The following is a 49,323-nucleotide window of genomic DNA, read 5'->3' as shown; positions in this document are numbered from 1 at the left end:
TTTTACTCATATTCTTCCCCAGTATTTCTTTGATGTTTCTTCATTATATAAAAAATGTACCCCATAGGTAGACCTTTTTTGAAGTGTCTACTCTATAGGGTACATTTTATTTCAGTAAGTTGAACAGCCTTTTTTAAGATAAGCCAGTATATATTTTTGAACTAAATATACTCCAGCATGTCTCCTTTTTCATCGCAGTGAATCTGAGTAGTATACTCATGATGAAAAAGGACCGGTGACGGTTTTTCTTATTTCTTCTGCATTCTTTTAATTCGGTAATGAAGCATAATCAGACGAATGCCTGATCCGAAATCAATAGTAGCAAGGAATACGATTAAGTAAGAGAACCATGTCCATCCGTCTTCTTGTACATAGCTGATTGCCAAGTACGTGAACAGTGTTCCTAATGTCATATATAAAAGACCTGATACTAAAGGTGACTGACGTCTCATAAAAATCCTCCAATAAAGCTTTGAACTTGTTCCATGCTGTTAATCATTTCATTAATATCATCTCTATAGACAAATTGAGCGATAACAACAAGTGTATTCATCATAACATGAGCTGCAATCGGAACAAAGATTCTTTGTGTTTTAGCATATAAAAAGGCAAATGTGAAGCCCATTGCTGTGTATAAAAGAATATGTTCAAACTCAAAGTGCACAAGACCGAAAATGAGAGAACTCAATAAAGCTGAAATGAAGAAGTTCCAGCGCTTGTATATGGCCCCGAAAATAATTTTACGAAATACAATTTCTTCCAAAACCGGCGCGATAATTGATGTGGTGATGATGAATAATGGCATTTTATCTATTACCGAAACAAGGAATTGCGTATTTTCAGAGCCTGTTTCAATTCCTATTGCCGCTTCAATCATACCGGCAATAGACTGTGCGAAAAAGGCTAGGAAGATGCCGGCAATCGCCCAGAATGCGGCAAGCGAAGCAGATGCTCTCGGAAGCTCTGTGCGCAACAGCGGTTCATTTATAAACAGTTCTTTCCGCAAGATCAGCAAGATAATCAGCAGCGCGGCTGAAAAGCTGAATATGCCCCAATATCCGGTCGCGAATAATTCAGCATCGGCTGATGAATAGCCCTTTTTTATCAAATACAGATAAATTGGCGGCATACCTATAAGACTGGAAAGCTGCATTAAAATATAGGTCAACAAAACGTATATGTATTGTTTTTTCACTCTGTTAACTCCTTTAAAATTGCTTATATTTATTGTACTGCTTTTTATCGTATAGTTACAAACGTTTCTGCAAAAATGCATTAATTGTCTATTCAAGTTATAAAATTGAGAGATTTGTTACATAATGTAGAAGGATTGCGTGACTATGCAAAGTATTTTCGCAGAAATTGTAGAAAAGAAACTGAAATTTTTTAAACTGAAAGACTTGAAAATTCATCTAATTTTATTTATTATATAACTTGTGTTAGCACTCAATAATAATGAGTGCTAATAAAAGAATGACAATTTGGAAATGAAATTGAGGAGGGTGTTTTTCTTGTTAAAACCATTAGGTGATCGCGTTATTATTGAACTAGTTCAGTCAGAAGAAAAAACTGCAAGTGGCATCGTATTGCCGGATACTGCGAAGGAAAAGCCTCAAGAAGGTAAAGTTGTAGCGGTAGGTGCTGGAACTGTGCTTGATAACGGTGAAAGAGTAGCTTTAGAGGTTGCTGTTGGTGATCGTATTATCTTCTCAAAATATGCAGGTACTGAAGTGAAATATGAAGGTACTGAATACTTAATTTTACGCGAAAGCGACATTTTAGCGATTATTGGCTAATAACATAATGACTTTTTGAGACGGATCAGTCCGTTATTTAAGATATGTTGATATTTATAGGGAGGTAATGAAAGATGGCTAAAGATATTAAATTTAGTGAAGAAGCACGCCGTTCGATGCTTCGCGGTGTAGATGCTCTTGCAAATGCAGTAAAAGTAACTCTTGGACCAAAAGGACGCAACGTGGTTCTTGAGAAAAAATTCGGTTCACCTTTAATTACAAATGACGGTGTAACAATCGCAAAAGAAATCGAATTAGAAGATGCATTCGAAAACATGGGTGCTAAACTTGTTGCTGAAGTTGCAAGCAAAACAAACGACATCGCTGGTGACGGTACAACTACTGCAACAGTTCTTGCTCAAGCAATGATCCGTGAAGGCTTAAAGAACGTAACAGCTGGTGCTAACCCAATGGGTATCCGCAAAGGTATCGAAAAAGCGGTTAAAGTTGCTGTTGAAGAACTTCAAGCAATTTCTAAACCAATCGAAAACAAAGAATCTATCGCACAAGTAGCGGCTATTTCTGCAGCTGATGAAGAAGTAGGTCAACTAATTGCTGAAGCGATGGAGCGCGTTGGTAACGACGGCGTAATCACAATTGAAGAATCTAAAGGCTTCACAACTGAATTAGACGTAGTAGAAGGTATGCAATTCGACCGTGGATATGCATCTCCATACATGGTTACTGATTCAGACAAAATGGAAGCTGTTCTAGACAATCCATACATTTTAATCACTGATAAGAAAATCGGAAGCATCCAAGAAATACTTCCGGTTCTTGAGCAAGTGGTACAACAAGGCAAACCATTATTAATCATCGCTGAAGATGTTGAAGGTGAAGCACTTGCTACTTTAGTAGTGAACAAACTTCGCGGAACATTCAATGCAGTAGCTGTAAAAGCTCCTGGCTTCGGTGACCGCCGTAAAGCTATGCTTGAAGACATCGCTGCATTAACTGGCGGTGAAGTAATCACTGAAGAACTAGGTCGTGACCTTAAATCTGCTGGTATCGAATCTCTAGGCCGCGCAGTGAAAGTTGTTGTTACAAAAGAAAACACAACAATCGTTGAAGGGTTCGGAGATAAAGCCGGCATTGATGCTCGCATCAACCAAATCCGTGTTCAATTAGAAGAAACAACTTCTGAATTTGACCGTGAAAAATTACAAGAACGCCTTGCTAAGCTTGCAGGAGGCGTAGCGGTTATCAAAGTTGGTGCTGCTACTGAAACTGAGCTTAAAGAGCGTAAACTTCGTATCGAAGATGCTCTAAACTCAACTCGTGCAGCTGTTGAAGAAGGTATCGTTGCTGGTGGTGGTACTGCACTTCTAAACGTATACAACAAAGTTTCTGAAATCGTTGCTGAAGGTGACGAAGCTACAGGTGTGAACATCGTGTTACGTGCGATTGAAGAGCCTGTACGTCAAATCGCTCACAACGCTGGCCTAGAAGGCTCTGTAATCGTTGAACGCCTGAAACATGAACCTGTAGGCACTGGTTTCAACGCAGCTAACGGCGAGTGGGTAAACATGATCGAAGCTGGTATCGTTGACCCAACTAAAGTTACTCGTTCTGCATTACAAAACGCAGCATCAGTTGCAGCTATGTTCTTAACAACAGAAGCTGTAGTAGCTGACAAACCAGAACCAAACCCACCTGCAATGCCTGACATGGGCGGCATGGGTGGAATGGGCGGCATGATGTAATATCCGCCTCCCAATCCAAAGAAGCATCTCATAAGTTGAAAAACTTGTGGGAGGCTTCTTTTTTTATGCTTGTTAAAAAAGGGAATATTGCGCTCATAAAGAAAAAGGATTGAATCCTACTAAGAATTCAATCCTTCTAACAATTAATATTCTTTTATTCAACGACTACTGTAGCTTTGTAAGGCGTATCTTCACTAGATGTGCCAAGGTATACAGTGTACTCGCCAGGCTTTACTACGAAGTCATGCTTGTAGTAATCCCATACACCCATCGGATGGTTTGTAGCCATTGGGTCAATTGTAATAGTAATTTCTCGAGACTCGTTAGACTCTAGGTGAACTTTTTGGAATCCTACAAGACGTTTAGGCGGCTGTCCTTCGACAGGGATGCCTAAATATACTTGAACGACCTCAGCTCCAGCAACCTTGCCTGTATTGGTTACAGTCACGTTTACCTTGATAGGCGATTTGCCATCTGTTTGTGATGGTGTTACTGAGAATCCGGAAAGCTCAAAGGAAGTGTAAGATAGACCATATCCAAATGGGAATAATGGTTTAATTCCTTGAGACTGGAACCAGCGGTAGCCCATGTTTAAGCCCTCAGAGTATCGGATAACCGGGAAGCCATTGCCTTCGTCTGTACCAGGATAGCGCTCAGGGTTATTTGCGTATAAAAGGTCATCCTCGGATGCTGCATATGTTGTAGGTACCTTGCCGGACGGATTGACAACACCAAATAGTAAGTCAGCAACAACGTGACCATCTTCAGTACCTTGGTTCCATGCCTCCAGAACGGCTTTCGCTTTAGAAATCCATGGCATCATCACAGGGCTGCTATCTTTCATAACGACAACAGTGTTCGCATTGATATCCAGCAGTTCGTCAACCATGCGATTTTGATCGTTCAGCATGTTCGGACTAGGTAAATCGAAACCTTCAGAGGCAACTAATCCGGCCATTACAATAACCATATCAGCCTCAGCGGCAGCGGATTTCGCTTCTTCAAGGTTTGATAAATCTTTAGCGACAGTGAACTTGCTGACCTTCGTATCTGAACCAAGGTTTTGCAGAACATTCTGCATCCCTTCTACCGGTGGTACAGTATAAAGCGGAGTAACTTTGGACGAGCCGCCGCCTCCATTGCAAGCATCATCAACAAACTCAGACTGACCGATAATTACGATAGAGCTATAGCCTTTCGGATCAAGCGGCAGCATTCCATCTTCGTTCTTTAGAAGAATAGCCATCTGAGAACCGATTTTTCTGGAGATTGCACCGTGAGCTTTTGCATCGATTTTGCCTGGATTGTAAGGACGCTCAAATTGACCGAAACGGAACATTTGCGTATAGCGGCGAATTAATGCACGGTCAACAGTTTGAATCTCAAGACTTGTATCTTGAAGTGCATTTTTGACATTCGTCTCATTTAACCATTTAGCATCCGGCATTTCATGGTCCATACCGGCATTCAATGATGCAGCAGCAGAGCGGCATGACCAGAAATCAGATTGCACGTAACCTTCGAAGCCCCACTCGTCACGAAGAATATCATTTAGGATATAACGGTTTTCCGTTGCGTAAACACCACGAACGCGGTTGTAGGCACTCATGATTGCTGCAATGTCGCCGTCCTTCACTAACATTTCGAAAGGAAGCAGGTACAGCTCGCGCAATACGTGCTCATCCAGCTCGACACTCGTGCGGAAGCGTTCATACTCTTGATCATTAACGACATAATGTTTACCCATAGCAATAACATCGTGTTCTTGAATCGCTTTCGTAACCTCAACGCCCATCACCCCTGAAAGGTAAGGATCTTCTGAGAAGTATTCAAAGTTACGTCCGGCAATCGGAGTTCGGTGTAAACACACTCCTGGTCCTTCAAGCACATGTTGGCCAAGTGTCGCCGTCTCAGAACCGATGATATCTCCGTATTCGCGTGCAAGCTCAGGATCAAAGCCCGCAGCAAGACCGATAGACATTGGTAATGCAGTAGCAGCAGGGCTTGGGTGTCCGTCGCCCATACCTACGCCTACAGGACCGTTAGTAATGCGGAAACGCGGAATTCCTAGCTCGTCAATACCCTTAACATGGCGTTGTACTTGGAGCTGAGCCATAAGCTGATCTTGCTCTTCTGGGCTCATTTCATTCATTTCATCCATAGACGGCATGTCATAGATGTTGATCGTATTCATCGAACCGTGAAGCTGGGCAATTTTCTGCTCCAGAGTCATAGCGGCTACAAGCTTTTCAGCGCGTTCACGTGGTGACAGTGACTTATCCATCCACGGGAATTGTCCATTCTTTTCTGAATCATTATGTTGCTTATTCATGTTGAACTCTCCTCACACAATATTTTTTACTATCTTTAGCATGTGCTTTATTTCGGGTTATCATTTGTGAAGAGGTGAGCATGCATCGTTATACTTTTTAACATAACTAGTATTACGTGAACCCCCAATATTCATCTATAATAAATACCGTTATAATATTGAACACGCTATCATTTATATTGTTATAATAACACCAAAGATTATTTGGAAAATATCATTTATTGCTATAAATATTGTAATTGTTGCTGTTGAAGGGAAGGATTATGAAGTATGAAAGAAACACATTTTTTACCTTTGTCAATCCGGGATTTCGAAATCTATCGTGTAGGTAAGAATATACCTGAACAAGTTCTTTTGAAAAAACATAACGAAACTGGACATATTTCCACAAGTACCGAAACCTTTTTTCAATTGCATAGTCACGACGTTTTTGAATTTTTAATACTTGAAAGCGGGGAATGTGAATATTTTTGTGAGGGAAAGACTTACTCGTTAAAAAAAGGAGATGTCATGGTGATTCCTCCTCATGCAATTCATAGAGCGCTGGTCAAAGATTTCGATCAATATGAGCGCATTCTAATTAGTATTAATCCTCATTTACTGTTGGATTTTCAATATAGTTCCCCGATATTAAAAGAAAACATCACTTTCCAAAAAACGAACGGAAACTACATGTATCAACTTGATTCCAAGAGTTTTCAAAAGGTGGTTTCTTTACTAAATGATATTATTAAGAAGGTTGAGGAAGGTAAATGTACATATTCCTTTACCTTGCAAAATCTGCTGTTTCAGGCGCTGGAAATCATATTCGATCCTTCACTTAGTAAACAATGCTTAAGCATGAATAATGGGTTAGATAAACGTTTAGCATCGATATTAGAATTTATTGAAGTGCATTTGACAGATAAAGATTTGAGTCTGGATTTCGTATCTGAAAGTTTTCACATGAATAAATACTATTTTTCACATTACTTTAAAGGAAGAATGAATTTGCCATTTTATCGTTATGTATCATTAAAACGCCTTTCTTTGGCTTTGGACATGATTAAGCAAAACCAGCTTCCAATGGAACAAATTGCGATAAAATGCGGTTTTCTAGACTATTCGAGCTTCTACAGACTTTTTAAAAAGGAATACATGGTCTCACCGAAAAACCTGCAAAAAGAGTTTATAAATAGATCTTTGTCATAAAGTTGAAATGTAAACTGGAAGAGGCTTCTTAAAATTTTTAGTTTTTAAGAAGCCTCTAATTATTTGGCTTAGAAACTATTTTTCAGTCTTCATAGGTCCTTTTATATGCGGTATATAAATAGAAAGGTTATGTAAGCCGGCAGTGGAAAAGCAATTTGAATCAAAAAAAAAGGAAAAGTAAGCAATTTCATGAAATGTTTTTTTGGCAAAAGTATACTAGTATAGTAGTTGGGTGTTCGAGATAAATAATTTATTAAGACCACTGATTTTTTTAAGATGTGAACGGTTATAACGTTAAGAGGTGTAAGAGTAATTATTACAGTGCTTCTTCTTTGAAGTATACTAGTATAATTTATGCAAACGTTTACATTCGGGGGTATAGCAATAATTATTTTCTTTAGAGAGGCATAGTGAGTTCTAATATGCTCAGTATTGAACAAACTTTTGTATCTCAAAGTAAAAAAGAAAAGAATATCTACACAAGTTTGCTCAGTATTGAACAAACTAATGCAATCATTTTATTTCAAGGAGGAAAACGTAATGAGTATGAGAGAACCAGCATGGGTACAGGAGGAGCAAATTGAATCCAAACCAGTGCGACCATTTGGCTTCCGTGACAAATTGGGATATTTATTAGGTGATTTTGGTAATGATTTCTTCTTCTTATTAACTAGTACATTTTTAATGGTGTTTTATACGGATATTTTTCATATTAGCGCTGCAACAGTAGGGGTATTATTTATGGCTGCTCGACTATGGGACGCATTTGCTGATGTAGCCTGGGGGCGTTTTATTGATACACGACCAACAACAAGAAATGGAAAGTTTAAGCCTTGGATATTGCGCATGTCATTCCCGTTAGTATTTACAGGTGTTTTAATGTTCACAACCATTCCTGGAATGTCAGATGGATTCTATCTAGCATGGGCATTTGTTACGTACATTGTTTGGGGTACATTATACAGTACAGTTAATATTCCTTATGGATCAATGGCTTCTGTTATTACAGCTGATCCAGTTGAAAGAACAACACTATCTACATGGCGTACAGTAGGTGCTAGCTTAGCAGGTCTTATTATTAATGTTCTTGGACCAATGATTGTTTTTGTAGATAACAAACTTGATGCAGATCGCATGTTTATGACAGCTTGTGTTTTTGGTGTGCTAGCAATGGCTTGTTATATTGGTTGCTACAAACTTTCAACAGAACGTATTGAAGCACCAGCAAAAGAAGCGAAAAAAGGTGATTTCCTTCGTTCTGTAAAAAGCTTAGTGAAAAATAAACCATTCTTATGGGTACTAACAGCATCACTTCTAGTAATGCTAACATCATTTATTGCAATGGCAGTTAATACATATCTATTTAAAGATTACTTTGGAAATGCAACAGCTCTAAGTATTATTGGGCTTGTTCAAATGGGTACAATGTTTATTACGGTTCCATTAGTAAAACCATTGGTTGCAAAGTTTGGTAAAAAAGAAATTGGTGTTGTCGGAATGGCAGCTGCAAGCATTATATATATTGGACTATTCTTCTTAAAAGGTATTGAATTAATGCCATTCATTGCTGTTGTAGCATTAGCTATGGCAAGTATGGGATTCTACAATTTTATTAGTTACGCATTTATTTCAGATGTTATTGATTATCATGAATACTTAACATCATTACGAGAAGACGCAACGGTTTATTCAATTGTTTCTATGTCTAGAAAAATAGGACAAGCAGTAGCTGGTGGTATCGGTGGGGTAGCAATTGCTGCTGTTGGTTATAATGCTGCACTAGGTACGCAACCACAAGAAGTATTAGATGGTATTTACATGCTGGGTACATTAGTGCCAGGTATCTTATACGGAATTGTTGCAGTCGTTTTATTCATGTATCCGTTGAATAAGAAAAAGACAATCCAGCTTGCAGCAGATTTAACAGCAAAACGTAATGCAAATAGTTAATGAATTGAAGAGTTAAAGATGAAAGATTGGCTCGAGTGATATGTATACATATCATTCAAGCCAATTCTAAATCTATATTTTAAGATGGAGGATTTCGTTAATGATTGAATTAAAGGATAGAACAACAACGGTAGATTTAAAAGCTAAACCTTATAATCTAACGGATAAAGATATTCAATGGGTAGAAGAAACAATTGCCAATATGACAATTGAAGAAAAAATCGGTCAATTATTTGTAAACATGGGAGCCAGCCGTGATGAAGAGTATTTAAAAGGAATGTTAAATGACTATCATATCGGTGCCGTTCGTTACAATCCGGCTACAGCTGAACAAGTATATGACCAAAATAAAATCTTGCAAGAAAACAGTAAAATTCCTCTATTAATTGCTGCTAACACTGAAGCAGGTGGTAATGGGGCTTGTGTAAACGGAACTTATGTAGGCTCTCAAGTTAAAATCGGTGCTACAAATGATCCGAAGTATGCGTATGAAATGGGTAGAGTTTCAGGTGTTGAAGCAGCTGCAATTGGATGTAACTGGAGTTTTGCACCAGTAGTAGATATCGATATGAACTGGCGTAACCCAGTCATCTCTTCTCGTTGCTATTCAAATAAAGCAGAGCAAGTTTTAGAATTCTCTTTAGAGTATATGAGAGGGATTATGGAAAGTGGTATTGCTCCAGCTGCTAAGCACTTCCCAGGAGATGGTGTAGATGAACGCGATCACCACTTATCATTTGCTCCAAATACATTATCAGTAGAAGAGTGGGATAACACATTCGGAAAAGTGTACGGCGGATTAATCGAAGCAGGATTACCTTCTATTATGTCGGGCCATATCGCTTTACCAGAATATGTACGTCATTTTAAACCAAATGCGACTGTAGAAGAGTTAGCCATGCCATCAAGTTTAAGCCATATCGTATTACAAAACCTATTACGCGATAAATTAAACTTCAACGGCGTTATCGTAACAGATGCTTCTCACATGGTAGCGATGACATCTGCGATGAAGCGTAGTGATATGTTACCGACAGCAATCGCTGCTGGTTGTGATTTATTCTTATTCTTTAATGATCCAGAAGAAGACTTCAACTGGATGATGGAAGGCTATAAAAAAGGTATCATCACTGAACAACGACTTGAAGAAGCATTAACGCGTATTTTAGGCTTAAAAGCTTTCTTAGGTTTACACAAAAAAGCAAAAACTGAAATTTTACAACCAAAAGAAGAAGCGATGGCTAAAATTGGATTAGAAGAAAATAAAGCTGTTGCTCCAGAAATTTCAGATAAAGCCATCACATTAGTGAAAAACAAGCAAGAATTATTACCGATTAGCCCAGAAAAGCATAAGCGCGTTTTACTTGTTGAAGTAAAAGGACCTGAATCTGCTTATGGTAAAATCATGGCTGCTATGTCAGGTGGCAAGAAAAAGCCAATCGAATTAATGAAGGAAAAGCTTGAAAAAGAAGGCTTTGAAGTAGAAATTTATGAGTCTTCAATTGATAAGATTGTAAAACTTCCACCACAAGAAATGATGGCTGCAGTAATGAACGTATATGCGCAAAAACGTGCAATTTCTGATTTAACAGATAATTATGATGTAATTATCAATATAGCAGATGTGGCACCAAGCACAGACCAGCGTATTCAATGGAATCCTTCAAAAGGAACTCCGGATATACCGTTCTATGTAAATGAAGTGCCGACAATATTTATATCATTACAATGTCCATTCCACTTAGCAGATGTACCGCAAGTTAAGACGTACATTAATGCTTATGATAATCATGGACATACATTATCTGCAATAGTTGATAAATTGTTAGGACATTCAGAGTTTAAAGGTGTAAGCCCTGTTGATGCATTCTGTGGTTTCATAGATACACATATGTAATCACCTTTAATAAAAACATAGAAAATCTTATCTGAATTAATCAGAAGCAGAGTATGAAAGAAGGTAGTTTAGTTTAAAGATAACTATCTTCTTTCTTTATATACTGCTAGAAGCAATTATACATAAACTAATAATGATCAGTGTTCTTTGTAATGGGAGTGAGAATAAATATGGTGAAAATGCTGCCGAGGTTACCGAGTGAGAATAATATAAACTATTCGTATAGAGCAATTAAAGAAGCAATTTTATCATTAGAATTAAAGCCGGGACAACTATTAAGTGTAGGAGAACTTGCCGAGGCACTTAAAGTCTCAAGCACACCTATAAAAAATGCTCTATGGAAACTGCAACAAGAACATCTAGTAGATTTAATTCCTCAAGTAGGATCGTATGTTTCAGAGATTAATCCAGAATTAGTTGAAGAAGCTGCCTGTATGTGGTTCGACTTAGAGAAGGAATATTTAAAACTGGCATGTGATAATTTTCCTGAAGAAAGCTTTAATCGACTGAAAAGAATCATTCGTTTTCAAGAGTTACTGTTAGATTCGACGTTGGATCAAGGAGAGTTGGCAAGGAAATTTGATGAATTGGATGATAATTTCCATTCCACCATCTTTCACAGTCATCATAGAAACAATACTTGGAAAGCCATTTCTCAAATGGCATCGGATTATCACCGAATGTTTAATCTCACCCGGAGCGAACACTGCTTTGAAGATTCAATTACCGAACATAAGAATATCCTTGCAATTATTGAAAATAAAGAGGCGGAACGAGTAGAAGCTGTTCTTAGAAACCATATATTAAAACCAGTATATGATTGGAAGGAAATTGGGGATGAATACTTAATTACTTGAATTATAATTTAAAACTCATAAAATATTCACCTTCCTAAAGAGATTAACGAATGTTAATCTCTTTTTGCGTGAAAATGTACGTATTTTTTATTGACAGTTAGAAAATCTGATGTTAACATTTCCTTTGTAAAAATTAAATATTATTCTCGTATAATATTGGGGATATGGCCCGAAAGTTTCTACCGAGCTACCATAAATAGCTTGACTACGAGGTTGCGTATATAAATGAGAGGATATTCCAATTTCTATCTTATCTTCTTTTATATCTGCCTTTTTGAAGTCAAGCACCGGTATAATTCGGTGCTTTTAATTTTTATATGAAGCAATAAAAAAGGCAGAGGAGAGAAGTACATAATGAAAAAAAGTATTAAAAACATAGCATTAATTTTAGTTCTTGCTCTAATGACTGTCGTAATGGAGGCATGCGGAAATAATGACAATGCAGCAAACAAAGAAGCAGGTGAAGGCGGGCTGAAAATCGCCATTGTAACAAGCCCTTCAGGAGTGGATGATGGCAGCTTCAATGAAGATAACTATAACGGCATTTTGAATTTCATTAAAAATAACCCAACAGCAACAGTAACGGCGGTTAAAGAAGAAACCGGCGACCCGTCTGCGGCTGTACAGGCAGTTGCAGATATTGTGGCCGACTATGATGTTATTGTAACTCCAGGGTTTCAATTTGCTGGAATCTCAAGCATAGCAGTTGAAAACCCAGATAAAGTATTTATCCTAAATGACTCAGAACCCGAAGCGGTTGGTGACCAAAAAACATTCGAAAATATATATGCAATGAATTTTGCTGAACAAGAGAGCGGCTTTTTTGCAGGAATGGCCGCAGCATTAGAAACAAAATCAAATAAAGTAGCAGTTGTAAGCGGGATTGCTTATCCTTCAAATGTAAATTATCAATTTGGTTTTGAATCAGGCGTAAACTATGTCAATAAAGTGTACGGTACAAATGTTGAAGTGGTTGAATTATCAGGTTATGCAGGAACTGACGTAACAGGTGCTAACATTGGCGGTAACTATGCAGGGTCATTTGCAGATGAAGCAACTGGCAAGGTGATTGGTAATGCATTGATCAAAGAAGGAGTCGACAGAATCTTTGTTGCGGCAGGCGGCACGGGCAATGGTGTATTCACAGCGGTGAAGGAAGCTAAAGGCGACATCAAAGTAATTGGTGTGGACGTTGACCAATATGATGAAGGAGCAAACGGCTCTGAAAATATCGTGTTAACATCCGCAGTGAAATTCATGAGCATGAATGTTGAGAAGGCATTAAACGCTGTTATTGACGGAAGCTTCGAAGGCGGAAACGTAGTACTTTTTGCAGATACAGATTCCACTGGCTTCATTAAAGAAGAAGGACGTCACCAATTATCGGAAGATACGCTTAGCAAAATGAATGAAGTTTACGAGCTGGTGAAAGCCGGCACAATTGCACCAGCTTCTAATTTCAATGGCTATACGCCAGATAGTTTTCCAGGTCTATAGAATAAAATGCATCGCAATTGGATAAGGGCGGAGGCAAATTGATAGAATTAGTTTCTCTCCAATTAAAAAGTGCATACTGCGTCATACAAGTGGGCTTCTCATAAGTTTACGGAATTTATGGGAGGTCTCGTTTTTGGATAAAAGGTGAAGTCTTTGTTGTGAGTAGATAACGGGATTCAGTAATTGAATAGATCGTGTTTTATACAAATTCAATCAGAAAAACGCTTACTTTTATTTTATTAACGAACATTAATATAAAATATTATTTAAAATGTACGTATTTTTGTTGACGATAGATATTCCCGATGTTAATATGACGTTGTGAAATTAATTGTTATTTTAATATAACAATAGAGAGTGCCCGAAAGTTTCTATTGAACTACCGTAAATTGCTTGACTGAATGGATGTTTATATAAATGCGGTGATTTTTTTGTTTTTATCTCCCATTGAAGTCAAGCACCGGTGCCACTTAATTACTCGGTGATTTTTAATTTTTTTCGAACAGCGTGATAAATAGAGGAGGATCATTGTAATGAAAAAAAGTACAAGGAAAATAGCATTATTATTAATTGTTGCGTTAATGACGGCTGCTATGGCGGCATGCGGAAATAGCGCGAATGAAGCACAGTCCGGAGAGGAAGGGTTGAAAATTGCTATTGTAACAAGCCTATCCGGCGTTGATGATGGCAACTTTAATGAAGATAACTATAATGGTATTTTAAAATTTATCGAGAATAACCCAACTGCTACAGTAACAGCTATCAAAGAAGAAAGTGGCGATCCGGCTGCGGCTGTACAGGCTGTTGCTGATATTGTGGCGGATTATGATGTTATTGTAAGTCCCGGATTCCAATTTGCAGGGGTTTCGAGCATTGCTGTAGAAAATCCTGATAAAGTATTCATTCTAAGTGACTCTGAGCCTACAGCTGTAGGTGAGCAAGACTCATTCGACAATATCTATGCGATGAACTTCGCTGAACAAGAAGGCGGTTTTTTTGCAGGGATGGCTGCAGCATTAGAAACAAAAACAAATAAAGTAGCAGTTGTAAATGGGATTGCCTATCCTTCAAATGTAAATTATCAGTTCGGATTTGAATCAGGCGTAAACTATGTCAATAAAGTTTATGGGAAAAATGTCGAAGTGGTTGAATTATCTGGCTATGCAGGAACTGACGTGACAGGTGCTAATATTGGCGGTAACTATGCAGGGTCTTTTGGCGATCAAGCGACTGGTAAAGTGATCGGGAATGCGCTGATTGAAAAAGGAGTCGATCGAATCTTCGTTGCGGCAGGCGAGACAGGTAATGGTGTATTCACTGCAGTTAAGGAAGCCAAAGGCGACATTAAAGTAATTGGCTGTGATGTTGACCAATATGATGATGGTGTAAATGGCTCAGGAAACATCGTGTTAACATCTGCTATGAAATTCATGGGCATGAATGTAGAGAAGACATTAAATGCTATCGTTGACGGAAGCTTTGAAGGCGGAAACGTAGTCCTTCATGCAGATACAGATTCAACTGGTTTTACAAAGGAAGAAGGACGTCATCAACTATCGGAAGATACACTAAGCAAAATGAATGAAGCGTATAACTTAGTGAAAGACGGAACAATCGTACCAGCATCTAACTTTAACGGCCAAACGCCGGAAGAGTTTCAAGGTCTATAACATTAATATAAAAACAAAATAGTGAAAATGAACAATTAGAAGTTCATCATCCACCAGATAAAGAATTGATTGGAGGATAATGAACTTCTAAATTTTTCTTTCCTAATTGTGGTGAAGGAGGAGAAAGATGTCGGATTACATTGTAGAAATGAGAAATATAACGAAAAGATTCCCTGGGATAGTAGCGAATGATGATGTGTCAATCGGTATAAAAAAGGGAGAAATTTTCGCCTTACTAGGTGAGAATGGTGCAGGAAAATCAACGTTGATGAGTATTTTGAGCGGTATGTATGAACCTGATGAAGGAGATGTTTACATTCGCGGCGAGAAAGTGCAAATCAGTTCTCCTAACCATGCGGCAAAACTCAACATAGGCATGGTTCATCAACATTTCAAGTTAGTCTCTGATTACACAATCACGGAGAACATTATTTTGGGAATTGAGCCAATCAAAAAATGGGCCGGCTTCTTTCCATATGTAGATGTACGTAGCGCTAACCGTAAAATTGAAGAACTATCCAAAAGCTTCGGCTTAGAGGTGGAACCCACGAAGAAAATAGCTGATTTGAACGTTTCTATGCAACAGCGGGTGGAAATTTTGAAGGTGCTGTATCGGGAAGCGGATATCCTCATTTTTGATGAACCTACTGCAGTTTTAACTCCGCAAGAAATTGAATTTTTACTAGATATTATTAAAGGCCTGCGAGACGGCGGGAAAACTATCATCTTGATTACGCACAAGCTGGAAGAAATCAAGAAAGTAGCTGACCGATGCGCCGTATTGAACAAAGGAAGATTGATTGATGTGTTGGATGTGAAGACAACGTCTACAAACCATATGGCTCAATTAATGGTAGGCCGAGAAGTAAACTTCGAAGCCGAAAAAGTGCCTGCTCAGTTTAAAGAGGAAGTACTGAAAGTAGAAAATCTGACCGTTAAAAATGAAGACGGATTTGAAGTAGTAAAAGACGTGTCATTTACTATACGAAGCGGCGAGATATTTGCTATTGCCGGAGTAGCAGACAATGGTCAAGTTGAGATCGCGGATGCCATTGCCGGATTGACAAAGGCAAGCGGAGGGAAAATTGTTCTTCAAGGCAAGGATATTACAAATGAAAGTATAAGAAACAGAACAGAAGCTGGAATATCGTATATACCTGAAGACAGACAAAGTTACGGTTTGGTTCTGGACTTCGATCTATCAACTAACTTGGCTCTAAAGCAGTACTATAAAACCCCTTTTTCTAGTAAGGGAATCTTAAACAAAGAACAATTCGAGCAATCCGGCAGTGAATTAATTGACAAATATGATATTAGAAGTGGTCAAGGCGTGAAAACACAAGTTCGTTCAATGAGCGGAGGCAATCAGCAAAAAGCGATCATTGCACGTGAAATCGAACTGCAATCACCGCTGATGATTTTTGTTCAGCCGACACGTGGAGTTGATATTGGCGCAATCGAAAATATTCATAAGATGATGATTCGTGAACGAGATCGCGGAAAAGCGATTTTGCTCATTTCCTTAGAGCTAGAAGAAATCATGAATGTGGCAGACACAATAGGAGTCATCTATAATGGCCAACTTCAAAAGATTGCTAGCAGTGAATCATTAACGACAAATGAAGTTGGTGAATACATGATGGGGGCAAAGCATGCGTAACGATAAAAAGAAAAACATCTTACAAAGTAGTCTTATAAATCCAATAAGCAGTGAGAAATGGCAATCTATCTCAATACCTTTAGTCGCGATTATTTTAAGCTTTGTTGCAGCAGCTATTGTAATACTTTTAATCGGCAAAAATCCTTTGCAGGCGTTTTATAATTTATTGCAAGGGTCGGGGATTTTACCTAAGCCATCTTACGCCGGCTATAAGAGTATGTTGACTGATTTTCTGAGTTTGCTTAATGCCATGACGCCGCTTATATTTGCTAGTTTGGCAGTTGCGGTTGCTTTCAGAGCAGGTCTGTTCAATATTGGGGTTGCCGGTCAAATGCTTGTCTCAGGTTTTTTTGCGACAATTATTGTTGGCTACAGCGGGTTGGATGCAATTATCGCGAAGCCTCTTGTTTTACTGATCGGTATAGTTGCCGGAGGTCTGATGGGAGGATTAGTAGGCTGGTTAAAATATAAATTTAACATCAATGAAGTTGTTTCGACCATCATGTTAAATTATATTGCGCAATATGTTATAAGCTTTTTCATTCAAATGTTTTATATTGATCCTGTTTCAAGGCAGTCTCAATATGTCTCAGAAGCAGCCAGATTAACATTAGTGAATGTCGAAATGGCAAATTTGAAGATGGATATTCCGTTAGGTTTTATTTTGGCCATCATCACTGCTGTTTTAATAAAGTTTGTTATGGACAAAACGGTAGTTGGTTTTGAGATTAAAGCGGTTGGTTCTAACCGAAAAGCAGCGAAATTTGCGGGGATTAACGTAGGCAGAAATACAGTGTTAGCGATGGTTATCTCAGGAAGCTTGGCTGGTCTTGCGGGTGTTACCTATTATTTAGGGTACTATGCATCCATACAACCAAAAGTGCTATCTGGCATCGGCTTCGATTCAGTGGCAGTTTCTCTACTTGGAAACTCTCATCCGATTGGCGTTGTTTTTTCATCATTTTTAGTTTCTATTATTGATCAAGGAAGTACGTATATGAGTTCGCAAGCAGGAATCAGACAAGAAATTTCTTCTGTGATTGTAGGGTTAATCCTCTTATTTAGTGCGTGCGGAGGATATTTGAAATATAAATTTAGCCGCTTGGAAGTAAAAGAAGTAGATCGAAAGGAGCGTGCATCATAATGGATACAGTAATTATTGATGGTTTATCCTTTGCTTTGCCTCTTTTTATTATGGCAATCGGTGGCATATATAGTGAAAAGAGCGGTATTACCAATCTAGCTCTTGAAGGTTTCCAAGGTTTCGGGGCATTCATAGGAGCGCTGGCAGCTGTCTTAACTGCTTATGCGTTTGGGGTAGACATTCAAAATCTATTTTATGTGGCTTTGCTGTTTGCAATGATTGGTGGGATGGCTTTTGCCGTAATTCATGCTGTACTATGCATTAAGTTTAAGGCAGATCAAGTAATCAGCGGTGTTGTTATCAATATTTTGGCATTGGCGTTAACAACGTTCTTGACGACACAAATAAATTCGATTGTCTTTGGGTCAGCTTCAGACAAGTTTCAGTTGGGCGTAATGAATCGGTTCACTGTTCCGGTCTTGGCTGATATACCAATAGTAGGTGCGGTCTTTACAAATGTATATCCGTTTGAATTGATTATCATCGTGATTGCCGTTTTTGCTTGGTATCTTCTATATAAAACAAAATTCGGCATGCGGTTGAAAGCATGTGGAGATAATCCTCATTCGGTGGATGCAGCAGGTGTGAATGTATCGAAAATTAGGTTTGCAGCTGTGTTAATTTCGGGTCTGTTATCAGGTCTAGGCGGCATGTGTTTTGCCTATTCGATTTCAGCAAACTTTTCTTCTAACATTTATATGGGATACGGTTTCTTGGCCATTGCCGCATTGATTTTCGGAAACTGGCAGATCGTTCCTACTTTAGCTGCGTGTCTTTTATTTGGCTTTGCAAAATCGGGCGGATCTTTTATTGCTCAATCAATGGCATTGCCAAGCAGCTATACTGATTTATTCATGATTTTACCGTATGTATTAACATTATTGTTATTAATCTTTTTCTCTAAATCAAATCGAGCTCCGAGAGCATTAGGTGAAATTTATGATAAAGGGAAGAGGTAATTTTGTAATATGAGGGAACAAGAAGCTCCGCAAAGTTCAATGAACTTATGCGGGGCTTTTTTTATGCTAAGAACTTCATAGGTCCACTCACAGCAAAACTTCTCCCATTGTCAATTTTCCATTGCTAACGGAATATCATAAACCATCTGCGCTGAAACGGTGGGGCGATCAGGATGAGACAAGAACGGAGTCAGGAGGAGTTACTGCAAGATTTGATAGAAATTGAAGTGGATGATGGTTTGATTGCTGGAGCTGTACTTATTTTGATTGGCGCTATATTGAATGCTATCGGTATAACGCAAGTTTTGCTGACTAAAAGTCCGCGGGGAGCGGAAGGTGTTATTATCGGTAATGGTGTGGCTAGTATTGGTAATGTGATGCAAGCTGTGGCAAGGAAAGGCTATACTTCAGCAAAAAACTTGAAGGGCACTATTCCGGTATGATTGGTTCCTTGACTCAGGCGGTAGGAAATGCAGGCACTGCAGTAGTTGTGTCGGAAGGTTTGGATTTTGGGTTGTTTTCTTTTTCGTATATAAGGAGTCAGGAGCAGAGAACAGTTAACACAGACGTAGAAGAATCAGAAGCAAGCAGAGAAAGGAGCGAGATACTACGGAGAATTACTGAAGTGTATGCGTTGACCGATTTTATTCAAGGTGTAGGCGCTTATATAGAGGGGAATTGAATCTTAAGCCTTCCTCCCTATGAAACTCAGCAAATGAAAGCAACCGGCGATTATATTACTGCAATCGGTTCCTTTATCCAAGCGTTCGGACTGTTCCTTGCATTAAGTGATGAGTCGAAAGAAATCGAAAATGCTGTACTGCAGGTAATCGGCTCATGGATTCAAGTAATTGGTTCCTCCCAAGGATTTAGCGCAACAGGCACGCAAAGCGTATTGCACAAACTAAAATATGATGAAAAATATCGTTACTCTTATCGTCGTCATACGACGTAGCATCTCTCCAGACGGAAAAAAGTGGTGATGGATATATCTCCTCACATACCATTACACTATATATAAAGGCATCTTAGGAGAGAGGAGTCTAATACGATGCATAAAATAACGGAACGAATCACCTGGCTAGCTGTGACAGCTGTTATATCGGGCTGGTCTATTTTCATGTACGTTGATGGGCGCAGTACAAAAGGGTTTATGGGTATTTTAACAATTGCCGCTTTGCTTGCAGTTGGTTTTTGGCAAATGAAAGCTCAAAAACCTTTCCCGTCATTATTTGCAGTGATGACGTATATTTTCATTTTCATTTCAGTAGGATTAGGCACCTTTGGAGGCGGGTACAGCATTCATCATTTTGATGACTTTCTTCATGTAAGCTCCGGAATTTGGATCGGTTATGGAGCTTGGATTGTACTCTGTCTTCTGGTTGAAGAGGAATTAAAAGATAAACTTCCATCTGCTTTCGTTGCCCTGTATCTTGTTGCCGTTGCACTAGCTGTCGCTGGTACATGGGAGCTGCTTGAGTTTGCTGGGGACAAGCTGCTGCATTTCACCGCCCAAGGTCGGGATCCGGATGACACAATGTTCGATATGATAGATGGATTAATCGGCGGTACAATTTTCACTATATTCTTTGTTGTTAAACGAAGAGCTTCGACAAAGCTCGTAGAGTGACAGTGTTAACCCCTTTCAAAAAGGAACTTCGTAAAAGTGATAACCTTCAGCTTTTGCGAAGCTCCTTTTATTATATTTGAAACTTCGACAAAAACTGTTATGTTTCGGGTGATTTCGGGTAGTGACAGGCACTGGAAAGATTGAATATCATATACTATCGACATAGAACGATGGGGCGGTGGCGTGATGGATGGGGAAGGAGAAAGAACATACGGATGAAGATCTTATAAAGGATCTTATAGAAGTTGAGGCTAGTGATTTTCTTGTCGCTGGAGCTGTTCTTATATCTATCGGGACGATTATTACGGCGTTAAGCTTGACAGAAGTTTATTTGACAAGGAGTCCGCAGGGGGCTTGGGGAATAGTGGTTGGTAATGGGGTAGAAAGTATCGGCAATGTTGTGCAGTATATGGGAAATGAAAAAGAATACAGTCTTCGGCCCACTGAACCAATTAGAACAGAAATGACCGGAAATTTACTACAGGCAATCGGTAACGCAGGAAATACGTTCTTTGTAGCGGAAGGGATTAATTTATATCGCTACACATTTACAGATTCAGGGAGCAGGGCGGCAATGAATCAAGAAAATGCCGGAGGTCAGTTCAGGAACACTGCCAGTCAGCAACCTTCCACTGCAACAGCTACTGGTACCAATATGCAAACTGCAGAGGGAACAACTGAAATAGCTGCTGAGACCGCAGAAGAAGAAGTGACACCGGAGGAAGAGGTAATTGAGTCAAAACTGAGATTTTCTATCGCAATGGATGGGTTATCCAGTGCAATCCAATCGCTCGGAGCTTTTTTAGAAGCGAAGGGCACAACAAGGCAAGAGCCATATCTGGAGCAAGGAATAAAAGCAACCTCGGAATATCTTACTGGTATTGGGGCCTTTATTGAAGCAGTTGGAGCGAGTTTATCTGTGAATGAACAAGAGTTACAAGGGGCAAAGCTACAGGTAATCGGTGCTTGGACACAAGTCGGAGCAGCAGGTTTAGATGTCTATGCATCTACATCATTTTCCGCATCAAAGAGAAGGGAGTTTGAAGAAAAAAGCTATACTTATGGACAGTCCATTAACTAATCATTCGACAAACTTAGGGGAGTGACAGGCACCAAAAGAGCTGCACAAAAGTGATAACAATCACTTTAGCGCAGCTCTTTTGATTTTCGACAAATATCGAGTGAAATCGGTTGGTGACAGGCACCTATTTTAGCATCCCGAAAACCTGTTCCACGTCTTTATCGCCGCGGCCTGACAAGTTGACGATGATGATGTCATCTTGACTTAATTGTTTTGCCAGTTTGAGTGCGTGGGCGACGGCGTGGGAGCTTTCGAGTGCCGGTATGATTCCTTCTGTTTTGGATAGCACTTGGAAGGCTTCCAGCGCTTCTTGGCCATTTACAGTAACGTATTCTGCTCTTCCGCTGACTTTCAGATGGCTATGTTCCGGTCCGACACCAGGATAGTCCAATCCGGCTGCTATGCTGAATGTCGGCTTCGGTTCGCCGTTTTCGTCCAATAATGTTAAGCATTTGAATCCGTGAAGAACAGCCGGAACCCCTTCGGAAATAGAAGGCGCTTCTGAAGGTTCTACGCCGATAAGACGCACTTCTTCATCCTCAATATAATGAGCGAAAGCGCCGATAGCATTGCTTCCGCCTCCTGTGCATGCTACGACAGCGGCAGGAAGCTTTCCTTCTTTTTCGATAATTTGGCGTTTTGATTCCTCACTGATAATCGCTTGGAAATGCTTAACCATTGATGGGTACGGGTGCGGACCGACAGCTGAACCCAACAAGTAAAACGTATTTTCATAGTTTTGCACAAGGTCATTTAATGCTTCATCAACGGCATCTTTCAAGCGACCTTGGCCTTTTTCGACAGGAATGACTTTTGCTCCCAGCAATTCCATACGGAATACATTAAGCGCTTGACGCTCAGTGTCGACCTTGCCCATGTAGATGACACATTCAAGCCCGAACATTGCACAAGCAGTAGCTGTTGCCACGCCGTGCTGACCTGCGCCTGTTTCTGCGATGATACGTTTAGCGCCCATACGCTTAGCTAATAAAATTTGTCCGATAGCATTGTTGATTTTATGAGCACCTGTATGGTTTAAATCTTCACGTTTTAAATAAATTTTTGCTCCGCCAAGCTGTTCCGTTAAGTTCTTTGCTAAAGTTAACGGATTTTCGCGTCCGACATACTCCTTCAAATAGTAACGCAGCTCTTCTTGAAAAGACGGATCATCTTTATAATGCAAAAAATTCTCTTCAATAATATTCATTACTTTTTGAAGGTCTTCGGGAACGAAGCTTCCTCCAAATTCTCCAAAGTAACCTTTTTTCTCAACTTTTAAACTCATCTCTTCTCTTCTCCTCTAAACTATCATTTGAAAAATGCTTCCTCCTATTATATCTGAAAATTCGTTATTTTCAAATATATAACTGCTGAATCTCATTAAATAGGAAACTTTATTATATCTTAACAAAAAGAAAAAAGGTTTTTTCTATGTTTGGAAGAATATATTAAAGTATATATTTTGACAATATTCTACTTTTCTGGGAGGTTTTTTATGATTCATGAAGTGAAGCATCCAATTACGGAAATAATTTTAAAAAATATAGAGAATGTCATAATCGGAAAAAGAGAAATAGCTGAACTAAGTTTGATTGCTCTGTTATCGAAAGGGCATGTGTTGCTTGAAGATGTGCCAGGAGTCGGGAAAACTATGCTGGTGCGCGCATTGGCGACATCAATCAATGCCAGTTTTAAACGCATCCAATTCACTCCGGATTTGCTGCCCTCTGATGTTATAGGCACCTCAATTTACAATCCGAAAGAGCAAGAATTCCGCTACCATCCAGGTCCGATTATGGGGAATATTATTTTGGCGGATGAGATTAACCGCACATCGCCTAAAACTCAATCATCCTTGCTTGAGGCAATGGAGGAAGCCAGTGTCACGGTTGACGGCGTCACGAGACAGCTGCAGCAGCCTTTTTTTGTTTTGGCTACACAGAATCCGATTGAGTATGAAGGGACGTATCCGTTGCCAGAGGCACAGCTCGACCGCTTTCTAATCAAAGTAAAGATGGGTTATCCTGAGCGCGAGGAAGAAATTGAGGTATTAAGAAGAGCGCAATTACAGCATCCGATTGAAAAAATTCAAATGGTCGTTCAAACAGAGGACATATTGCAGCTTCAAAAGGATGTGAAAAATGTACGGGTTGACGACTTGCTGAAAGAATACATTGTCCTGCTGGCAAATTTAACCCGTAAGCATGAAAGTGTATATTTAGGCGTCAGTCCGCGTGGATCAATTGCCTTAATGAAAGCAAGCCAAGCGTATGCGTTTATGTCCGGCAGAGACTATGTATTGCCGGATGATATTCAATATCTTGCTCCATTTGTGTTTGCGCACCGCCTTATTTTAAAGCCGGAAGCTAGGTACAGTGGGACGACAGCGGAAGATATCATTTTTGAAATCATTGCGAATACATCTGTTCCAGTCCAAAGGTTAGTGAGGAAATAATGAATAAGTTTTATAAGAAGTTATCTGCATCGCTTTTTCCGCTACTGGCTTTAATAGTTACATTTGTTTTTGCCATGTTTCAAGGAGGATTTGTCAGTTGGTTTTTATTTTATAGTTTTCTGCCGTTCATTCTGCTTTCCTTTCTACTCCGTTTTTATTCTTTCAAACAGGTGAGAGTAGAAAGGCAAATAAAGTGCAAAGAGTTTGTGTACGGTGAACGTATTGAAGTGGAGATTGCGATTACGAGTGAAGGCGCGTTGCCAATTTTGTATCTTTTAATAGAAGATCAAGTGCCGGAACGGTTACGTGAGCAATTGAACAACCGGCATAAAGGAGTGCTTTTTCCATTTTGGAGAAAGAAAATTAATTTCAGTTATGCTATTCCTGCCGCGGTAAGAGGGGAGCATGAATTTTCCGCTGTTAAATTGACGACGGGAGATTTTTTAGGTTTTTATACGAAGGTTCAAGAATTTAATTGTTTCTCCCGTTTGCTCGTTTATCCGCATTATGAAAAAACAGCATTCAAAAACTTTGAAGCACTGTTTGAACAAGGACAGTGTCATTCCGCGGTCAGGAATTTGAATGAGTCAGCTATTATTACCGGTGTTCGACGTTACATACCGGGTGATCGCATGTCTTGGATTCACTGGAAAGCGACGGCTAAAAAAGATGAAATTATGACGAAGGAATTTGAAGAGAGCAAAAAACAGGATGTCATTATTTTGCTAGATCAGGCACCATCACCTTTATTTGAAGACTTAGTTTCTCTCGCGGCATCATTGACGTACGCTTTTTTGAAGAGAGGCATAGGAGTAGCTTATTTTGGAACAGGTTCAAAGTATGCTTCTGCGGCAATCGGAAAAGGGGAGCAACAAAGGCAACGAATTTTATATGAACTGGCTAAAGTTGAAGCTGACAGCAATCAGACGTTGGCGAATTTTATGAATGAAAGGATGGACTTGCCCTCACAGGCAGCACTTATCGTAGTGACAAGCAACACATCTATACAGACCTTAAGTCTTTGGGGTGGAAGAGCTGCTTCTGCTACGGCTGTCATCATGCAAGAACAGGATTCTGCTGCCGCAGTAAATTACTCTGAAGAAAATAAAGCTGGCATACAGTGTACATATGTCACTCCGAGCTCATGGAAAAGCTCTTCTAAGGGGGGCGGAAGTCTATGAATGAGCAAACAATTAAAAAGATATTGCGTGTCGTGTTATATGTATTCAGTTTTCTTGTTTTATGGGAATGGATATGGCCTCTTGAAACAATTTCCGATATCGCCAACAGCCATTACTTTGTCATTTTCCTCGTTTTCATGCTGGCTGCTGATTTTTTTTCAGTGAAATGGCTATGGAAATGGTCAGCTGCCTTAATCTATATAGTAGTAGTCAGCTATATTCTGTATTATGAATCCAATCCGATGTTTGGGTCTGGCGGGCTCACTTTGCTGATCGGTGATTTCATTAACAGTATTATTGCAGTTATCCGGTTCGAGTGGAATGATGTGACGAATAGTTTCCGTACATTTTTGTTCTTTTTATTGCTATGGATGATGACCTATTTGCTTCAATATTGGCTTATAGTCCGAAAGCGGATTTTGCTGTTTATTGTCCTTAGCATAGCTTTTATAGCGACTTTGGATACTTTTACACAATACGATGGAGACTGGGCAATTGTACGTCTGTTCATGTTGGGAGTGACTCTGTTAGGGGTGCTCAGATTGCTCCTTTTAATAGAGAAGGAGAATGTGATCGTACCGATTAAAGTCTATTACAACTGGCTCATTCCTTTAGGTCTGCTGGCAATCATTGCGATGACAGTTGGTTTGATGGCGCCGAAACCGGCTGCCCAATGGCCGGATCCGGTTCCGTTTCTCATCACTAACTCCAATAAGTTTATCAGTAATGAGGAAAAGACTAATAAAGTAGGATATAGCGAAGATGATACTAGATTGGGGGGTGACTTTACCCCGGATAATACACTTGTCTTTTGGACGATGGTTGCGGAGAAACATTATTGGTATGTAGAGTCTAAAGATAAATATACGGGATTTGGCTGGGAAGTATCGGACTCAATGGGGGACTATGGGGAAATGCCTTATACTAGCGGAACTACATTTCCATATATGACGTCCATTAACGAAAAATTGGAGCTGTCTGATCCTCAGTTCGATTACATCAAAGGAATTTACAAAGAAGATCATATTCCGTATCCGAGCCCATCCTATAATGGCATGATTATTCCGGAAGGCTCATCAGATCAGCTCATATTGGATATAGAAACAAATAAGCTGACCTACGCCGAAGGAAATTCATTTAGAATAATGGGCACCTATGAGGCACATTATCAAGTTCCAACTTATCATATTGATGATTTGCGGGCAGCTGGTGCAGATCAAATAAATCAGTTTTATCCGGAGTCAGACTTTACGCAGTTACCGGAAAACTTGCCGGAGCGAGTTAAAGAGCTAGCCGAGTCTATCACGAAGGATAAGACCAATATGTACGACAAGGTGAAAGCGATTGAGGATTATTTCCACTCGCCTGATTATCTTTATTCCCGTGAAGACATTCCTTATCCGGACGAAGATGAAGACTTTGTTGACCAATTTTTGTTCGAATCAAAGAGAGGCTATTGTGATCACTTCTCGACAAGTATGGTAGTTATGCTTCGGACGCTTGATATCCCGGCCAGATGGGTAAAGGGTTATACAGCAGGTGAATATGTCAGATATCAATCAGATTTCGAACAGTATATATACGAAGTGACCAATAATAATGCGCACTCGTGGGTTGAGGTGTATTTTAACGGCTTCGGCTGGATACCTTTTGAGCCGACAAAGGGCTACGACTTGAATATGAGTATTGAACGCAATACAGCTGCTACACCGACAGATGATCCGCGAACTCCAGAAGAGCCGAGAGCTGAGCAGCCGGAACAGGAACAAACAGCGAAGGAAGAGAAGATGAAGGAAGACGCCACCGAACAATTAAAACAGGACGAAAAGTCTGATACAAAAATCAGTGAGAGCCTGAAGAATTATATAGCCGATCATTGGAAAAGCAATGTAATTGCCTTAGTGGTTTTATTGGTGTTTTTATGGCTCATTTATTTATTCAGAGGGAAATGGCGACCTCGTTTTTGGATATGGCGATTTGGACGTTCAAATGATCAAGAAGCCTTTAGTGAAGCCTATGCTGCTCTTTTGAAGGAGTTAAACCGATGCGGAATTAAACGCAAATCGGAACAGACGCTAAGGGACTACGCACAATCTGTGGATAGCCGCTTTGCGACAGAGGAAATGAGCGAACTGACGATGCATTATGAGAGGATTATATACGGAAATGGCGAAGCATCAGAGATTTGGGAGAAAGTGAAACCGCTTTGGAAGAATGTGATGAAAAAAACAATCACTTGACCTCCATTTTGTTCCGTTGTTACAATAGGGAATATTGTAATCATATAAGCTTATTTCCTTCGTATATCCTTGACAATATGGGTCAAAAGTTTCTACCGGATTGCCGTAAATAATCCGACTATGGAGGTTGTGTGCAGAAACTGCATGCATCATACACACGATTGGAGATAACTAGACCTGCTGTTTCTTATATAAGAGGCCGCAGTTTCTAGTTTTTTTGTTTATGTTTACAGTGGGTAATGTATAACTGACTTTTTCACTTGTTAATACTGAATGGTAAGTGATAAGATAAGGTCATTGTTTACATGGTTAACTGATTTTCTGGATGAAGGGTCAGTTTATTTTTATAAATTTTCTAGATGAGGTGACGTTCGTGGCAGCAAAAACAGATATGCAAGGTCAAGAAATGATTGTCGTTCTTGATTTTGGAAGTCAATACAACCAGCTTATTACAAGACGTATCAGGGAATTCGGAGTTTATTCAGAATTACATCCGCACACTATTACAATGGAAGAAATTCAAGAATTAAATCCGAAAGGGATCATTTTATCAGGCGGTCCAAACAGCGTATATGATGAAAATTCTTTCCGTTGTGATGAGCGCATTTTCGATATGGGTCTTCCTGTATTCGGTATTTGCTACGGCATGCAGTTAATGACTACACATTTTGGCGGAAAAGTAGAGAAAGCTACTCATAGCGAGTACGGTAAAGCAGAAATCAATATTGAAAATGCTTCTGCTCTTTACAAAGATCTTCCGGCTCAACAAATCGTATGGATGAGCCATGGTGACCTTGTAACAGCTACACCTGAAGGCTTCGTAGTTGATACAACTAGCGCTTCTTGTCCGATTGCCGGCATGAGCGATGAAGCACGCAAGCTGTATGCTGTTCAATTCCACCCGGAAGTACAACATTCAGAATACGGAAATGATATGCTGAAGCATTTTGCTTTTGACGTGTGCGGCTGTACAGGCGACTGGTCAATGCACAATTTCATTGAAATCGAAATGCAAAAAATCCGTGAAAAAGTAGGCGACAAAAAAGTTCTTTGTGCACTTAGCGGTGGTGTAGACTCTTCAGTAGTTGCTGTATTAATTCACAAAGCAATCGGCGATCAGTTAACGTGTATTTTCGTAGATCACGGTTTACTGCGTAAAGGTGAAGCTGAGCAAGTAATGAAAACATTCACTGAGCAATTCCACATGAATGTTATCAAAATCGATGCGAAAGAGCGCTTCATGAACAAGTTGAAAGGCGTTTCTGATCCGGAGCAAAAACGTAAAATTATCGGTAATGAATTCATCTACGTATTCGACGATGAAGCAGCGAAACTTGAAGGCATCGACTTCCTTGCACAAGGAACGCTTTACACAGACATTATTGAGAGCGGTACAGCTACAGCTCAAACAATCAAGTCTCACCACAACGTAGGCGGACTTCCAGAAGATATGGAATTCCAACTAATCGAGCCATTGAACACATTGTTCAAGGACGAAGTGCGTGCACTTGGAACGGAACTAGGTATGTCTGATGAAGTAGTATGGCGTCAACCATTCCCGGGTCCTGGTCTTGGTATCCGCGTACTTGGCGAAGTAACAGAAGAAAAACTTGAAATCGTTCGCGAATCTGATGCGATCCTTCGTGACGAAATCAAAAAAGCAGGATTAGATCGTGACATCTGGCAATACTTCACAGTACTTCCTGATATCCGCAGTGTAGGTGTAATGGGCGATGCTCGTACGTACGACTACACAATCGGTATCCGTGCAGTAACTTCAATTGACGGTATGACTTCTGACTGGGCACGTATCCCATGGGAAGTACTAGAGAAAATCTCTGTACGTATCGTAAACGAAGTAGCACACATCAACCGCGTTGTGTATGACATTACTTCTAAGCCACCAGCTACAATTGAGTGGGAATAGAATCGGAAATCGCTGAAACCATTGAAAATACTAGGTTTTCAAGGGGTTTTAAGACGATTGATGGCAATTTGATGATAAATTAATAAAACGAGACTAAAGGTCTATCTGAATGAAATATTTCAGGTAGGCCTTTTTTGTTTATTTTTCTAAAAAAAGATTTTAAAAAATATAGAAAATATATTGCCCGGTTTTTATAAAATCCGTATTATCCTGTGTAATTAAAATTAAAGTAGGCAGAAATGCCTGAAAAACGAAAGGAGTAATTATTATGCTTTCCAGGTCACCAAATTTTGATTGTAGCGCATGATGATAACTATGCCCACATCGTTATCAATTCTATTCGTGACAAAGAACGTGATAAGCAAGAATGGATGATGAAAAATAAGCATGGAGATATCCACAAATGGGAATATGGCGCAGGCTACAAGCATCAGTCTGGGGATCATTTTCTCAATTATCTCAGACGTGAAACGATGAATTTCTGTCAGGAACGAGGCTTGGGGCAGATAGATTTATTCAAAACTACAGGTGAAAAAAGAACTGATAAAGAGTATTTCGTTGAGAAAAAGGCTGCTCAGAAAGGCAAAATGACTTACAAAGCTTACATTCGCACCGTGCTTAGACAGGCAAAACAAAGGTGTACATCACCTGAAGAGTTTTATCAATTGTTAGCTGAAAACCATATTTTCTGTGAAAAACGAGGACAGACATTCCGATATAAGGCAGCAGAAGCCCAGCGATGGATCCGTGAAAGTACACTAGGTGATGCTTACAAGATGGATGAAATTACTAAGGCCTTAAATAAAAATGCACTTCAAGCGTACTTGTTTAAGAAAGCATTAAAGCAGGCACAGGAAGAAGAAAACATGTATGTTGAAGCGTGGCGAAACAAAAAAGGGATACATTACACAGTCAGCTTGTATGATGACGACGGTAGAAAACGCGGGCTGTTAGAACAACTTTTGATTTTAGCTGTAGTTAGAATTAAGTCATTTGAACTAAGAATTATATCGCAGTCATGCATAAAATTGTGTGGCTGCTGTTCTTTTTTATACTGTGATTTTATTTTAGGTGGGAGATGAATTTGCTAGGTGATATATGGAATACGTTAGATATTTGTGGTAAAATTATCCTAATATAAGATTTAGACAAATCGGGATTTCGTATAGTAAAGAAAGAGGAGAGGTATCATGAGTTACTTTAACTATGATGGAGCAAAGGTGTTTTATGAGGAATTTGGCAGTGATAATGTTGAACTATTACTTCTTCTGCACGGAAACACTGTTTCCAGCAAGTTCTTTACACCTGTAATTCCTAAACTTTCTGAGCGATATCATGTAATAACAATTGACTTTATTGGATGTGGAAAGTCAGAAAGAATCGAAAAGTGGCCGGCAGATCTCTGGTTTGATTGGGCAAATCAAGTAGCAGCACTTATTAAACAATTAGGTTACACAGGAGTGAACGTAATCGGATGCAGTGGAGGTGCAATTGCAGCAATTAATCTTGCTCTTGAAAACCCTGAACTAATAAATGCAGTAGTTGCGGATAGTTTTGAGGGTCTTAACGCTAACCCGGAAATAACAGAACAGATACGAATGGGTAGAAACTTAGCAAAAGAAAATGAAGGATTCTGTTCTATGTCAAGAATGATGCACGGTGAAGATTGGGAAAACGTATTAGATGCTGATACAGATGCGGTCGTTAATCATGCTTTGAATGTAAGGTCATTTTGTCATAAGAGTTTAAATGATCTCAAGGTGAGACTCCTGCTTACAGGTAGCAGTGAAGATGAAATGTTCCCGGAGAATCATTTCTCAAGATTGTTCGAGGAAATGTGTAAAACAACTGAACTTGCGGAATCACATCTCTTTGAGCATGGTGGACATCCCGCAATGATTAGTAATATGGATGAGTTCATCTCAATATGTGACGAATTCTTTGCTCGATAAATTCAAATTTGTGAGGTAGTATTTTGTTCAAAGAAATGATGACATGTACAACAGAAGACTTATACGAAATCGCTGAGAAGCTGGCGACTACTCTTACTTCTGAGGAAATGGCAAGGGAATGGATTATCACCCAAAGAGCACATGAGCTATCAGATGAACAAGAAAAGAAACTTCATCAGCTCGGAAGGAAAGTTCGAAAGAAGTTTGGTATGAAGCCAGTTAGAATAGAAAAATAAATTCCGGATTATAGTATAGTTAAATTGAACATTGCCACATTGGTTTAGATGTTTTTCTTGAACTATAAGCCACTTGGTGCTAAGATATGGGTGGAAAATGATACATCATACTCTTTAGAATAATTGATAGAATATGAGTGATGTCATTTTGATGGCAAAAGTTTAGACCGTATATTACGGATTATTATCTGTGGTCAAATGCCGAGGAATGCCCATAAAACCAACAAAAACATTAAGTATTTTTGCAGATGCGTTGAGCGGGAGTAGTTTCCCAAGCGCTATAAAGCCCATGGTTACGGGAGTTTTGGAAGAAAAAGTGCTGAAATGATAGTAAGGTCATTTAAAATCGGTATTTTATACGCCCAAAGATTAATTTCTGTGGGTGTTTTTGTGTACGAGTAAAAGAAAGTCTTGAAAGGGAAGAAGGCTAACGGTTGCAGATATGGCTGAGGATGTTTACAAAGCGATGAACATGCTAGGTGTAAGCTCTGCTTTTGTCTATGGTGTTTCACAGGGGGGATGATTACTGACCCTTGCTATTAGACATTAATAGAACAATTTCTAAGCGATAAAAAGAGAGCGGCTACTTGCAATAACACACTCTCGGATGTGTAATGTCTAAGTGAGCAATTATTGGCGGTTACCCATTACACCATAGTAATTTAGGGCTGAGCTGATCCAATAATGATCAATTTAGAAATGGATTATTTATTCATAAAAGCTTTGATCTCTTCTTCCGACATGGAAGAATTGCATTTCACGTTCACTATATTACCTTTAGTAAAGATGAAACCAGGAACCGTTGGAATGTCGTATTCGTTACGAAAAGCTGTGATACCTACCATATCAGATTTTTCCGCACTATTGACGTAATAGACGTGAGTGTCTGTTGCTTCAGCAACTTTTTTTAATTTTTTAATGAATGTTTGGCAATAAGGACATACAGCTTTGCCAATATAGATAACAGCTTCGTTTTCTCCTTTTACTAGTTCCTGTGCTTTTGCGGAATCAATTTTATCAAAAACAGCTACATTTTCTTTATAAGTAACAATCATCGTTCAATCTCCTTTCTCTAATGCCAATAACATAAAGTAACGTTATGTCATTTAACAGCTTACCGTTGTAAATTCACGTTTTACTAGTGGTGCCCCTTGTTTGACGAACGACTCCTGACTTTGCGATAGTTCAGGGAATAAATAATGTATTATATGCTTAGTTAAACGCCGAGATTTTCCCTTATACGGATAAATGTGCATATACATTGATGGATTAAAATTAGCTTCAATGATTCCATAAGCGTTTTTGTTAGCTGCAGGGACTGCTATGTTTTCAATAATCAAATCGATACCGCAAATTTTAACTTCAAGTGCGGATACAGCATCCACAGCTATTTTTTTATAATCATCAGGTATTTGATCTGTAACATCAATCGAGTCTCCACCTGTACTAATATTAGAGTTTTCACGTAAGTAGACAATTTCATCCTTGTCTAAAATTGAATCTATTCGATATCCTTGCCCTTTAAGGATAAGTTTTTCTAATTCTCCTAGTTGGATATTTTCTAAAGGTGTTCGATGGTCTCTTCCTCTTAACGGGTCACGATTCTTTTGAATGACTAAGTCTTCAATTGTCTGTATACCGTCACCTTTAACATTCGCGGGAACTCGTAGTAAAACAGCATAAACTTGACCATCTAATACAAAAAATCGATATTCTGTTCCTTTAATAAATTCTTCTATTAATATAGAAGAATCTTCTTTAAATGCCAGTGTAATTGCTTTTTGATAATCTTCGTAATTTGCTCCTTCTTTGAAAATCGATATTCCCAATCCATAGTTTGTTGTTTTCGGCTTTACAACAAAAGGTTTGGTAGAAAATAAATCATAGGAACGTAAAGCTTGCTCTATTGTCAGGAATTCCTCGCCCATTGGCACACGGAAGCCATGTCGTTGAAGAATTTTCTTCGTTACAGTTTTATTTTCCATAATTAAAGTGGAGACATAGTTGTCTTTACTTGTCATATTACCATTTTTTACATATTCAACATGATCTTTTAGTTGAAGCTTTAAAAACTGAGCTTGCCGATCCAAGACTTCTAATTCGATCCCTTGCTGAATAGCATCAAACATTAAAATTTGAGTGGACAACTCCATGTCAGTAAATCCTGTTAATTGATAGGGCTTAGACCATGATTTTTTATAATTTTCTTTAGCGATATAAGTAGCCACTTCACTTTGACTACTTTTTTGACTCTCTTTATAAAGTCTTCCGGCTAAAGTTTTACTTGGGTCCATTAGCATTTCTCTCAGATGAACAAATAGTGTATCTGAAATACTCAAATCTAAGATTTCTACTACATGTTCCATCTCATCAATGATCTTCTTAGCCTCTATTTCAAATTGTGTATGCTCTAAAGGATGTTCAAGGGCTACTGCGTTATTGTATAATTCACCCATTTTCACCCACTCATCACAATCATTTCCTTCATCTTTCCACAGTAAATAAATTAAGAAAAGATGTAGAAACTCTACTTGTTTATAGCTAATGCCATACGTTTCAAAGGGATTTAAATCTATATTTCTCAATTCAATATAATGTACACCGTGATCTGCTAAATCTGAAACATGATGCCCGCCTCTTAAACGGATAGGTGCATAAAGTTCTTTTTCTTCTACTAGAAGTCCTCTTTTAATCATCAAAGAAAGATCGGAGAGATAGTTCTGTATACTACTGTACGATACTTGGACATCATCCGAATTTGTATAACCATACTTACTGCATCTGATACTTCTCACTGCTTCATTCAAAGAATCTTCTTCAAAGAAATTTTTTTCACTAATTGGGGAAGCTCCATAAAAATAAGTCACTAACCATTGATAGTGCAAATAATTTCTTGTGACTTTTAGATAAATCTCCTCTTTAAATTGCTGATAATCTTTTATCTCTAATTGGACGTTAAATAAAGCTTGAAGTAACTCATCACCGAATTCAAAATTGAAATGAGTACCACAAAGCATCTGTTTACGGCGACCATACGAATGCGCTAAAGATTGACGGTATTGAACGCTTTCAGAACTTTTTAATTTTGCGATAACGATGTCTTCCTCTTTTTCTGGTAACTGTGGCGGCATGCTTAATGGCCAAAGCATTTCATTATCGCTCATAGAACGATAAGCAACATCATGGATTGCTGCCAAGTAATCAAACAGTTCCTTTAAAGACTCGGTAACAGGTGTAATTAATTCAATTTGTGTTTCTGAAAAATCTCGTTGAATATAGGGGTGCTTGTCTCTTATTGAAATACTTTTAGGATGATCTGTTTTAGCTAAATTTCCTGATAGGTCAACTCGCTGACTTTCTTTTTCAATTCCATAGCGGGCTTTTAATAAGTATGGTTTAACATGGTCATTGGCTAATATTTTCTTGAAATCCATAGGTAGCTCTCCTTCCCAACTTACTTATTTATGACAAAATAAATCTAAAGTACCCACATTTATTTGCAATGAGGATACTTTTATTTTCTAATCCATATTTTTTATCGTAAGTACTTTTTGTGGAAAGCAAAATGTTCTTCTAAGAAAGTTGCTATAAAGAAATAGCTATGATCATAATCTTCCATTTTGTTGTAACTTACGGCTTGATTATTTTCCTGGGCATTCTTTAAGAAAATCGTTTCATCTAATTGTTTTGGGTAAAACTCATCTTGCGTTCCTTGCGTAATGAGAATAGGCGGCATGCCAGCTTCTTTAACCAATTCAGAAGCATCCCATTCTTTCCAAGAAGCTTGATCATTACCTAAATAAGCTGAGAAAGCTTTTACTCCCCATGGGACTTGACTAGGACTTAAAATAGGAGAGAAAGCAGAAATCGCTTTGAATCTTTCTTTATTTTTCATGCCAATCACTAAAGCGCCGTGCCCTCCCATTGAGTGGCCCATTATACTTTCTTTTCCTGAAAAAATAGGTATCAAGGTTGTCGCAATAGCTGTTAACTCTTCCACTATATACGTATACATGTTGTAATGCTTTGCCCATGAATCTTTTGTTGCATTTAAATAAAAACCTGCACCTTGTCCAAGGTCCCATGCATCATCATCAGCAATATGTTCTCCACGTGGTGAAGTATCTGGAATCATGACTGCTGTTTGATATTTTTCAGCCAATCTTTGAAATCCACTTTTTTGACTAAAATTATCATCTGTACATGTTAAACCAGATAACCACCAAATAAGGGGGATTTTTTTCATTTCTTTATTTGACGGTAAGTAGATACTAAATGTCATATTACATTGTAAAGTTTCTGAATAATGGCTGTACTTACATTGTTCTCCGCCAAAAGAGCGATGTTTTTCAATAAGTTTAAGACTCATTTTCTCACTCTCCATAGGTTAAAATCGTACGGATCGATTCGCCTTTATGAAGCAACTCAAACGCCTCATTGATGTCTTTAAAGTGTAAGTGGTGTGTGATGAATGAGTCTAAATCAATTTCACCATTCATATAATCTTCAACCATTCCTGGAAGTTGGGTTCTTCCTTTAACTCCACCAAAGGCTGATCCACGCCATACCCGCCCCGTTACTAATTGAAATGGACGAGTGTGAATCTCTTTACCTGCGCCTGCTACACCGATAATAGTGCTTTCACCCCAGCCTTTATGACAACATTCAAGAGCAGACTTCATTACTTCAACATTTCCGATACACTCAAAGCTATAATCTACTCCTCCATCTGTTATTTCAACGATGACTTCTTGAATGGGTTTGTCAAATTTAGAAGGATTTATAAAATCGGTTGCCCCCATTTTTTTAGCTAATTCAAACTTATTCTCATTTAAGTCGATGGCAATAATGCGGCTTGCTTTTGCTTGAACCAGCCCTTGGATAACAGCTAATCCAATAGCACCTAGACCAAATACGGCTGTCACAGCTCCTTCTTCTACTTTTGCTGTGTTGTGTACAGCGCCAATACCTGTAGTAACGCCACATCCGAATAGACAAACTTTATCAAGTGGAGCATCTGGATCAATTTTTGCTAAAGAGATTTCAGGAACGACTGTATATTCACTGAATGTACTTGTACCCATGTAATGATAAATAGGCTCTCCATTATAAGAGAAACGAGTTGTTCCATCCGGCATTAAACCTTTACCTTGAGTTTCTCGCACGGCACTACATAAATTTGTTTTACCAGAACGACAGAATTTACACTTTCCACATTCAGCAGTGTATAGTGGAATAACATGGTCTCCCGGTTTTACTGAAGTCACATCATCCCCTATAGCAACGACAACTCCAGCTCCTTCATGACCTAGTACAGCAGGAAACACGCCTTCAGGATCATCACCTGATAATGTAAACGCATCGGTATGACAGACTGATGTATATAAAATTTTTACTAGTACTTCTTTTGCTTTTGGTTCTTCTACATCTATTTCAACAATTTTAAGTGGTTCTCCCGGATTAAATGCAACAGCAGCTCTGCTTTTCAAAAAAATCCCTTCTTTCCTATAATTTCTGAATTTTCTATTTACTTCCTTTATAATTACATATTACAATTCATTAAACAATACTGACGTTTTTGTCACTATAAATAAAATAAAAGCAGAGAAAGGGATGGTTATATATGGAAATACTCTATAAAGAAAAAGCTTTTTTCACTAGCAAAGATTTGGCTTTATCGGTGATAGGCGGACGTTGGAAAATAGCAATCATATGGAGTTTGCTTCAACAATCTCCACTAAGGTTAAACGAAATACAAAAATCCCTTCCTAATGTCAATCAACGGATGTTGATTAGACAATTAAGAGAATTAGAAGAAGATAAAATAATTACTAGAGTTGTATATCCAGTTGTCCCTCCTAAAGTGGAGTATCAGCTAAGTGAAATTGGTTTACTTTTAGAACCTGTTGTAGCTTCCATTTGTGATTGGGGAGATAACTTTAGAGCGTTTTTAGAGATAGACACTGATTGAACATCAGTTGGATAGTAAATGGAATGGTTCTGCGCGAAATATTGATATGAAGGTATTTTTAGAATGACTAAAAATAGTGCAGTAAAAGATTTAAATGCAACACCCACATTTGTTCAAGAATGAGCAAATGTGGGTGTTTCTTTTTTGTAGATTAAACAAGCTGCTTATTCATCTTTTGATAATTGCTTAGTTTATAGTTGATGTTTTCTTTATATCTTTTGTTGAAATAAATGGAGTACTCTTGCCAATGTTGAGAAGAAGATTGATACAAGCGGAACGTTATTGATGGATTACGGCAATTTTAAGGCAGTGAGTATCGGAGCGAAGGACTGCAAGGCTCCAATCGTCTCGACATTACAAGGCGATTAAGGCAGCATCCGGATTGATGCCCCGGTCAATCAAATGACTGCATTTGAACATACTGACAACAGTGGGAATAAGGATCATTTCGCAACAGAAGAATTGGAGCATAGACTATATTACGAGTTTAAAGAGTTTACTAGAATAATCGATGAAGTTGATTTTGTATTTGCGAATGATGAACAATATGTAGTTGTCTGAATATGTATTTTGCAATGGTAATTATTCGAGTATGAATTCGTCCGTTAATCTTGCTATAATATGTGAGCAACAAAATTCTATATCGAAAGTTGATTTTCACTCGTAACTTTGACTTTGACAATAGCTCTCTTTTATTTAGGTTAGATCGTAAATGAAAGGGAGTTTTTTTATTGCCTAAAATCGTAAAGATGATTGGCAACTGTAGATGAATTCAGTAATTTTGAGAGAAAAAATAAAAAGTCCCCAGCGGCAACTGGCGACTTAAAACGAATAGGTTCAACTGAATAAGAAATCCTTATCAGCTTCTTGACTATTTTACCATTTTTAAAAAATAGACTCAAGAGGTCTAGTTTCCTATTGTCTTTTTTACACTATTGGAAGTATAAATTGACCGCAATCGAAGTAGTTCGACGTAGTGGCCAATTTTATGTATGTAGTGTAAGTGCAACTAATGCCTCAGGCTAAAAGACGAGCCAGTCGGCAAGTTTTCTTTAGGGATGATAAGGCAAGGTAGCCCATTAACTTGTTAAATATGGTCAGGGTTTTAGTGTTCCCAATGCAAAAAAAACGCTCCTTCGCCCTGAGTTCAATCTCAGCCATTTCCTTGTTTATGGCGGGCGATTGTAGGTGATTGCGACCGTTAACAGTGTAGGGTGGATTTCTGAGTCTCTGCGGGGGCTGGAGCACATAACGACAAAAGACATTTAGGGCAGAAATTAAATGAGTTATGTGTTGCTCGAAAAGCAATAGCTAAACAAGGTGATACAAAAAACTTCAGCCATGAACGAACGTTCAGTATTAAGCTATTCTCTATTATCATTGATACTTTTTATTTTTGTATCTTTGATAGTAGGGAATAACTATGTCCAACTGCTTAGACCATCTCACTCACATTCAGCTTCTGAGTAAGCCCGGAAGTCAACCTCTAGATAATGGAAACGTTAAGATGCGGTTGAGATGGGCAACTAATGAGGTATTTCTCGTAATCTCTGAAGTGTTTATTTCACATTTAATAGGGAAATAGTTAATGTCATTATCATGGCATATACAACAAACATAAGGAGGGGAATATATGCAGTATATTTTGGACACAGCCAATATTGAAGAATTGCAGGAGGGGTTTGATCTATTTCCAGTAGAAGGAGTTACGACGAACCCATCCATTATCGCAAAAGAGAAAAAGCCATTCTTCGAAATTTTACGTTCTATCCGACATGTGATCGGAGAGGATGCAATGCTTCATGTTCAAGTACTAGGCGACACAGCTGGAAAAATCGTCAGAGAAGCACATAGTCTCCGCGATATGGTCGGAGGTAATCTATACATAAAAATTCCGGTTTTGCCAGAGGGACTAAAGGCAATCAAAAAATTGAAAATAGAAGGCTTTAAGGTGACGGCAACATCGATTTTAACGGCAAATCAGGCTTTATTGGCTGCTAAAGCGGGAGCGGATTATGTCGCTCCTTATGTGAACAGAATCGATAATCTTAGCGGCAGCGGTGTTCAAACGGTGGCGGATATTGTCACGATGTTCGAGAACTTCAATTTGCCGACAAAAGTAGTGGCTGCATCTTTTAAGAATGCTCAACAAGTGCACGATGTCGCGGTCGTAGGCGGACATGCAGCGACAGTTCCTTATGATGTATTAAAAGCAGTGGTTTCCCACCCGATGACAGATAACAGCATCGCTCAATTCAAGGCCGATTGGGAACGTGTGTACGGAGAGGGCCGAATTATATGCGACATGAAGGAAATTGAGTGGGTAAGCGTTTAATTTAGGATTAAAATTACTTACTATCTCTGGAGGGAACAGAATATGACAAAAGAAATCATTTCAACTAGCAGGTATATACAAGGTAAAGGCGAATTGGAAAAGTTGTATGATCATGTTCATACACTAGGGAATAAATTTTTCGTATTGATTGATTCTTATCTGTACGATGTGCTTGGGGACCAAGTGAAATCAAGTTTTAATAATCATCAGGCAGAATGTCATCTTGAGAAATTTAACGGAGAGTGCTCAAAAGTAGAGATTAACCGACTGTTAGATGTATCTAAAGAATTTGACGTCTATTGGTGTAGGAGGCGGTAAAACATTAGATACTTCAAAGGCAACAGCGCACTATAAAGAATGTCCTGTTGTCATTGTTCCAACAGCAGCGTCAACAGATGCTCCATGCAGTGCGCTTTCTGTTATTTACACAGAAGAGGGTGTATTTGAGGAGTATTTATTTTTACCAAAAAATCCTGATGCAGTCATTGTTGATTCCCAAGTAATTGCAAATGCGCCAGTTCGTTTATTGGTGGCTGGCATTGGTGATGCACTGGCAACATATTTCGAAGCGCGAGCGACTCTTAATTCCAATGGAAATACAATGGCAGGCGGAAAACCGACAAAAGCGGCGATGGCACTTGCGAGACTTTGTTACGATACGATTGTGGCAGACGGCTTAAAGGCCAAACTTGCCGTTGAACAAAAGTCAGTAACAAAAGCACTTGAAAGTGTCATTGAAGCCAATACATACTTAAGTGGTGTCGGCTTCGAAAGCGGCGGATTGGCAGCAGCCCATGCTATTCATAACGGCATGACAGCAATGAAAGATACGCACCAAATGTATCACGGTGAAAAAGTATCTTTTGGCACACTTGTTCAGCTTGTACTTGAGGACGCTAGCAATTGTGAGCTGGAAGAAGTATTGAATCTTTGTGCGAGTGTAGGATTGCCAATCACGTTAGGTGAACTTGGTGTAAAAGAAATCAATCCTGAAGAGCTTCGACAAGTAGCAGAAATTGCCTGTGCAAAGGGAGATACAATGGGAAATATGCCGGGGGATGTGACTGTTGATGATGTAGTCGCGGCAATCCTGTCAGCGGATGCTATTGGTTGTCATTACTTGGAACGCCATATTTCGAAAAAAAGTATAAGCTCAATAAGTGTTTACTCTCCTGATTATGTTTTTGCAGAGTAAGGAAATAGAATAATTCTATAGATAAAGCCCAGCAGGAATCATTAAGAACTGCTGGGCTTTACAATTTATAGTCATATTTTTAGTATTGTAAAATAAAACCCTTAATTGTCAGCAAATATAATATAGTGCATTTATAAACAAATTAGTTTATTATATAATTATATCGAAATAACTTTGAAAGTTTATTTACAATATTATTAACATTTGATTCCTTAAGATGTAATTGTAACTAATTATGCGAAAAGATGAGCATGATTAGTGTGCTACTTATAGTGTTTATTTGAGGGGGAAGAGTATGGACAGCGCTGTCTTGCCTAAAAGCACCTATATTTATGGAGAGGGAGAAATAGAAAATCTCGCTGAACATGTAAAGCCATACGGTACAAAGTCTTTCATCATTATAGATTCATTGCTTGTAGAAACAATAACACAAAAAATCCGCAAAAGTTTTATGAGAGCGTTATCAAGTTATAGGATTGCAAGTGCTAGTGAAGCTTGCAATGGAGTATTTACTGAACGGCTTTTGAAAGAAGCGGAAGACTTTGACCATGTTATTGGAATTGGGAATGGTTGCACATTAGACATCGCAAAAGGAATAGCACACATAAAAGGTTCTCCTTTTATCCTAATTCCGTTTATCACTTTCACTAATGCTTCTTGTGGAACATATTCAGACAATTTCGCAAAAGATTATGCAATATATGCTCAAGACCCGGATATGATTATTATTGATAATCAAGCAATTGCAGACGCTCCGGTGCCGTTTATCGTAAAGGGTATTGAAAATACATTATCTGTTTACTATGAAATAAGAGCGGCTTTACGCTATAGTTCTCAAGTTTCCAGTCGCGAAGATATAATGAGTTGTCAACTTATGCGATTGCAGAAATGTTATGAACAACTGTTGGAAAATGGAGTCCAAGCAATTAAAGATGTAGAGAAAAATTTTGTTACCCCACAATTAGAAAGAGCTATACGAGCCTGCCTTTATATAAATTATTCTTATTATTCGCAAGAGGGGATTTCTGTACATAGTCGATATGCAGTCATTCATGCCGTTTGCAATGGTCTTGCGAAGATGAAATCAGCAGCAAGAGAAGAAGATATTTCATTTGCTACATTAGTGCTGCTAGTGCTGGAGAATGTGAATACAAGTGAACTTTTTCAGGTGCTCGCGTTCTTCTGGGAGCTTGGTTTGCCAATTCGGTTGGAGGATATAGGCATTCAAGATATCGACGCTGATTGCCTGAGGGAAATCGCTAAATCGATTTGCGCTCAGAAAACGATGTTCGGCAATCGTTATCTAGAACCGGCTGAAATAGTAGCAGCTATTGTAACAGCTGATTCATTAGGAATGCAGTATATAATTAAAAAAAACGATAATTGATACATAGAAGCAGAAACTGAAGACAAAGTTTCTGCTTTCTTTTATGTGGTAAAGGTAAAGGGAGGTCTTCTAATAAAAGGGGGAGTGGATAATGAAAGAGCGACCTTTAACTATCACAACTTTCATTGTATTGTTATTCACCGGAGTAGGGGCTTTAGCGGGAGGACCGCCTTTAATGTTGGACCCTTCCGGCAAGACTATGGGATTTTCGTTGAAGTGGCTTCATGGTTCTCCGTTCGCTAATTATTTAATACCAGGCATATTGTTATTTGTTGTAATCGGTTTAGGCAGTCTGGCTGCAGCTTTGGTGCTATGGAAAAAACCTGAGATATCATGGATGACGACAATGATTGCCGGCGGGGCATTAATCATTTGGATTTTAGTTCAAGTATCGATTGTCGGTTATCTTAGCATCTTGCAACCGATCTTTTTTATCATCGGTGTATTGGAGTTTGTTTTAGGATTCTCGTATATAAAATTTGTTAAAATGAAAAAATTTAGCGACTACAATATTTCTCATAAATATTAGTGATGACTCATACTTTTCTACTAGAAATTGTAATAGAAAGCGAACTATGTATTAAAAAAAAGTTAGAATGTTCGTGTTATTGGTTGACATTTCGATAAGTCATTGATATTATGAGTTTGAAATTATCTTTATAGTATATTGTTAGTCGTATATCTTTGGGAATATGGCCCGAAAGTCTCTACCAAGCTGCCGTGAACGGCTTGACTACGATGAAATCTAACTGGACGCATAAAAGAATGAAAGATTAGTATAATTTTTTGCGTATCAGTAACCATTTCTTTGTTGTCGTGCTCCGTTCCATTCTTGGACGGAGCTTTTTGTTGTGATTTGGCTAGATGACTGAAGAAATAAGTGCTAATGACAATCAGGAGGAACAAACAATGAAGAAGTATTTCCAATTTGAAGAGTTGGGAACGAATTATCGTCGTGAAATAGTCGGCGGTATTACTACGTTTTTATCAATGGCATATATTTTAGCAGTCAATCCGGGCATGCTATCTGCTACGGGGATGGACTATGACTCCGTATTCGTTGCAACAGCATTAGCTGCAGCAATTGGTACTTTAATCATGGGTATCGTTGCGAAATATCCAATTGCCCTGGCACCGGGTATGGGATTGAATGCATTCTTTGCATTTTCGGTTGTTTTAGGAATGGGTATTCCTTGGCAAACAGCATTAACAGGTGTTATGTTCTCTGGTCTAATTTTTATCATTTTGTCACTTACAGGTATTCGTGAAAAAGTTATTAATGCCATCCCTGAACAGCTAAAATATGCTGTTGCTGCTGGTATCGGTTTATTTATTACGTTTGTAGGTCTACAAGGAGCGGGCATCATTGTAAATGATGATTCTACGCTTGTAGTATTGGGTGATTTAACTTCAGGTAACACTTTATTGGCAGTGTTCGGAATTGTTGTAACAGTTGTATTGTTAGCGAAAAAGGTTAATGGCGGCATTTTCTACGGAATGGTTATTACAGCTATCGTTGGTATGATTTTTAACTTGGTTGAAGTTCCGAGTCAAATCGTTTCTTCTATTCCAAGTGTGGCACCAACTTTTGGAGCTGCATTTGATGCGTTTGCTAGTAGTGAGATTTTCAGTGAGCAAATTTTAAACATCAACTTCTTAATTGTTGTTTTAACATTCTTGTTTGTTGATTTCTTTGATACAGCTGGCACATTAATGGGTGTTGCGAATCAAGCTGGATTAGTAAAAGACAATAAATTGCCTCGTGCAGGCAGAGCGTTAGTTTCTGATGCGGTTGCAACAGTAACGGGAGCGATTTTTGGTACTTCAACAACTACATCTTACGTTGAATCTTCAGCGGGTGTAGGTGCGGGGGCGCGCACAGGTTTTGCATCTGTCGTAACGGGCATTCTATTCTTGCTAGCGTTATTCTTCTCTCCGTTATTAGCAGTTATTACTTCTGCTGTAACAGCACCGGCGTTAATTATTGTTGGTGTTCTGATGGTAGCATCATTAGGTGATATCGAGTGGAGAAGTTTTGAGATTGCTGTTCCGGCATTCTTAACTATCATTATGATGCCTTTAACTTATAGCATCGCAACAGGTATTGCGATTGGGTTCATTTTCTATCCGATTACAATGATCGTTGCGAAACGTCATAAAGAAATTCACCCGATTATGTACGGATTATTTGTTATATTCATACTGTACTTTATCTTCTTAAAATAATTGTCTGAACCGAAAAGCTAATCAGAAGCTGTTTTACAGCGAATGATTAGCTTTTTTGTATTTTGGGCAAAACTATTAATCTCTTATGATAAGTTAACATCGAATCACTGTCGTTCTTCGTGTTTCCTACGATGCTTTTTTGGGGCGCCTACGCTTTTGTTCTTTCTTAATCAATCGATTGATTGAACTATTTTTAACAGATAATACCAAAACAGTCATTGCGAAAACAGGTCTTGTAATATACAATTTAATTACATAATTTATACAATTAAGTTTTAATGTGTAAATTTTTTATCGTCTAAGAGAATTATTTGGAAGCGATTTCATTTTTATTTATACATAGGGGGAACAAGGATGAAACATCCGTACTTAACTGAAGATCATGAGCAATTTCGTAAAGCATTCCGCAAGTTTTTGGAGAAGGAAGCCTATCCTTACTATGAACAATGGGAAAATGATCACATTATACCTCGGGAGTTTTGGAGAAAAATGGGAGAGAACGGCTTTTTATGCCCTGATCTACCTGAGGAATATGGAGGGAGCGGCACAGATTGGGGATATTCTGTCGTTATTAATGAGGAATTGGAGAAAGTCGGCTCCGGGACTGTCGGCATCAACCTGCATAATGATATCGTTGTTCCTTATATTATTGCCTATGGAACAGAAGCGCAGAAGCGACGTTATCTGCCAAAGTGCGCGACGGGGGAAATCATTACAGCTATTGCAATGACGGAACCGGGCGCTGGATCTGACTTAGCCGGTATCTCAACGACGGCTGTACTACAGGGTGATTCTTACATCGTTAACGGACAAAAAACATTTATCACAAATGGTATTCACGCAGATTTAGTTTTAGTAGCATGTAAAACTGATCTGAATGCTGTACCTAAGCATAAAGGAATTAGTTTGCTTTTGATTGAGAAAGAGACTGCCGGTTTCTCTAAAGGGAAACACCTGGATAAAGTCGGTCTTCACTCTCAAGATACTGCGGAACTTATTTTTGATGAATGCCGGGTACCGAAAGAGAATTTGCTAGGCAAAGAAGGGCACGGTTTTCAATATATGATGGATAAACTTCAGCAGGAGAGGTTAGTTGTAGCATTAGCTGCACAAGTAGCGGCAGAGGAGATGCTTGATATGACATTGGAATATATTAAAAGCCGTACTGCCTTTGGAAAGCCAATCGCTTCATTTCAAAATACACAGTTTAAGATAGCCGAGATGGCAACGGATATCGAAATGGGGAGAGCTTTTCTCGATCAGCTGATTGCTGAGCATATAGCGGGAGAAGATGTTGTGACAAAAGTATCGATGGCAAAATGGAAACTGACGGAGATGGCTCGTGGTATCGCGGTTCAATGCATGCAACTTCATGGAGGCTATGGATATATGGAAGAATACAAGATTGCTAGAAGGTATCGCGACATTCCTGTCGCCAGTATTTATGCGGGCACAAATGAGATTATGAAAGTCATCATTGCCAAGAGATTGGGATTATAGAATTGGAGGTATGATAGATGAGAGAAGCAGTTATTGTAGAGATGGTAAGAACACCAGTGGGAAGAAAAAATGGTCATTTAAAAAGTTTCAGACCGGATGAACTGGCAGCGTTGGTTATTGCGGAATTAGTGAGTCGTTCGAAAGTTGATCCTCTTTTAATAGAAGATGTGATTTTAGGCTGTGTTTCTCAAGTGGGTGAGCAAGCGGGGGATATTGCTAGAGTTGCATCTTTAATTGCCGGATTGCCGATTGAGGTGCCGGGTGTAACGATCGACCGTCAGTGCGGCTCTAGCCAACAGGCAGTTCATTTTGCTGCACAAGCGATTTTATCCGGAGATATGGATATTGTTATTGCCGGCGGAGTAGAAAGTATGTCGAGAATACCGATCGGCTCCAATTACCTAGATGCGAAACTAAGCCAAAAGCTGACCGGAGCCTACGAAATTATTCATCAAGGAATGTCTGCAGAGAGGATTGCCCGCAAGTACCAGTTGACACGAGAAGATTTAGATTTGTTTTCATTTAATAGCCATCAAAAGGCTCTTCGTGCAATTGAAGCGGGTGTATTTAATGAGCATATCATTCCTTGCGAAGTAGAAGATGATGAAGGCGATCAATTCAATTTTAGATTCGATTCAGGACCTCGAGAAGACACCTCACTGCAAAAACTATCTCAATTAAGACCGGCTTTTAAAGAGGATGGTCTCGTTACAGCCGGCAATTCCAGTCAAATAAGTGACGGGGCTGCAGCCTTACTAATTATGGAGAAGTCTGTTGCTGAACGTTTAGGCTTTACACCGAAATTCCGTATTCATACGCGAGTCGTCATCGGTTCCGATCCGACTTACATGCTGCTTGGTCCAATTCCGGCAACTGAAAAAGCTTTATTCAAGGCTGGATTGTCTGTCGAGGACATTGATGTTTTTGAAATAAACGAAGCCTTTGCCTCAGTTGTACTGGCATGGCAGAAAGAAACAAATGTACCGGATGAAAAAATCAATCCTTATGGCGGAGCAATTGCGCTTGGACATCCTCTTGGTGCGAGCGGAGCGAGGCTGATGATTACAATGCTTCAGTACTTGGAGAAAACCGGAGGCCGATATGGGCTACAGGCGATGTGCGAAGGGAACGGCATGGCTAACGCAACCATTATTGAAAGATTGGAATAAATGACTTTATTCTTTGCTTTCATATAACATGAGTGCCAATATCACAACTATTGTCAAACAAAAGCTTGTCAAATTAAAAGAAGGTGGTTATGTAACGTGATGAATGTACAGTTAACAGTTGCATCACTTCTAGAACGAGCAGAAAAGTTTTTCAGTAAAAAGACAGTGGTATCTCGTACTCATACAAGCATTCACCGATTTACTTATAAACAAATTGGTGAACGTACCCGCCGGCTTGCTCATGCGCTAGAAAAATTAGGTGTCCAAAAGGGCGACCGCGTTGGTACGCTTGCCTGGAACCATCATCGTCACTTAGAGACGTATTTCGCGGCGCTGGGACTTGGGGCGGTATTGCACACAATTAATTTGCGCTTAAATCCCGAACATATTATTCATATCGTTAATCATGCAGAGGATAAAGTGTTACTGGTTGATGAAGATTTATGACCGTTAGTGGAAAAATTGGCTCCTGCTTTTAAAACAGTAGAGGCATACATCGTCATGACAGACAAAGATCAATTACCTGAAAGTTCAAATGAATTTTTATATTCTTACGAGCAATTACTGACAGAAAGTAACCCGTCATTTCCATTTGTAAAGGATATTGATGAAAATGATCCGGCTGGTCTTTGTTATACTTCTGCGACAACCGGTCTTCCGAAAGGTGTTGTTTATTCCCATCGAGCGATTGTTCTCCATACGTATGCACTTGGATTGGTTGATACAACAGCTGTATCAGAAAGGGATGTTGCGATGCCAGTTGTACCGATGTTCCATGTGAATGCTTGGGGTTTGCCGTTTGCATCGACTTGGTTCGGCACTACTCAAGTATTGCCCGGACCGCAATTCACACCTGCTCTATTAGCCCAGCTCATTCAAGATGAAAAAGTGACGATTACAGCAGGGGTGCCGACCATTTGGCTTGCTCTTTTAAATGAACTTGAAAAAGGGGATTATAATACATCATCTTTACGAGCTGTATTGTGCGGAGGATCTGCGGCTCCGAAAGGGTTGATTCATACATTCGAAAATAAGTACAATATTCCATTCTGCCATGCATACGGTATGACGGAGACTACTCCGTTAGTGACAATTTCAACATTAAAGAGTTATCAGGGTAACTTAGCAGAAGAAGATGTTCTGACAATCCGAGCAAAGCAAGGCCTTCTGGTACCGGGATTAGAAAGGAAAGTTGTCGGTGCTAATGGAGAAGTAGCTTGGGATGACCAAGAAATGGGTGAGTTACTGCTTCGTGGCCCTTGGATTGCTGATGAGTATTATAATGACGACTGCTCGGATGAGGCGTTCAGAGACGGATGGCTCCATACAGGTGATGTAGTGACAGTTGATGGAGAAGGGAATGTCAAGATAGTTGACCGTACGAAGGATTTAATAAAAAGTGGCGGAGAATGGATTTCATCTGTCGATTTGGAAAATGCAATTATGTCTTATGAAGGAGTTTTTGAGGCGTGTGTAGTCGCTGTTCCAGATCCGAAGTGGCAAGAACGCCCGATTGCCTGTGTTGTTGTGAAGGAAACGTATAAAGACAAAATAACAAAAGAAGATATATTGGAACACTTAAGGCCGCAAGTTGCGAAATGGTCGCTTCCGGATGATATTCTTTTTATAGAAGAAATACCAAAAACGTCCGTCGGGAAATTCCTAAAGTCAGCTTTGCGCAATCAGGTAAAAGAGTTAATAGGGAATAAAGCATAATGTATTGATGAAGGGAAATCTTCTAAATGTAGAAGTCCCTTTTTTATTTTAATAAACTTTTTTAAAAAACTAGTTGCAATGGAAAGAGTACGGTGGTATATTTATATTCGTTGCTGCTGAACGCAGCACTAAACGAAAATCTCATATAAAAAAGAGGTTGACGAGAAAAAGAACTTTATGTTAATATAATAAAGTTGCTTCCGAAGAGAAGTTAAGAAGAAAAAGTTGTTGACAACGAAATAACAAAATGTTATGATATAAAAGTTGTCGCTAACGACAAACGATTGATCTTTGAAAACTAAACAAAACAAAAACGTCAACGTTAATTCTAATAAAACGTTTCGGCATTGACCGGAACAAAACTTTTTATTTTATGAGCTTTATCAAACACTTTTTGGAGAGTTTGATCCTGGCTCAGGACGAACGCTGGCGGCGTGCCTAATACATGCAAGTCGAGCGGACAGAT

39 protein-coding genes, 1 rRNA gene, 2 pseudogenes and 3 riboswitches are annotated in these 49,323 nt (G+C 38.9%); of the genes and pseudogenes, 34 read left to right on the top strand and 8 right to left on the bottom strand.

Going from position 1 to position 49,323, the window contains the following annotated elements; translation table 11 throughout:
* Positions 1-248 precede the first annotated feature (248 nt).
* The gene (locus IEO70_RS12390) at positions 249-452 is read right to left on the bottom strand and encodes a YdiK family protein (protein ID WP_190998686.1); all 204 of its coding nucleotides are present in this window, start codon (positions 450-452) and stop codon (positions 249-251) included.
* On the bottom strand, positions 449-1,195 hold the full coding sequence (locus tag IEO70_RS12385) for a CPBP family intramembrane glutamic endopeptidase (RefSeq protein ID WP_190998685.1): 747 nt from the start codon (positions 1,193-1,195) through the stop codon (positions 449-451). Before IEO70_RS12385 ends, IEO70_RS12390 begins: the two co-directional genes overlap by 4 nt.
* A gap of 316 nt (positions 1,196-1,511) precedes the next feature.
* Between IEO70_RS12385 and groES the strand changes: the two genes are divergently transcribed.
* Entirely contained in the window at positions 1,512-1,796 is a 285-nt protein-coding gene (gene groES / locus IEO70_RS12380; protein WP_190998684.1) for a co-chaperone GroES, read from the top strand.
* Positions 1,797-1,870: 74 nt separating this feature from the next.
* The gene (groL, locus tag IEO70_RS12375; RefSeq protein WP_190998683.1) at positions 1,871-3,499 is read left to right on the top strand and encodes a chaperonin GroEL; all 1,629 of its coding nucleotides are present in this window, start codon (positions 1,871-1,873) and stop codon (positions 3,497-3,499) included.
* A gap of 154 nt (positions 3,500-3,653) precedes the next feature.
* Here groL and IEO70_RS12370 read toward each other — a convergent pair whose 3' ends face one another.
* Positions 3,654-5,831: a beta-glucosidase family protein gene (locus tag IEO70_RS12370; protein WP_190998682.1), complete on the bottom strand. Its 2,178-nt coding sequence runs from the start codon at positions 5,829-5,831 to the stop codon at positions 3,654-3,656.
* Between the two features lie 270 nt (positions 5,832-6,101).
* Here IEO70_RS12370 and IEO70_RS12365 point away from each other — a divergent pair, with 270 nt between their 5' ends.
* The 14 genes from IEO70_RS12365 to IEO70_RS12300 all read left to right on the top strand — a co-directional run bounded on the left by IEO70_RS12365 (position 6,102) and on the right by IEO70_RS12300 (position 21,367).
* Positions 6,102-7,022: an AraC family transcriptional regulator gene (locus IEO70_RS12365; RefSeq protein ID WP_190998681.1), complete on the top strand. Its 921-nt coding sequence runs from the start codon at positions 6,102-6,104 to the stop codon at positions 7,020-7,022.
* A gap of 540 nt (positions 7,023-7,562) precedes the next feature.
* Positions 7,563-8,972: an MFS transporter gene (locus IEO70_RS12360; RefSeq protein ID WP_328820925.1), complete on the top strand. Its 1,410-nt coding sequence runs from the start codon at positions 7,563-7,565 to the stop codon at positions 8,970-8,972.
* 100 nt (positions 8,973-9,072) lie between these two features.
* Positions 9,073-10,869, top strand: a complete 1,797-nt coding sequence (locus IEO70_RS12355; protein WP_190998680.1) for a glycoside hydrolase family 3 protein — start codon at positions 9,073-9,075, stop codon at positions 10,867-10,869.
* A 170-nt stretch (positions 10,870-11,039) separates the two neighbouring features.
* Entirely contained in the window at positions 11,040-11,726 is a 687-nt protein-coding gene (locus IEO70_RS12350) for a GntR family transcriptional regulator (protein ID WP_190998679.1), read from the top strand.
* Positions 11,727-11,852: 126 nt separating this feature from the next.
* Positions 11,853-11,954: riboswitch (purine riboswitch) on the top strand.
* Between the two features lie 126 nt (positions 11,955-12,080).
* Positions 12,081-13,223 carry a BMP family lipoprotein gene (locus tag IEO70_RS12345; RefSeq protein WP_190998678.1) on the top strand — a complete coding sequence of 381 codons (1,143 nt, stop codon included), beginning with the start codon at positions 12,081-12,083 and terminating at the stop codon, positions 13,221-13,223.
* Positions 13,224-13,756: 533 nt separating this feature from the next.
* Positions 13,757-14,893, top strand: coding sequence for a BMP family lipoprotein (locus tag IEO70_RS12340; RefSeq protein WP_190998677.1), 1,137 nt, complete (start codon positions 13,757-13,759; stop codon positions 14,891-14,893).
* 127 nt (positions 14,894-15,020) lie between these two features.
* On the top strand, positions 15,021-16,553 hold the full coding sequence (locus IEO70_RS12335; RefSeq protein WP_190998676.1) for an ABC transporter ATP-binding protein: 1,533 nt from the start codon (positions 15,021-15,023) through the stop codon (positions 16,551-16,553).
* Positions 16,546-17,697, top strand: coding sequence for an ABC transporter permease (locus IEO70_RS12330; RefSeq protein WP_190998675.1), 1,152 nt, complete (start codon positions 16,546-16,548; stop codon positions 17,695-17,697). The genes IEO70_RS12335 and IEO70_RS12330 overlap by 8 nt, the downstream gene beginning before the upstream one ends.
* Positions 17,697-18,656, top strand: a complete 960-nt coding sequence (locus IEO70_RS12325) for an ABC transporter permease (protein WP_190998674.1) — start codon at positions 17,697-17,699, stop codon at positions 18,654-18,656. Before IEO70_RS12330 ends, IEO70_RS12325 begins: the two co-directional genes overlap by 1 nt.
* Positions 18,657-18,829: 173 nt before the next feature.
* Complete coding sequence (locus tag IEO70_RS12320; protein ID WP_190998673.1) at positions 18,830-19,099, top strand: hypothetical protein; 270 nt, start codon at positions 18,830-18,832, stop codon at positions 19,097-19,099.
* Complete coding sequence (locus tag IEO70_RS12315) at positions 19,096-19,338, top strand: hypothetical protein (protein WP_190998672.1); 243 nt, start codon at positions 19,096-19,098, stop codon at positions 19,336-19,338. Before IEO70_RS12320 ends, IEO70_RS12315 begins: the two co-directional genes overlap by 4 nt.
* A gap of 33 nt (positions 19,339-19,371) precedes the next feature.
* Positions 19,372-19,611 (top strand): DUF6944 family repetitive protein, encoded by a 240-nt coding sequence (locus tag IEO70_RS12310; RefSeq protein WP_190998671.1) that lies wholly within the window; start codon positions 19,372-19,374, stop codon positions 19,609-19,611.
* A 96-nt stretch (positions 19,612-19,707) separates the two neighbouring features.
* Entirely contained in the window at positions 19,708-20,286 is a 579-nt protein-coding gene (locus IEO70_RS12305; RefSeq protein WP_190998670.1) for a hypothetical protein, read from the top strand.
* A 190-nt stretch (positions 20,287-20,476) separates the two neighbouring features.
* Positions 20,477-21,367 carry a DUF6944 family repetitive protein gene (locus IEO70_RS12300; protein WP_190998669.1) on the top strand — a complete coding sequence of 297 codons (891 nt, stop codon included), beginning with the start codon at positions 20,477-20,479 and terminating at the stop codon, positions 21,365-21,367.
* A gap of 124 nt (positions 21,368-21,491) precedes the next feature.
* Here IEO70_RS12300 and trpB read toward each other — a convergent pair whose 3' ends face one another.
* Positions 21,492-22,652, bottom strand: coding sequence for a tryptophan synthase subunit beta (gene trpB, locus IEO70_RS12295; RefSeq protein ID WP_190998668.1), 1,161 nt, complete (start codon positions 22,650-22,652; stop codon positions 21,492-21,494).
* A gap of 210 nt (positions 22,653-22,862) precedes the next feature.
* Here trpB and IEO70_RS12290 point away from each other — a divergent pair, with 210 nt between their 5' ends.
* From IEO70_RS12290 to IEO70_RS12260, 7 genes are all read left to right on the top strand, one after another.
* Positions 22,863-23,822 (top strand): AAA family ATPase, encoded by a 960-nt coding sequence (locus IEO70_RS12290; RefSeq protein WP_190998667.1) that lies wholly within the window; start codon positions 22,863-22,865, stop codon positions 23,820-23,822.
* Positions 23,822-25,003, top strand: coding sequence for a DUF58 domain-containing protein (locus IEO70_RS12285; RefSeq protein WP_190998666.1), 1,182 nt, complete (start codon positions 23,822-23,824; stop codon positions 25,001-25,003). Before IEO70_RS12290 ends, IEO70_RS12285 begins: the two co-directional genes overlap by 1 nt.
* Positions 25,000-27,243, top strand: a complete 2,244-nt coding sequence (locus tag IEO70_RS12280) for a DUF4129 domain-containing transglutaminase family protein (RefSeq protein ID WP_190998665.1) — start codon at positions 25,000-25,002, stop codon at positions 27,241-27,243. The genes IEO70_RS12285 and IEO70_RS12280 overlap by 4 nt, the downstream gene beginning before the upstream one ends.
* Positions 27,244-27,282: 39 nt before the next feature.
* Positions 27,283-27,384, top strand: a riboswitch (purine riboswitch).
* A gap of 250 nt (positions 27,385-27,634) precedes the next feature.
* Positions 27,635-29,170, top strand: a complete 1,536-nt coding sequence (guaA, locus tag IEO70_RS12275) for a glutamine-hydrolyzing GMP synthase (RefSeq protein ID WP_190998687.1) — start codon at positions 27,635-27,637, stop codon at positions 29,168-29,170.
* A 290-nt stretch (positions 29,171-29,460) separates the two neighbouring features.
* Positions 29,461-30,252 (top strand): relaxase family protein, encoded by a 792-nt coding sequence (locus IEO70_RS12270; protein WP_190998664.1) that lies wholly within the window; start codon positions 29,461-29,463, stop codon positions 30,250-30,252.
* Positions 30,253-30,360: 108 nt separating this feature from the next.
* Positions 30,361-31,122 (top strand): alpha/beta fold hydrolase, encoded by a 762-nt coding sequence (locus tag IEO70_RS12265; RefSeq protein WP_190998663.1) that lies wholly within the window; start codon positions 30,361-30,363, stop codon positions 31,120-31,122.
* 23 nt (positions 31,123-31,145) lie between these two features.
* Positions 31,146-31,358, top strand: coding sequence for a hypothetical protein (locus tag IEO70_RS12260; protein ID WP_190998662.1), 213 nt, complete (start codon positions 31,146-31,148; stop codon positions 31,356-31,358).
* A gap of 704 nt (positions 31,359-32,062) precedes the next feature.
* On the opposite strand, the gene IEO70_RS12255 is transcribed toward IEO70_RS12260, so the two are convergent.
* The 4 genes from IEO70_RS12255 to IEO70_RS12240 form a co-directional block, all read right to left on the bottom strand.
* Positions 32,063-32,413: a thioredoxin domain-containing protein gene (locus tag IEO70_RS12255; protein WP_190998661.1), complete on the bottom strand. Its 351-nt coding sequence runs from the start codon at positions 32,411-32,413 to the stop codon at positions 32,063-32,065.
* A 51-nt stretch (positions 32,414-32,464) separates the two neighbouring features.
* Entirely contained in the window at positions 32,465-34,792 is a 2,328-nt protein-coding gene (gene gshAB, locus IEO70_RS12250; RefSeq protein ID WP_190998660.1) for a bifunctional glutamate--cysteine ligase GshA/glutathione synthetase GshB, read from the bottom strand.
* 101 nt (positions 34,793-34,893) lie between these two features.
* Complete coding sequence (gene fghA / locus IEO70_RS12245) at positions 34,894-35,727, bottom strand: S-formylglutathione hydrolase (protein ID WP_190998659.1); 834 nt, start codon at positions 35,725-35,727, stop codon at positions 34,894-34,896.
* A 4-nt stretch (positions 35,728-35,731) separates the two neighbouring features.
* A complete protein-coding gene (locus tag IEO70_RS12240; RefSeq protein WP_190998658.1) occupies positions 35,732-36,847 on the bottom strand; it encodes an S-(hydroxymethyl)glutathione dehydrogenase/class III alcohol dehydrogenase in 1,116 nt (371 codons plus the stop codon).
* A 134-nt stretch (positions 36,848-36,981) separates the two neighbouring features.
* Here IEO70_RS12240 and IEO70_RS12235 point away from each other — a divergent pair, with 134 nt between their 5' ends.
* The 11 genes and pseudogenes from IEO70_RS12235 to IEO70_RS12185 all read left to right on the top strand — a co-directional run.
* Positions 36,982-37,329 (top strand): winged helix-turn-helix transcriptional regulator, encoded by a 348-nt coding sequence (locus IEO70_RS12235; protein WP_190998657.1) that lies wholly within the window; start codon positions 36,982-36,984, stop codon positions 37,327-37,329.
* A 402-nt stretch (positions 37,330-37,731) separates the two neighbouring features.
* The gene (locus IEO70_RS12230; RefSeq protein ID WP_190998656.1) at positions 37,732-37,890 is read left to right on the top strand and encodes a hypothetical protein; all 159 of its coding nucleotides are present in this window, start codon (positions 37,732-37,734) and stop codon (positions 37,888-37,890) included.
* Positions 37,891-38,962: 1,072 nt separating this feature from the next.
* Positions 38,963-39,664 carry a fructose-6-phosphate aldolase gene (locus IEO70_RS12225; protein WP_190998655.1) on the top strand — a complete coding sequence of 234 codons (702 nt, stop codon included), beginning with the start codon at positions 38,963-38,965 and terminating at the stop codon, positions 39,662-39,664.
* A gap of 42 nt (positions 39,665-39,706) precedes the next feature.
* Positions 39,707-40,790 (top strand): annotated as a pseudogene (locus tag IEO70_RS12220) (glycerol dehydrogenase); the annotation flags it as partial.
* Positions 40,791-41,154: 364 nt separating this feature from the next.
* Positions 41,155-42,246 carry an iron-containing alcohol dehydrogenase gene (locus IEO70_RS12215; protein WP_190998654.1) on the top strand — a complete coding sequence of 364 codons (1,092 nt, stop codon included), beginning with the start codon at positions 41,155-41,157 and terminating at the stop codon, positions 42,244-42,246.
* A gap of 91 nt (positions 42,247-42,337) precedes the next feature.
* The gene (locus IEO70_RS12210; protein ID WP_190998653.1) at positions 42,338-42,775 is read left to right on the top strand and encodes a hypothetical protein; all 438 of its coding nucleotides are present in this window, start codon (positions 42,338-42,340) and stop codon (positions 42,773-42,775) included.
* 125 nt (positions 42,776-42,900) lie between these two features.
* A riboswitch (purine riboswitch) is annotated at positions 42,901-43,002 on the top strand.
* Between the two features lie 153 nt (positions 43,003-43,155).
* Complete coding sequence (locus tag IEO70_RS12205; RefSeq protein WP_190998652.1) at positions 43,156-44,472, top strand: NCS2 family permease; 1,317 nt, start codon at positions 43,156-43,158, stop codon at positions 44,470-44,472.
* A gap of 354 nt (positions 44,473-44,826) precedes the next feature.
* The gene (locus IEO70_RS12200; protein WP_190998651.1) at positions 44,827-45,972 is read left to right on the top strand and encodes an acyl-CoA dehydrogenase family protein; all 1,146 of its coding nucleotides are present in this window, start codon (positions 44,827-44,829) and stop codon (positions 45,970-45,972) included.
* A 17-nt stretch (positions 45,973-45,989) separates the two neighbouring features.
* On the top strand, positions 45,990-47,141 hold the full coding sequence (locus tag IEO70_RS12195; RefSeq protein WP_190998650.1) for a thiolase family protein: 1,152 nt from the start codon (positions 45,990-45,992) through the stop codon (positions 47,139-47,141).
* Between the two features lie 96 nt (positions 47,142-47,237).
* A pseudogene (locus tag IEO70_RS12190) lies at positions 47,238-48,857 on the top strand (long-chain fatty acid--CoA ligase).
* 391 nt (positions 48,858-49,248) lie between these two features.
* Positions 49,249-49,323, top strand: a 16S ribosomal RNA gene (locus IEO70_RS12185); the annotation flags it as partial.

The sequence above is a fragment of the Peribacillus faecalis genome (assembly GCF_014712675.1).
In the GTDB taxonomy this organism is placed as follows: Bacteria; Bacillota; Bacilli; order Bacillales; family DSM-1321; genus Bacillus_AD; species Bacillus_AD faecalis.
Note: the sequence above shows the minus strand (reverse complement) of the source record. Positions and strands in the feature narration are given on the sequence as shown.

Bases quoted from the DNA above. Each gene is read 5' to 3' on its own strand.
- IEO70_RS12390 (WP_190998686.1), bottom strand. From the start codon at position 452: ATGAGACGTCAGTCACCTTTAGTATCAGGTCTTTTATATATGACATTA.
- groL (WP_190998683.1), top strand. From the start codon at position 1,871: ATGGCTAAAGATATTAAATTTAGTGAAGAAGCACGCCGTTCGATGCTT.
- IEO70_RS12370 (WP_190998682.1), bottom strand. From the start codon at position 5,831: ATGAATAAGCAACATAATGATTCAGAAAAGAATGGACAATTCCCGTGG.
- IEO70_RS12365 (WP_190998681.1), top strand. From the start codon at position 6,102: ATGAAAGAAACACATTTTTTACCTTTGTCAATCCGGGATTTCGAAATC.
- IEO70_RS12360 (WP_328820925.1), top strand. From the start codon at position 7,563: ATGAGTATGAGAGAACCAGCATGGGTACAGGAGGAGCAAATTGAATCC.
- IEO70_RS12355 (WP_190998680.1), top strand. From the start codon at position 9,073: ATGATTGAATTAAAGGATAGAACAACAACGGTAGATTTAAAAGCTAAA.
- IEO70_RS12350 (WP_190998679.1), top strand. From the start codon at position 11,040: ATGGTGAAAATGCTGCCGAGGTTACCGAGTGAGAATAATATAAACTAT.
- IEO70_RS12345 (WP_190998678.1), top strand. From the start codon at position 12,081: ATGAAAAAAAGTATTAAAAACATAGCATTAATTTTAGTTCTTGCTCTA.
- IEO70_RS12340 (WP_190998677.1), top strand. From the start codon at position 13,757: ATGAAAAAAAGTACAAGGAAAATAGCATTATTATTAATTGTTGCGTTA.
- IEO70_RS12335 (WP_190998676.1), top strand. From the start codon at position 15,021: ATGTCGGATTACATTGTAGAAATGAGAAATATAACGAAAAGATTCCCT.
- IEO70_RS12330 (WP_190998675.1), top strand. From the start codon at position 16,546: ATGCGTAACGATAAAAAGAAAAACATCTTACAAAGTAGTCTTATAAAT.
- IEO70_RS12325 (WP_190998674.1), top strand. From the start codon at position 17,697: ATGGATACAGTAATTATTGATGGTTTATCCTTTGCTTTGCCTCTTTTT.
- IEO70_RS12320 (WP_190998673.1), top strand. From the start codon at position 18,830: ATGAGACAAGAACGGAGTCAGGAGGAGTTACTGCAAGATTTGATAGAA.
- IEO70_RS12315 (WP_190998672.1), top strand. From the start codon at position 19,096: ATGATTGGTTCCTTGACTCAGGCGGTAGGAAATGCAGGCACTGCAGTA.
- IEO70_RS12310 (WP_190998671.1), top strand. From the start codon at position 19,372: ATGAAAGCAACCGGCGATTATATTACTGCAATCGGTTCCTTTATCCAA.
- IEO70_RS12305 (WP_190998670.1), top strand. From the start codon at position 19,708: ATGCATAAAATAACGGAACGAATCACCTGGCTAGCTGTGACAGCTGTT.
- IEO70_RS12300 (WP_190998669.1), top strand. From the start codon at position 20,477: ATGGGGAAGGAGAAAGAACATACGGATGAAGATCTTATAAAGGATCTT.
- trpB (WP_190998668.1), bottom strand. From the start codon at position 22,652: ATGAGTTTAAAAGTTGAGAAAAAAGGTTACTTTGGAGAATTTGGAGGA.
- IEO70_RS12290 (WP_190998667.1), top strand. From the start codon at position 22,863: ATGATTCATGAAGTGAAGCATCCAATTACGGAAATAATTTTAAAAAAT.
- IEO70_RS12285 (WP_190998666.1), top strand. From the start codon at position 23,822: ATGAATAAGTTTTATAAGAAGTTATCTGCATCGCTTTTTCCGCTACTG.
- IEO70_RS12280 (WP_190998665.1), top strand. From the start codon at position 25,000: ATGAATGAGCAAACAATTAAAAAGATATTGCGTGTCGTGTTATATGTA.
- guaA (WP_190998687.1), top strand. From the start codon at position 27,635: ATGCAAGGTCAAGAAATGATTGTCGTTCTTGATTTTGGAAGTCAATAC.
- IEO70_RS12265 (WP_190998663.1), top strand. From the start codon at position 30,361: ATGAGTTACTTTAACTATGATGGAGCAAAGGTGTTTTATGAGGAATTT.
- IEO70_RS12255 (WP_190998661.1), bottom strand. From the start codon at position 32,413: ATGATTGTTACTTATAAAGAAAATGTAGCTGTTTTTGATAAAATTGAT.
- gshAB (WP_190998660.1), bottom strand. From the start codon at position 34,792: ATGGATTTCAAGAAAATATTAGCCAATGACCATGTTAAACCATACTTA.
- fghA (WP_190998659.1), bottom strand. From the start codon at position 35,727: ATGAGTCTTAAACTTATTGAAAAACATCGCTCTTTTGGCGGAGAACAA.
- IEO70_RS12235 (WP_190998657.1), top strand. From the start codon at position 36,982: ATGGAAATACTCTATAAAGAAAAAGCTTTTTTCACTAGCAAAGATTTG.
- IEO70_RS12230 (WP_190998656.1), top strand. From the start codon at position 37,732: ATGACTGCATTTGAACATACTGACAACAGTGGGAATAAGGATCATTTC.
- IEO70_RS12225 (WP_190998655.1), top strand. From the start codon at position 38,963: ATGCAGTATATTTTGGACACAGCCAATATTGAAGAATTGCAGGAGGGG.
- IEO70_RS12215 (WP_190998654.1), top strand. From the start codon at position 41,155: ATGGACAGCGCTGTCTTGCCTAAAAGCACCTATATTTATGGAGAGGGA.
- IEO70_RS12210 (WP_190998653.1), top strand. From the start codon at position 42,338: ATGAAAGAGCGACCTTTAACTATCACAACTTTCATTGTATTGTTATTC.
- IEO70_RS12205 (WP_190998652.1), top strand. From the start codon at position 43,156: ATGAAGAAGTATTTCCAATTTGAAGAGTTGGGAACGAATTATCGTCGT.
- IEO70_RS12200 (WP_190998651.1), top strand. From the start codon at position 44,827: ATGAAACATCCGTACTTAACTGAAGATCATGAGCAATTTCGTAAAGCA.
- IEO70_RS12195 (WP_190998650.1), top strand. From the start codon at position 45,990: ATGAGAGAAGCAGTTATTGTAGAGATGGTAAGAACACCAGTGGGAAGA.